Raw genomic sequence first — 55391 nt, forward strand, 5'->3', positions numbered from 1 at the left:
TCGGGCACGGCAAGCACGGGCGGCGTGTCGATGATGACGTGATCGTATCGCGTCCGGGCCGCCTCGATCAGCCGGGCGAAGCCCGGCGCGGCCAGCAGGTCGGCCGCGTCGCCGGTGCGGGGGCCGGCGGGCAGCACGTCGGCACCCAGCGCGGGGTTGGGCCGCGCCGCTTCCTCCAGGCTCGCGAAGCCGGTCATCACCGCGCCAAGCCCCGCACCGCCCGCGCCGCCCAGATACTGGCCAAGCACGCGGCGGCGAAGGTCACCCTCGACCAGAAGGACCCTGCGGCCCAGCCGCGCGAGGTCGTGGGCGAGCGCGACGGCGATCGTGCTCTTGCCCTCTCCGGGGACCGAGGACAGCAGCGCCACGACGCGGGGCGGGCGCACCGGATCGGAGAACAGAAGCGAGGTGCGCAGGCTGCGCACCGCCTCGGCGCCCGGAGAGGCGGTCTTTGCCTCGAGATAGGACAGAAGCCGCGCCCGCCGGCGCACGGGCAGGCAAGGGACTTCGCCGAGGACGGGCGCGCCCGCCGCGCGCCCGAGCTCCTCCGCGGTGCGAAAGCCCTCGCGCGCGGCGTCCCGTGCAAGGACGAGCGCCCCGCCGGCGACAAGGCCCGCCAGACCGGCCAGTGCCAGAACGACAGCCATCCGGGGCGCGACCTGCTCCGCGCCTTCGGCAAGCGCGACGATCCGGCTGTCGGGACGCTGCAGGCCGCGCTGCACCGTGGTTTCCTTGAGCCGGGCGAGAAAGCTTTCGTAAAGCACCCGTGTCGCGTCGAGGTCGCGCGCCATCTGCTCCGCGCGCACGCGATCGGCCGCCTGGCCTTCGCTGCGCTCGGTCAGGCGCGCCTCGGCCTCGGCGAACCGCGCCGCCGTCGCGCGGGCCTGCGCGGCCTCGGCCTCCGCCGCCTCGGCAAGACGCGCGGCGCGCGCGCGGACCGCGTCCTCCGAGGCGCCCTCCTGGCGCATTTGTGCCAAGGCACCGGTCTCGGGCGCCTCCGCGCCCTGGGTCACCGCGCGCAGCGACGCCGCACGGGCCGTCGCCTGCGCCGCGGCCGCCGCGGCCTCGGCCCGCGTCCGGCGGTGCTCGGCCAGCTGGAACGACACCGCCTCGAGCGCCGCGGGCCCGCCAGAGACGTCGCGATCCGCACCCAGCCGCGTCAGCTCGGCCTCCTGCGCGCGAAGCTCCGCATCGAGTTCCCGCACCCGTCGCGACAGCCAGTCCGCAGCCTCGTCCGTGGCGCGCAGCTTCTGCTCCACCTGCCGCGACAGGTGCAATTCGGCCAGCGTGTTGACCATCCGCACGGATTTCGCGGCATCCCTCGTCGTCGCGGACAGGGTGAAGACGTAGCTCCGCGGCTGGCCCGCGACGGTGAGAGCGGCGCCTGCCGCCTCCACCACGCGGCGGCGCGTCTCGCCCTCGCCCGGCGGCGGCGGCACGCGCCCGAGACGGTCGCGCAGGGCGTCGAACATGCGCGTCGGCCACCAGCCGGGGGCGGGGCGCAGGTCCGAGTTGAACTCGGGGTCGCCGGAAAGCCCCAGGTCCGCGACAAGCCGGCCGATCAGCGCGGGAGAGCGGATCGCCTCGAGTTCGGTGTTTATCGCCGCGGTTCCCACGGGAAGCCCGCCCACCACCTGTTCCAGGTCGACCACGCGCGCGCCCTGCACGTCGAGCGCGAGCGTGGCCGTGGCGCGGTAACGCGGCTCGGCCAGGTAGCCGAGATAGGCCGCCCCGAGTGCCAGCGCGAGGAGCGTCGTCGCAGCCATCGTCCGCCGCCCGCGCCAGAGCGCGCCCAGACGGTCGGACAGGCCGGGCTCGTCCGGTTCCGGCGCAGCCGCCGGCAGCGTGATGGGGCGCTGGCCCGAGCGGACGAACTGAAGCTCCTGCACCGGGCGCGCCCTCAGATGCCGCGCGCACGGAGCACGACGAGAAGCGTGCGCCAGACGATCCACGCCTCGAGCCGCCAGCCCGCCTCGGCGATGTAACGCAGGTCGGCCTCGACCTTGCGACGTACCGCCTCCGGCGTTTCGGCGTAGCCCTCGACCACCTGGGCGAGACCGCTGATGCCCGGCAGCACCGCATGGCGCGCGCGATAGCCGGGAACCGAGAACAGGTGGCGCCGCGCGTGATCCAGCATGTCGGGACGGGGGCCGATCAGGCTCATCTCGCCCCGCAGCACGTTCACGACCTGCGGCAGCTCATCGAGACGGGTGCGCCGCAGCAGACCGCCAAGCGGCGTGATGCGATGCCGTTCGGCCGTGGCCAGCGCACCCGCGAGGGCGTCCGGCCCGGGCCGCATGGTGCGGAACTTGTAGACACGAAACGGCCGGCAATGGCGTCCCAGCCGTTCCTGCGCGAAAACGAGCGGCCCGCGGTTCAGGACCAGGTTCAGGCAAAGCAGCAGGGCCGCCACGGTGACCAGAACCGGTAGCAGCATCACGGAAAGCACCAGATCGAAGGCGCGCTTTGCCCTGCGGAAGGTCGCCCCGGAAGATCCGGACGGCGCAACGCTCACCGCCGTGTCGCAGCCCCGATCCGCCCGCACCCGGTCGGCGTGAAGATATTGTATTGGCAGCATCGCGGCGCTCCGGTACCATCGGCGGTCTCTCCGGTGCATTAGGGTGCGGTTAACCCTAACAAATCGTTAATCGCACCGGTGCAGCCGCGATCCCCGTTTCGCGTGCGCGTCTCCCGGCCTAGGGTGACGGGCGATTCCCTTTTCGGCCAAGGCGCGGATCACCCCATGCCCTATTTCACGCTCATCCTCGCGGTGCTGGCCGAAACCATCGGCACCACGGCGCTTCAGGCGAGCCAGCAGTTCACCCGGCTGGTGCCCTCGGTCATCGTGGTCGTGGCCTACGCCACGTCCTTTTTCCTGCTTGCCCAGGCGCTCAGGTTCTTTCCGGTGGGGATCGCCTACGCGATGTGGTCCGGCCTCGGCATCGTCTTCATCGCACTGATCGGACTTGCGCTTTTCGGGCAGCGGCTCGACTGGCCCGCCGTGGCCGGGATCGCGCTCATCCTTGCGGGGATCCTGGTGATCAACCTCTTTTCCGACACCGGGCCGCACTAGGGGCTGGCCTTTCCGGGCCCGCGCCCCTATCAGGCCCCGACAACAACTTCCGGACCTCCCCGACATGGACATTCGCAACATCGCGATCATCGCGCATGTGGACCACGGCAAGACCACGCTCGTGGACGCGCTCCTGCGCCAGTCCGGCACGTTCCGCGAGAACCAGGCCGTGGCCGAGCGCGCGCTCGATTCCAACGATCTCGAACGCGAGCGCGGCATCACCATCCTGGCCAAGGCGACCTCGGTCGACTGGAAGGGCACGCGCATCAACATCGTCGACACGCCCGGCCACGCCGATTTCGGCGGCGAGGTGGAACGCATCCTGTCCATGGTCGACGGCGTGGTGCTCCTGGTGGACGCGGCCGAGGGACCGATGCCGCAAACGAAGTTCGTGACCTCGAAGGCGCTCGCGCTGGGGCTGCGGCCGATCGTCGTGCTCAACAAGGTGGACAAGCCCGCGGCGGAAGCCGATCGCGCGCTCGACGAGGTGTTCGATCTTTTCGCCAATCTGGGCGCCGACGACGACCAGCTCGATTTCCCGCATCTCTACGCCTCGGGCATCGCGGGCTGGGCCGACACCGAGCTCGACGGTCCGCGCAAGGATCTGTCCGCGCTTTTCGCGCTCATCGTCAACCACGTGCCGAAGCCGCGCCAGCTGCACCGCGAGGGCGAGGATTTCCGCATGCTCGCCACCACGCTCGGCGCCGATCCCTTCCTGGGCCGCATCCTGACGGGCCGGGTCGAATCCGGCCGGATCAAGGCGGGCGCGACGGTTCAGGCGATCAGCCGCATGGGCCAGAAGATCGAGCAGTTCCGCGTCTCGAAGATCATGGCCTTCCGCGGCCTCTCCCAGCAGGAAATCCCCGAGGCCGTGGCGGGCGACATCGTCACGCTCTCGGGCATGTCGAAGGCGACCGTCTCGGACACGATCTGCGCGCTCGCGGTCGAGGAGCCGCTGCCCGCCCAGCCGATCGACCCGCCCACGATTTCGGTCACCTTCGGGATCAACGACAGCCCGCTCGCCGGGCGCGACGGCAAGAAGGTGCAGTCCCGCGTGATCCGCGAGCGGCTGATGCGGGAAGCCGAATCGAACGTGGCGATCCGGGTGAGCGACACGCCGGGCGGCGAGGCGTTCGAGGTCGCCGGCCGGGGCGAGCTTCAGATGGGCGTCCTGATCGAGAACATGCGGCGCGAGGGGTTCGAGCTCTCGATCTCGCGCCCCCGGGTGCTGATGCGCGAGGAAGACGACACGACGCTCGAGCCCATCGAGGAAGTCACCATCGACGTGGACGACGAGTATTCCGGCGCGGTGATCGAGAAGGTGACCGGCCCGCGCAAGGGCGAGATGGTGGAAATGCGCCCCGCGGGCGCGGGAAAGACGCGGATCGTCGCCCATGTCCCCTCGCGCGGGCTCATCGGCTATCACGGCGAGTTCCTGACCGACACCCGCGGCACCGGCGTCCTGAACCGCGTGTTTCACGGCTGGGCGCCACACAAGGGCCCGATCCCCGGCCGCAGGGCGGGCGTGCTGATCTCGATGGAGGACGGCGAGGCGGTGGCCTACGCGCTCTGGAACCTCGAGGAGCGCGGGCGGCTTTTCATCGGCCCGCAGGAGCGCGTCTACCAGGGCATGATCATCGGCGAGCATTCGCGCGAGAACGATCTCGAGGTGAACCCGCTCAAGGGCAAGAAGCTCACCAACGTCCGGGCGAGCGGCTCGGACGACGCGGTACGGCTCACGCCGGCCACGCGGCTGACGCTCGAGGAGGCCATCGCCTACATCGACGACGACGAACTCGTCGAGGTGACGCCGAACGCGATCCGCCTGCGCAAGCGCCACCTCGACCCGCATGAGCGCAAGCGCGCCGCCAAGACCACCTGAGGCTTGCCGGGCGGGCGCAGGACGGCCTAGCCTTGCCCATGGGACCGCGCCCGACCCTCGCCGCGCTCGCGATGGCGTTCCTCCTCGCCCCTGCCCCGCTGGCGGGCGGCACCATTATTTGCCCGAGCGGTGCCCTTCACCATGGCGAGCCCGGACGCCACGCTGAACGAACACATCTGCCGCGTGGCGGAGGCGGGCGCGGAGCAACTCGAAGCTTGCGGCCTGCCGATCCGGGCGCCGCTCGTCATCCTCGCGGTGCCGGAGATCGCGCATGGCGACGTTTCCTGCCTCGGCGCCTATGATTGCAACCGGCTGGAACTCCGCCTCGTGACGCCGGCGGCGCTCGACGCCGCCCTCGCGCCGGACAGCGTGCTGCGCGACATCCCGCGCGAGGCGCTCTTCGACAGCCTCGTGGTGCATGAACTCGCCCACGCCGCGCTCGCCCGGCAGCCCTGCGCCGCGCCGCCCTGCCTCGCCGAACACGAATACGTCGCCTACGCGATGCAGATGCAGGCCCTCGCGCCCGAGCACCGCGCCATCGTCACCGCCGCGGCGCGCGGGCTGGACCGCGTGACCGAAGAGCGGCTGAACGAGTTCATCGCCGTCGCCGCGCCGGACACCTTCGCCGCCTGGGCGTGGACGCATTTCTCGCGGCCGGGAGAACGGCTGCGGCTTCGTTGCGCGGCTCATCTCCGGAGAGGCGCAGCTCGGGCTCGACGCCTACTGAACGCCCCGTCTCAGGGCGCGATCAGGATGCGGTCGGCGACGCGCAGGCCGTCCTCGCCGCGCTGCACCACCACGATCTCGCCCGAGCCGGGCGCGACGCCGGTGAGCGCGCGGATGTTCACGTAATGCGTCACGAGCATCGCCCGCTCGCCTTGGGGGAGCGCGTCGAGGAGCGCCCGCGTGGCCGCCGTCTGCGCGGCGGGATCGCCGCGTCCGGCGAAGAAGGAATTGAGCGGCGGGCGCTCCGCCAACGTGCCGAGTTCCAGAAGCTCCGCGGTCTCGCGGCAGCGGCACCACTGGCTGGTCCAGACGTGGTCGAAGACGATGCCCGCCTCGCGCAGCGCCACGCCGATTCGGCGGGCCTGTGCGCGGCCGTCCTCCGAGAGATTGCGCTGGGTTGCGCAGTCCCCGAGCGTGAAGCCTGCCGGGTCGCCCGTTCCCGGCGCGAGCGCGTGACGCATGAGCGCGACCGCCCCCGGCGCCTTCAGTGCGGAAAGATCCTGCGCGGCCACGGAGAGCGGCAGACAGATGACCAGCACGGCGGCGATCAAGCGGCGCATCGGGACCCTCCCTTCGCTATCGAGACCTTAGGACCGGGCGGCCGACCGTCCAGCGGGCGCGCTACCCGGTGGTCTCGACGATGAGAAGCTCGCGCTCCGAGGCGCCGCGGGCGTGGCTCAGCGCCTCCTGGTACTCGGGAGAATGGTAGCACGCCTCGGCCGCCTCGATGGAGGGGAACTTCGCCACGACGTTGCGCGGCCGTTCCTGGCCCTCGAGCTGCACGTAGCGCTCGCCGCGGGCGATAAACTGCCCGCCATGCTTGGCGATGGCGGGGCCGGCGAGTTCGGCGTATTTCCCGTACGCCTCGGGGTCGGTGACGGTCACATGGGCGATCCAGAGCGCGGGCATGGCCGTCATTCCACTTCTTCGGCGGGCGCGCCCGCGATCACGGTTTCGGCGGCCTTGATCGCCGCATCGGCGTTCGCGGGATCCTTGCCGCCGCCCTGGGCCATGTCGGGCCGGCCGCCGCCGCCCTTGCCGCCAAGCTCGGAGACGGCCGCCTTCACGATCTCCACCGCCGACAGCCGGTCCGTCAGATCGTCGGTGACGCCCGCGGCGACGGCGGCCTTGCCGCCGGCGTCGGCGATGAGCAGCACAGCGCCCGAGCCGAGCCGCGCCTTCATCTCGTCGATGAGCGGCGGAAGATCCTTGCCCGAGACGCCCGAGAGCACCTGCGAGACGAACGACACGCCCTGCACGTCCTTGGGCGCGGGCTGGCCACCCCCCTGCCCGGCCCCGCCCGCCATGGCGAGATCGCGGCGAAGCTGCGCCACCTCGTTCGACAGCTCCCTGAGCTTGGCCTGATCGGCCCGGACGCGCTCCACCAGGTGCTCGGGCGTGGTGCGCAGTTCGGCCACCGCGTCCTCGACGAGCTTGCGCAGCCGCGCGACATGGGCGCGCGCGGCCTCGCCGGTGAGCGCCTCGACCCGGCGCACGCCTGCGCTCGACGCGCTGTCGCCCAGAAGCACGAATTCCCCGATGTCGCCCGTGCGCCGGACATGGGTGCCGCCGCAAAGCTCGATGGAATAGGTCCGCCCGTCCCCGCCCTTGCCGGAGCCCGGCTGCATCCCCATCGACACCACCCGCACCTCGTCGCCGTATTTCTCGCCGAAAAGCGCCTGCGCGCCGATGGCGCGGGCGTCGTCCGGGGTCATGATGCGCGTCTCGACCGGCGCGTTCTGCCGGATATAGGCGTTCACCTCTTCCTCGACGCGGGCGACCTCCGCCTCGGTGAGCGGCTTGGCGTGGGAAAAGTCGAACCGCAGCCGGTCCGGCGCGTTGAGCGAGCCCCGTTGCGCCACGTGATCCCCGAGCGCCTCGCGAAGCGCCTCGTGCAGGAGGTGCGTGGCCGAATGGTTGGCGCGGATCGCGGTGCGGCGGTCGTGATCGACCTCGAGCCGGGCGGACTGCCCGGGCTCCAGTACACCCTCCTCGACCTCGGCGAAGTGGATGAAGATGCCGGCCACCTTCTTCGTGTCGGTCACGCGCGCCGTGGCCGCGTCGGTGGCGATGACGCCGGTGTCGCCCACCTGGCCCCCGGCCTCGGCGTAGAACGGGGTCTGGTTCAGCACGATCTGCACCGCCTGGCCGGGATGCGCCTGCGCCACCTCGCCCCCGTCCTGCACCAGCGCGAGCAGCTGGGCCTCGGCGGTCTCGGTGTCGTAGCCTAGGAAATCGGTGGCGCCGTGGGTCTCGGCGAGATCGTACCAGATCGCGGCGTCCTTCGCCTCTCCAGAGCCCGACCAGGCCGCGCGGGCCTTTGCCTTCTGTTCGGCCATGGCGGTCTCGAAACCCTCGGCATCCACCGCGCGGCCCTTCTCGCGCAGCGCGTCCTGGGTCAGATCGAGCGGGAAGCCATAGGTGTCGTAAAGCCGAAACGCCGTGCGGCCCGGCAGCGACGCGCCGTCGGGCAGCTCCGCAAGCTCCTCCTCCAGAAGCTTCAGCCCCCGGTCGAGCGTCTGCTGGAAGCGCGTCTCCTCAAGCTTCAGCGTCTCCTCGATGAGCGCCTGCGCGCGGCCGAGCTCGGGATAGGCCGCGCCCATCTTGGCGACGAGCGCGGGCACCAGCCGGTGCATCAGAGGCTCCTTCACGCCCAGGAGATGGGCGTGGCGCATCGCCCGCCGCATGATCCGGCGCAGCACGTAGCCGCGCCCGTCGTTGGACGGCATCACCCCGTCCGCAATCAGGAAGGAGGTGGAGCGCAGATGGTCCGCGATCACCCGGTGATGGGTGCGCCCCGGCCCGTCGGGATCGGTGTTCGACGCGTTGGCCGAGGCCTCGATCAGGCTGCGCATGAGGTCGGTGGCGTAATTGTCGTTGGTGCCCTGCAGGAGCGCCGCCACCCGCTCGATCCCCATGCCGGTGTCGATCGACTGCGCCGAAAGCTCGCGCCGCGTGCCGTCCTCGAACTGCTCGTACTGCATGAAGACGAGGTTCCAGATCTCGACGAAGCGGTCGCCGTCCTCCTCCGGGCTGCCCGGGGGACCGCCCCAGTACTGCTCGCCGTGGTCGAAGAAGATCTCCGAGCAGGGGCCGCAGGGGCCGGTGGCCCCCATCATCCAGAAATTGTCGTCGGTGGCGATGCGCAGGATGCGATCGTCGGGCAGGCCCGCGACCTTCTTCCACAGATCGGCCGCCTCGTCGTCCGTGTGATAGACGGTAACGAGCAGCCTGTCCTTCGGGATGCCGAGTTCTTTCGTGACCATCTCCCAGGCGAAGGGGATCGCCTGCTCCTTGAAGTAGTCGCCGAAGGAGAAATTGCCGAGCATCTCGAAGAAGGTGTGGTGCCGCGCGGTGTATCCGACATTGTCGAGGTCGTTGTGCTTACCCCCCGCGCGCACGCATTTCTGCGCCGTGGCCGCACGGGTGTAATCGCGGTGCTCGAGCCCCGTGAACAGGTTCTTGAACTGCACCATCCCCGAATTCGCGAACATCAGCGTGGGGTCGTTGCGCGGCACCAGCGGGCTCGACGGCACGATCTCGTGACCCTGCCGCTTGAAATAGTCGAGGAAGGTGGTGCGGATATCGTTGAGGCTTTGCATCGGGCGGGCGGTCTTCCGGACGGTTGATGGCATCCCCGACGGCTCGGGCGCGGCGCTGCGGCACGGGGCCCTGCCGGGTTCCGGAACCTCTATCCCCGTGCCGCGGCGCTGTCCATGCGAAAGGGGTCGGCCGCAGCGCCGCGCCGACCGCTTTCCGGGTCCGGAAGGAAGGCCCTCAGCCTTCCATCACCTCGCCGTCGCCGTCGCCGCCCTCGGCCATATGGAAATCGAGCCCGTGGGCGGCGCGGATCTTGTCCTCGATCTCGAGCGCGACGGCCGTGTTCTCTTTCAGATAGGTCTTGGCGTTCTCGCGGCCCTGGCCGATGCGCTCGTCGCCGTAGCTGAACCAGCTGCCGGATTTCTCCACCACCCCGGCCTTCACGCCGAGATCGAGAAGCTCTCCGGTCTTGGAGATGCCCTCGCCGTACATGATGTCGAACTCCACCTGCTTGAACGGCGGCGCGACTTTGTTCTTGACCACTTTCACGCGCGTGGCGTTGCCCACGACCTCGTCGCGGTCCTTGATCGAGCCGATCCGGCGGATGTCCAGGCGGACGGAGGAGTAGAACTTCAGCGCGTTGCCGCCCGTCGTCGTCTCGGGGGAGCCGAACATCACGCCGATCTTCATGCGGATCTGGTTGATGAAGATCACCATGCATTTCGACCGCGAGATGGAGCCCGTCAGCTTGCGCATGGCCTGGCTCATGAGGCGGGCCTGCACGCCCACGGACGAATCGCCCATGTCGCCCTCGAGTTCGCTCTTGGGCGTGAGGGCGGCCACCGAATCGACCACCACCATGCTGACGGCGCCGGAGCGTACCAGCGTATCGGTGATCTCGAGCGCCTGCTCGCCGGTGTCGGGCTGGCTGATCAGCAACTCGTCGAGGTCGACGCCGAGCTTGCGGGCATATTGCGGATCGAGCGCGTGTTCCGCGTCCACGAAGGCGCAGACGCCGCCCGTCTTCTGTTCCTCCGCGACGCAATGCAGCGTCAGCGTCGTCTTGCCGGAGCTTTCCGGGCCGTAGATCTCGATGATGCGCCCCTTGGGCAGGCCGCCGATCCCGAGCGCGATGTCGAGCCCGAGCGATCCGGTCGAGGTGGCCTCGATATCCTTCACCGGGTTGTCGGCGCCGAGCTTCATGATCGAGCCCTTGCCGAACTGGCGCTCGATCTGGGCGAGCGCGCTGTCGAGCGCCTTCTGCTTGTCCGCGCTTTTCTTGCTGTCCATGGAGAGAAGGCCTGCCGTTGCCATTGGGTTTCGTCCTTATTTCACGCGCCGCGCCGAGCGGCAATGATTGCCTTCGTTCACTTTGTGTTCTCGCTTCCCTTGTGAGACCAAAAAGCGAACATTTCAAGTAAAATCCCTCTTGCCCGTACTTTCCCGCACCACGGTTAAGAAGTAGTTTAACCGTGCAGGACAGGGGAGGTCGGACGCGCGCCATGCTGGTTTTCGCGAAGCAGGGTCTGGTGTTTCTCGCCGTGCCCAAGACCGGTACGACCGCCTACGCGGAGGCCCTCGCCCCCCATGCGAGCCTCGTTGTGCGCGACCCGCCCGAGCTCAAGCACGCGCCGATCTGGCGCTACAACCGCTTCTTCAGGCCGATGCTGGAAAAGTTCGCGGGCGAGATGGAGACCATCGCGGTCGTGCGCGAACCGGAAAGCTGGCTCGGGAGCTGGTATCGCTACCGGCGGCGGCCCTTCACGCGGGGCAAGCCCGTCTCCACCGAACAGCTCGGCTTCGACGCGTTCGTCCAGGGCTACCTTTCGGAGCCGCAGCCCGCCTGGGCGCGGGTCGGCAGCCAGTCGGCATTTCTCGCGCCGCGGCGCAATGGCACGGCAGCCGATCATGTCTTTCGCTACGAGGCGCCCGGATCGCTGCTGGATTTCCTCGAGGCGCGCTTGGGCGTCCGGCCGGCGCCGGCCCGGCGCAATGTGTCGCCCGAGGCGCCGCTCGAGCTTGCGCCAACAACGCGCGCGGCGTTGCGGGAGGTCTGCGCGGAGGATTACGCGCTTTGGGAGGGAAGCCGGTGAGTGCCCGGAAACGGTGGCCGCCCCGGGTCAGTGCAGCTGGCGCTGCACGGTTTCGGTAAGCTCATCGAGCGAGAAAGGCTTCGGGAGAAACACCGCGTTCGGGATGTCTGTGCTCTCGCGACCGAAGCTTTCCTCGGCGTAGCCCGAAACGAACACCACCCGAATGCCGGGATGATCGCGCAGCGCCTCGCGCACCCAGCTCGGCCCGTCGCGTCCCGGCATCACCACGTCGGTCACGAAGACATCGACGTCGAGGTCGCTCCCGCGCAGCGTTTCGAGCGCCTCCTCCGCCGATCCGGCCTCCAGCACGGTATGTCCCCGCAGCCTGAGCGCACGCGACGCGAAGGCCCGCACGGGCACCTCGTCCTCGACCAGCAGCACGACCGCCTCGCGGTGTGCCAGGGCGCGCCCGGCCTCGGGCGCGGCGCCGTCCCGCGGGCTGGCCTCGGCCGCATCGGCCGGGGCGGGAAAAAGCAGCGTGAACGTCGCACCCTCCCCGGGGCCGCTGTCCACGAAGACGAAGCCGCCGGTCTGCTTGACGATGCCGTAGACCGTGGAAAGGCCGAGCCCCGTGCCCTCCCCGGTCCGCTTGGTGGTGTAGAAGGGCTCGAACACCTTGCCGATCTTGTCCGGCGGAATGCCGACGCCCTCATCCGCGACCCTGACCGCGACGTAATCACCCGGCGGCACCTCGGCGCGGTCGCGCCGCCAGGGGTCGGCGAGGTGGAGGCGCTGCGTTTCGATCCGGATCTCCCCGCCACGCGGCATGGCATCGCGCGCGTTCACAACGAGGTTCATCAGCACCTGCTCGAGCTGGCGCTTGTCGGCGCGGATCGGCGGCAGATCGGGATCATGCACCAGCGTGAGCGACACGCGTTCGCCCACCAGTCGGTTCAGCAGATGGGTAAGATCCGCCAGCGTGTCGCGCAGGTCGAGCCGTTCCGGCCGAAGCGTCTGCTTGCGCGAGAAGGCGAGAAGCTGACCCACCAGCGCCGCGGCGCGGTTCGCGTTCTGGTGGATCTGGACAAGATCCCCGTAGTCGGGATCGCCCTGGTCGCGGCGCAGCAACAACAGATCGCAGTGCCCCGAGATCGCGGTCAGCAGATTGTTGAAGTCGTGCGCCACCCCGCCGGCGAGCTGCCCGATCGCCTGCATCTTCTGGCTTTGCACGAACTGCGCCTCCAGCGATTTGAGCTCCGTCGCGTCGTGCAGGACAGCCAGCAGCGCGGACGCCCCGCGCTCCGTGATCGCGCTCAGCGTGACCTGCACGAACACCTCCTGGTCGCGCCGCGTCAGCCGCAGGAATTCCGAGCGCACCACGCCCCTCGCCGCTTCCTCCAGCCAGGTGTCCAGGGGGCGGCCCAGCCCCTCCATCAGGTCGGCGAGCCGCGTGCCGGGCTCGGGGTCGTTGCCCAGAAGCCTTTGCGCATCGCCGTTGGCGGCGAGAACCCGCCCGTCGGCGCCAAGCTTCAGCAGCGCGACGGGCAGCCTGTCGATCGTCTCCCGGTCGGAGGCCGGCACGGGGTCCGTCCGCGCGGGCGCGGGAAACAGATAGAGATCGCGGCGGCCGCCACCGCCCTCGCCCTCGGCCACGAGGCAATCCAGGGAGCCCTCGGCGGCAGCGACCCGGGCCACCTCTCCCGACACGGGCGGCGCGTCGAAGATCTGGCTCAGCGATTTCACCCGCGCGCCGAGCAGACGCCGCGCCGCGTCGTTCATGAACAGGATCGCGCCGCCGCGCCCGGCGGTGAGCCGCGGAATGCCGAGCGTGTCGCCGCCGCCCGCCGCGGCGGCGCGGTCCCCGAAACTTTCGACCCGCCACAGCAGCGCCCCCGGGCCGATCCGTTGCGCCGAGAGCCGCAGATTGCCCTTGCGGGTCACCACGTCCTCGCGCGCAGCACCCGCAGCCTGCGCCTTGAGCGACAGCCGGCCGAGCACGGCCGAGGGGCTGGCCAGCGTGCTGCGGAGCGCACCTGCCAGCGTCTCGTGCGCCTCTGCGTTGTAGATTCGTTCCGCCGCGGCGTTCCAGAGGCAGAGCGCCCCGGCCTCGTCGGACAGAAGGCACGGCACCGCGTCGTGCCGGACGAACTCCGCGATCGCGGCGAAGTTGCGGCGCCGGCGGCGCGCCGACCAGGTTTCCGCCGCGCGGATGATCGCCGACAGCACCAGAAGCGTCGCCCCCGCGGCGAAGGCTCCGGCGGCGAAGGCGGGCGACGGAGCCATCGCGCCCGCGGCGACCATCAAGATGCCGATGAACGGGAGCAGCCAGAAGCGGCGCGACATCTGCCAGTCGGCACGCGGAGACGTCGCGAGAGAGAGCATCGTTTCGGACACCGGGTCGGGGCACCTTTTCGATTCGAGCCACGGGCCATTACGTCCGGCGATGCTTAAGCGCGACTTAACGCCGGACGAAGACACCTCTGAGTTGCATAATGCGCGGCCTCACTGGGCCGTCAATACCGCGAGAAAGAAACCATCGCCGCTTGGGCCCGGCAACCACAGGTGGCAATCGGTCCGCACCCAACCGGGGTTTCGGGCAAGAAACGCCTCCACCTGTGCGCGGTTCTCGCCCTCGAGGACCGAACAGGTCGCATAGGCCAGCCGTCCGCCCGGCGCCACGAATTGGGCCGCGGTCTCGAGGATGCGGGCCTGCAGAGCCTCGAGCCCGGCAAGACCTTCGGGATCGAGCCGCCACTTGGCCTCGGGATCGCGCCGCCAGGACCCGCTTCCGGAACATGGCGCATCGCAGAGCACGATATCGAAAGGGCCCTCGGCCGCAGGATCGTCCACGATCCTGACATCTGCCTGCGCGCGCGCCGCACGCGCAGGCAGATCGCGCATGCGCCGCGGATGCGCGTCATGCGCCCAGACCGGCGCCCGCGCCAGCGCGGCGAGCGCCAGCGTCTTCCCCCCGCCTCCGGCGCAGTAATCGAGCACCCGGCCCCCCGCGCGCGGCGCAAGCCGCGCGACCACGGCCTGGCTGGCCGCGTCCTGAAGCTCCACCAGCCCGTCGAGATAGGCCCGGCTGCGCGCGACAAGACGCGCGCCTTCCGTGACCTCGAGGGCGGTCTCGACGGTCTCGACGGGGCGCGCGCAAATCCCCTCTCCGGCGAGCGCGGCCACGGCGCCCGCGCGGTCCGTCCGCAACAGGTTCACGCGCAGATGCACCGGCGCCCGGTCGCGAAGCGCGCGCGCCGCGCCATCCGCGTCCGTCCCGAGCGAGGCCTCGAACCGGTCCCAGAGCCAATCGGGCAAATCGCGCGCGGCCGCCCCCTCGGGCGGGTTGCCGGCGGTTCGCTCGGCCTCCGACAGGGGAGGCGGCGCGTGGCCGACACCCGTGAAGACGCTGTCCGGATCCTCGCCCGCGTCCCGCAACCGTCCCAGCATCAGCCCGCGCCCGGTGTCCGCCCCGCCCCGCGCGGCATAGGACCGCCGCCTGCGCAGCGCGTCGAAGACGAGATCGCGAAGCGCCCGGCGATCCTTCGATCCGGCGAAGCGCGAGCGCCGCGCCCAGCCCGAAAGCGCCGGCTCGGCCGGGGCGCCGGCGAGGATCTCGTCGAGGACCTCGGCGGCGGCCGCGACCCGCGCCGCGGGCGTCACGCGCCGCCCCCGCGCCTGCGCTCAGCCAAGGCGGTAGTTCGGGCTTTCGCGGGTGATCTGCACGTCGTGCACGTGGCTTTCCTTGAGCCCCGCGCCCGTGATCCGCACGAACCGGCAGCCGCGGCGCATCTCGGGCACCGTGCCGCAGCCGGTGTAGCCCATCGCCGCGCGCAGCCCGCCCACGAGCTGGTAGACCACCGAGGAGGCCGGGCCCTTGTAGGGCACCTGCCCCTCGATGCCCTCGGGCACCAGCTTGTCCGACGCCGCGTCCTTCTGGAAATACCGGTCGGCGGAGCCGTGCGCCATGGCCCCAAGGCTTCCCATCCCGCGATACGACTTAAAGCTCCGGCCCTGGTAGAGGATCACCTCGCCCGGGCTTTCGTCGGTGCCCGCGAGGATCGAGCCCACCATCGCGCAGGACGCCCCGGCCGCGATCGCCTTGGCGAGATCGCCCGAGAACTTTATGCCGCCATCGGCGATCACCGGCACGTCGCCCGCCGCGGCGGCGCAGTCCATCACGGCGGTGAACTGCGGCATGCCAACGCCGGCGACCACGCGCGTCGTGCAGATCGAGCCGGGCCCGATGCCCACCTTTACCGCATCCGCGCCCGCGTCGATGAGGGCGCGGGTGGCCTCGGCGGTCGCGACGTTGCCCGCGACCACCTGCACCTCGTTCGACAGCCGCTTGACCCGCGTGACCGCTTCGGCGACGGCGGCGGAATGGCCGTGGGCGGTGTCGATCACGATCAGGTCGCAGCCCGCGTCGATCAACGCCTCGGACCGCTCGAAACCCGCATCGCCCACCGTGGTGGCCGCCGCGCAGCGCAGCCGGCCCAGCCCGTCTTTGCAGGCCGTGGGGTTCAGGACCGCCTGCTCGGTGTCCTTGAGCGTCAGAAGGCCGGTCAGCCTGCCCGACGCGTCTGTCACCAGCAGCTTCTCGATCCGCCGCGCCTTCATGAGGCTCTTGGCCTCCTCGCGGTCCGCGGGCTCCCGCAGGATGGCGAGGTTCTCTGAGGTCATCATCACCCGCACGGGCGTGTCGTCGTCGGTGGCGAAGCGCATGTCGCGGTTGGTGACGATGCCGACGACATGGCCCCGCTCGTCCACGACGGGAAAGCCGGTGACGCGGTAACGTTCCTGCAGCGCCTTCGCATCGGCGAGCGTCTGGTCGGGGCGCAGGGTGATCGGGTTGTAGACGATGCCGGACTCGAAGCGCTTCACGCGACGCACCTCCCGCGCCTGCACCTCCACGTCGAGGTTGCGGTGGATGACGCCCATGCCGCCCGCCTGGGCCATGGTGATCGCCATCTGGCTTTCGGTCACCGTGTCCATCGCCGAGCTGAGCAGCGGGATGTTGAGCGCGATCGCCTTCGTGACATGGGTGGCCGTGCTCGCCTCGCCCGGCAGCACCGAAGAGGCGCCCGGTACAAGCAGCACGTCGTCGAAGGTAAGGGCCTCGCGAATCTCCATGTCCGTCCTGTCCTCGGCTGGGATCGTTTGGCGCTTCCCTATTGCATGGATGGCGGGGAGGCGAAAGACCGATTCCGGCTGGACGGGCCGCCGGTCGGGCGGCAGGCTCCGGGTGACGTGGAACGGGGGTCCGAATGGCCGGACATGGTTACGAGACGGGGCGGCTCGACCTGCCCTTCACCGGTATCGCGAGCTTCGGCAAGCGCGAGATCCAGACCGACTGGGGCGCGATCGCGGCCGACGCCGCGATTTTAGGCGCGCCCTTCGATGCAGGCACCCAGTGGCGCGCGGGGGCGCGGTTCGGGCCGAGGGCGGTGCGCGACGCCTCCACGCTTTTCAGCTTCGGCCACGCCGGCGCCTACGACCACGAGGACGACGCGACCTACCTGCCCGCCTCTGTGCGCATCGCGGATATCGGCGACGCCGATATCGTCCATACCGACACCGAGAAGAGCCACGCCAACATCGAGGCGGGCGTGCGCGCGATCCTCGACGCGGGCGCGCTGCCGGTGGTGATCGGCGGCGATCACTCGGTGAACATCCCATGCATCCGCGCCTTCGCGGGGCGCGGCGACATCCACGTCCTCCAGATCGACGCGCATCTCGATTTCGTGGACGAGCGCCACGGCGTGCGCCACGGCCACGGCAACCCGATGCGCCGCGCCGCCGAGCAGGCGCATGTCACCGGACTGACGCAGATCGGCATCCGCAACGTGAGCTCCACCGCGCGCGAGGGCTACGAGGATGCCCGCCGCATGGGCTCGGACATCCTGTCGGTCCGGCAGGCGCGCCGCCTCGGCGCCAAGGCGCTGGCCGAAAGGCTGCCCGAAGGCGCGCGGATCTACGTCACGATCGACATCGACGCCTTCTGCCCCTCGATCGCGCCCGGGACCGGCACGCCCAGCCATGGCGGCTTTCTCTACTACGAGGTGCTGGAGCTTCTTCAGGAGGTCGCGCGGCGTCACGAGGTTGCGGGCCTCGACCTCGTCGAGGTCGCGCCCGACTACGACCCGACGGGCTCCACCCAGATCCTCGCCGCACAGCTTCTCCTGAACTTTCTCGGCTTCATCTTCCACGCTCGCGGCGCGCGCTGAGACGAGGACCGCGGGCGGGGCGGCACGGCCCCGTCCCGCGTCGCTCGCGTTTCGCGCCGTCCGGGGGAACGGACACGGCGCGCGGGCGCGCGGGGATCGCCATCGGGACCGGCCTCCGGGGGCCGGCCGCCCCGGGCGCGGCGTGGCGCGTCAGCCCCGGCCGCGGATCGAAAGATGACGCGGCCATGCAAGATTCTGCCGGTTGCGGGCCGACACGCGGCCTTCGACGTCCTATGTTCGGGCGGCGCATCGAAATGAGCGAGGTCCACACAGCATGAGTACCGATCCCCTCGTCGTCTTCACGCCTTCGGGCAAGCGGGGGCGCTTTCCGGCGGGCACGCCCGTCCTGACCGCGGCGCGCCAGCTCGGCGTCGATCTCGACTCTGTCTGCGGCGGGCGGGGCATCTGTTCCAAGTGCCAGGTGACGCCCTCCTACGGCGAATTCTCCAAGCACGGCGTCACGGTGCGCGAGGGCGCGCTTTCGGAGTGGAACGCGGTCGAGGCGCGTTACGACAGCAAGCGCGGGCTGAAGCCGGGCCGGCGCCTGGGATGCCAGGCACAGATCCTGGGCGACGTGGTGATCGACGTGCCGGCCGAAAGCCAGGTCCATCGGCAGATCGTGCGCAAGTCCGCCGCCGTGCGCGCGATCGAGATGGACCCGGCCACGCGGCTTCACCTCGTCGTGGTGGACGAGCCCGACATGCACGAGCCGACCGGCGACCTGGAGCGCGTGGCGCGCGCCCTCAAGGCGCAATGGGACGTGGAGGAGATCGCCGCGGACCCGACCCTGCTTGCGAAATTGCAACCCGTTCTGCGGAAAGGCGGCTGGCAGATCACCGTGGCCTTGCACAAATCCCACAAGGAGGCGGTTCCGCGCATCCTGGAGGTCTGGCCGGGCCTGCACGAGGGCGGGCTTTACGGCCTCGCCATAGATCTCGGCTCCACGACCATCGCCGCGCATCTCACCGACCTCGACACCGGCGAGGTCAAGGCGTCCTCGGGGATCATGAACCCGCAGATCCGCTTCGGCGAGGACCTGATGAGCCGGGTGAGCTACGCCATGATGAACGAGAACGGCGCGGCCGAGATGACCCGCGCGGTGCGGGAGGCCATTGACGCGCTCGCCGTCGAGATCGCCCGCGAGGCGGAGATCGACCCCGCGCTCATCGTGGAGACGGTCTTCGTCTGCAACCCGGTGATGCACCACCTTTTGCTCGGCATCGACCCGGTGGAGCTCGGCCAGGCGCCCTTTGCGCTGGCGACCTCGGATTCGATCGCGATGGACGCGCGCGATCTCGGTCTCTGCGCCATCAACCCGCGCGCGCGCAGCTACATCCTGCCCTGCATCGCCGGGCATGTGGGGGCCGATGCGGCCGCTGTGGCTCTTTCCGAAGAACCCGGCAAATCAGATGACTTGGCGCTCATCGTGGATGTGGGCACGAACGCCGAGATCCTGCTCGGCGACCGCTCGCGGGTGCTGGCCTGCTCCTCGCCCACCGGCCCGGCCTTCGAGGGCGCGCAGATCAGTTCGGGCCAGCGCGCCGCGCCGGGGGCCATCGAGGCGATCCGCATCGACCCCGAGACGAAGGAGCCGCGCTTCCGCGTCATCGGCTGCGATCTCTGGTCCGACGAGGACGGCTTCGCCGACGCCATCGCCGAGACGGGGATCACCGGCATCTGCGGCTCGGGCATCATCGAGGCGGTGGCGGAACTGCGCATGGCCGGGATCATGGACGCGGGCGGGCTCATCGGCTCGGCTGCGCAGACCGGCACGGCGCGCTGCTTCGCGGAGGGGCGGACCCACGCCTATCTCGTCCACGACGCCACCGCCGAGGGCGGGCCGCGCATCGCGGTCACCCAGGGCGACATCCGCGCCATCCAGCTTGCCAAATCGGCGCTTTACGCGGGCGCGCGCCTGCTCATGGACGAGCGCGGCGTGGACAAGGTGGACCGCGTGGTGCTCGCCGGGGCCTTCGGCGCGCACATCTCCCCCAAGCACGCCATGGTGCTCGGCATGATCCCCGACGTGCCGCTCGACAAGGTGACCTCCGCCGGTAACGCCGCCGGCACCGGGGCGCGCATCGCGCTTTGCAACATCGGCGCGCGGGCCGAGATCGAGCGCACGGTGCGGCGCATCACCAAGGTGGAGACCGCGATCGAGCCCCGCTTCCAGGAGCATTTCGTGGCCGCCAACGCCATTCCGCACGCAACCGATCCGTTTCCGGAACTCTCTCGCATCGTGCCGCTGCCGCAGGTCAGTTTCAACACGGGCGGCGGGGAGGACGACGGCGGGCGCCGGCGACGGCGCCGGCGGGCCTGACGCCCCGCACGGGGCCTTGACCGGCCGCGGGGCACGCTGCTAGATAACGGCGCTGGGCCGGGCGGGTATGATGTAATGGTAGCCTGTCAGCTTCCCAAGCTGAACGCGCGGGTTCGATTCCCGCTACCCGCTCCAAGGCCGGCCCCGGATCCTTCCCGAGACATCACGGAAATCGGGCCCGCGTGCCAAGACATGCCGCGTCGGCGACCCCCGCGCGCCAAGGGTGTGCAGCGGGTCTTTGGCCCTCCGTTCGCGCAATGACCGGATGGGGCGCGGCCGTCGCAGGCATCGCCGCGCGCGCCTCAGACCTCGGCGCGCAGCCGCGTGCGCAGCGCCGCGATCCGCTCGGCCACGCCGGGCGTGGGCGGGCCCTCGCGCGGCGCGTCTCGAAGCGTGGTGAACCAGTGCTCCGGCGGGTTGCGGCCCAGCCGGTGCGTCCAGCGCAGCCCGCGAAGCACCTCTTCGGCCGCAGGCGGCAAACGCTCGGGGATCTCGTGGCCCGCGAGCGTGGCCCAGACACTGGTCCAGGCGCGCCCGACCGACCAGGGGTTGTAGCCGCCGCCCCCGAGCACGATCAGCCGCGGCGCGAGCGGGCGAAGCGCGCGCACGGCGGCCAGATGCGCGTTGTTGGACCAGGCGAGGCGCGACAGCGGATCCTCCGTCACCGCGTCCGCGCCGCATTGCAGCACGATCGCGTCGGGCCGGTGCCGCGCGACGGCGGGCAGAATCAGTTCGTCGAGCGCCCGCGCGGCATCGCCGTCATGGGCGCCGCGCGGCAATGGCAGGTTGAGGGCGACACCGCCCGCGTGATCCGCGAGCGCGCCGGTGAAAGGCCAGCGCCGCTCCTCGTGGGTGGACACGAGCAACATGCCCTCGGCGCCCGCGAATGCCGCCTCCACCCCGTCGGCATGGTGGGCGTCGATGTCCACATAGGCGAGCCGCCCGAGGCCCAGCGTGCGCAGACGCGTCAGAGCCAGCACCGGGTCGTTGAGGTAGCAGAACCCGGCAGCCCGATCCGCCATGCCGTGATGCGTGCCCCCGCCGGGATTGTGGACGACTCCGCCGCCCGCCACAAGTTCCGCCGCGAGGAGCGAGCCGCCCGCGGCGGTGGCCGGCCGCCGGAACATTTCGGGGAAGACCGGATTGGACGGGGTGCCGAGCCCGTGACGCGCGCGGGTCGCCGCATCGACCGACTGGGTTTCCTCGGCGCGGGCGAGTGCGGCGATATAGGCGGGCGTGTGGAAGGCAGCGAGCGCCGCGGGCCGGGCGCGCGGGCTCTGCCGGAACTGTCCGGGCGCGATCCAGCCCAGCCGGCGCGCCAGGTCGGTGACGGTGGGCACGCGGGGCACCCGCAGGGGGTGATCCGGCCCGTAGCTCGAGCCGCGGTAGATTTCCGAACCTATGAAGAGGGGCATGTCCATACCGGGCATTCTAGCGTCCGCGCCGGCCGCGGCGAGCGCGGCCCGCCATCGCAGGGCGGAGCGTCCGGTGGCGCGCGGCGCGGGCACGCGGCGGGGAAGGGCCCCTACCCTTCGGCCTTCTCCGCAAGCTCCAGCCATTCCTCCTCGGCCGCGGAAAGCTTTTCCTGCCGCGTGGCGAGCGCCTCTGTCGCCTTGGCGAACTTGACCGGATCGCGCGCGTAAAGCTCGGGGTCGGAGAGAAGCCCCTCCAGCCTGCCGATCTCGGCCTCGAGTCGCGCGATCTCGTCGGGCAGCGACTCCAGCCGGTGCTTCTGGGTGAAGGACAGCTTCGCCGCGGCGGCCGCGCCACCCTCCTGAGGCTTCCCGCCGGACTTCTTCGGTTTGCCCTTCGCCTTCTGGCCGCCCCCCTCGGGCGCGAAGGGATCCCCGCCGCGCTGGGACAGGTAGTCCGACCAGCCCCCGGCATAGACGGTGGCGTGGCCGTCGCCTTCCATCGCGACCGTCACCGTCGCCACGCGGTCGAGGAAATCCCGGTCGTGGCTGACGACCAGAACCGTGCCGTCATAGGCGTCGAGCAGTTCCTGCAAGAGATCGAGCGTCTCCACGTCGAGGTCGTTCGTCGGCTCGTCGAGCACGAGCAGGTTCGATTCCCGCGCCATGAGCCTGGCCAGCAGAAGCCGCGCGCGCTCGCCCCCCGACAGCGCACGGACCGGCGCGCGCGCCTGCCGCTCGTCGAACAGGAAATCCTTGAGATAGCCCACGACGTGGCGCGGCTGACCGCGCACGATGATCTGGTCGGCCTGTCCCGACACCCGCATCTCGGGATCGCCGGTCAGGTTCTCCCAGAGCGAGGCGTCCCAGTCGAGCCGCGCCCGCGCCTGGTCGAAGATGGCCGGCACGAGGTTCGTGCCGTGCCGGACACGCCCCCGATCCGGCGGCACCTCGCCCATGAGCATCTTCAGAAGCGTCGTCTTGCCCACGCCGTTCGGACCCACGAACGCCACCCGGTCGCCGCGCAGGATGCGAAGCGAGAAGTCGCTGAGGATGGTCTTGCCGTCGTAGGATTTCGCGATGCCTTCGGCCTCGATCACGCGCCGCCCCGAGGCCGGCCCCGATTCGAGCGCCATGGCCGCCGCGCCCTGCCGGCGGATCATCGACGCGCGCTCTTCGCGCAGGGATTTCAACGCGCGCAGCCGGCCCTGGTTGCGCTTGCGCCGCGCGCTGATGCCTTCCACCGCCCAGCGCCCCTCGGCACGGATCTTGCGGTCCATCTTGTGGCGCGCCTGGTCCTCCTCCTCCCAGACCTTGTCGCGCCAGGCCTCGAAGCCGCCGAAGCCGACCTCTGCCCGGCGCACCTGCCCGCGGTCGATCCAGAGCGTCGCGCGCGTCAGCGCATCGAGGAAGGCGCGGTCGTGGCTGATGACGACGAAGGCCTTGCGCGTGGCCGAAAGCTGCGCCTCGAGCCACCGGATCGCCGCGATGTCGAGGTGGTTCGTCGGCTCGTCGAGAAGCATGAGCTCAGGATCCTCGGCCATCAGCCGCGCGAGCGCGGCGCGGCGCCGCTCTCCGCCCGACGCGGCCGCGACCTCGCGGGCGGGATCGAAAGCAAGGCCCTCGGCGGCCTGCTCCACGCGGTACTCCTCTCCCGGTTCCAGGCTGGCCGCGGCGAAGTCGCCGAGCGTGGCGAACCCCGCCATCTCGGGCTCCTGTTCCATGTAGCCCACACTCACGCCCGGCGGCACGACCCGCGTACCGGCATCGGGCTCCACCAGGCCGGCCATGACCTTCAGCAGCGTCGACTTTCCCGACCCGTTACGCCCGACGAGGGCGAGCCGGTCGCCGGGATGCACCACGAGATCGAGATCCGCGAAGAGCGGCTCCCCCCCGAAACCGAGGGAGATGCCCGAAAGTTGCAGGAGCGGAGCCTTCACCATGACGCGCAGCTAAGCGCGGCGCGCGCGAAGGTCAACGTGGATGGCTACTGCGCGACGGCGCGAAGAAGCCGCTTGCGCGCGGGCGGGATCGCGCCGATCTCGAGCCCTGTGAAGACGTGCAGCGTGTTCATGTGGTCGTCCACGACCGCGTGGTCGCTCACCCATCCCCCCATCAGCAGGTAGCTTCTGAGAAGCGGCGGCATCCGCAGCATGGCCTGGCGCGTGTCGGGCTTGCACCGCGCGAGGCGCTGCGCGAAGCGGAAGACGTTGGGCGCCTTCACCCTGGGCAGCCAGCGCTTCGGTGCGAGGTGCCGCTCCTTCAGCATGGCGAAGGCGTCGAGGTAGCGTGCGGCGTCGGTGCCCGGGAAGGAGGCGCAGCCGAACAGAAGATCCACGCCCGTATCGTCGACATACCGCGTCAGCGCCCCCCAGGCCACGCGCAGGATGTCCGGGTCCTGGATGTCGGGATGGATGCAGAAGCGTCCCATTTCCGCAAGGCGCCCCTCATACGCCTCGAGCGCCGAAAGCTCATAGAACTGCGCGGAGTAGCTGCGCGATATCTCGCACCCGCCGTGAAGCGGCAGGATGCGGAAACAGCAGACCAGCCTGCCCCCCCGCGCCTCCTCGACGAGAAAGTGCGTGCAGCGCCCGTCGAAGTCGTCCGCATCGAGGCCGCCACCATCGGCACGATGGCGCGCGAAGGCAAGATGGCGCAGGCGTTGCGCGGCGCGCAGGTCTTCGACGCCTTCGGCGATCCGGGCGCGGTAGCGCCCTTTGCTCAACCCGATCATGGTATGGCCCCGTGCGCGGTAACCTGCAGGAAGAGGCTACGAAGCCCGTCCCTGACAGACAAGCATGACGGCGGCGTGACGCAAGGGCGCCGCTGCGCGTCAGTCGATGAAATCTTCCGCCGAGAACGCGCCGATGCGGCGCAGGAGCTGGCGCAGGAAGCCCACGCTGCTGCCGGTCTCGGTGACGCGGCGAGAGAGCGTGACCACGCGCCCCTGCTCGAGGCCGAAGCGCTCGATGTTGCGCACCGTTCCGGTGTCGTCGAAGCTGATCGCGAGCACCTCGCGGCTGACTTCCTCGGGCGCGCGCCACGCGAAGCGGCGGACGCGGCTTTCGACGTAATAGAAGCCGCTCACATCCGTGAGGCCGGCGGTGCTGGGCGTGCCGATGGTCTCGGACACCGTGTCGCGCGTGTCCAGGCCGACGACGATCGCGTCGAGGTCTTCCTGTGGCGGAATATAGCCGTGCGTGCGATACTGTGCACTGCAAGCGGACAGGCCGGACAGCACCGCGATCGCGAGGGCGGCTCTCAGCCCGAAACTCCTAAGCCTCATTGCGGCCCTCTTGTCTTGCCTGTCCACGGCTTCTATCCCGCATAGCGAAGGATGAAAAGCCGTTCAAGCCAGGGGAGCACGCGCACCCATGACCGACCCCTCCCGGCCGTCAGACCCGTCGCCCCGGATCCTGCGCCTTGCAGAACTGCCGCAGGACGCGCCCACCGCATTCGCGCTCGAACCCGATGCCGGGACACGCGCGGCGCTCGCCGAGACGCTCGGGATAGACGCGATCCGCAAGCTGCGCTTCACGGGCACCCTCGCGCCGGAGGGCCGGAGCGACTGGCACCTCGAGGGCGTGCTCGGCGCGACGGTGGTGCAGCCCTGCGTCGTCACGCTCGCGCCCGTCGCAACGCGAATCGACACCACGGTGACGCGCCGCTATCTCGCCGGGTTCGATCTGCCCGAAACCGCGGCCGAGGTGGAGATGCCCGAGGACGTCACCTCCGAGCTCCTGCCGGAGCGCGTGGACCTGATGGCGGTGATGACGGAGGCGCTGGCCCTCTCGCTGCCGGACTATCCCCGCGCCGAGGGCGTGGAGCTCGGCACGGCGCAGGCGGCGCCGCCCGGCGTCGCGCCGCTTTCGGACGAGGAGCTGAAACCCTTCGCGGGCTTGCAGGGCCTGCGCGACAAGCTGCGCCGCGACTCCTGAAAGGACCGCCGCTCGCGCGGCCCGAGAAATGCCTTGCGCGGCGCGGGATTCGCTGTATTTTCGCGCCTTCATCCGGATTTGGGGTTGCCCTCCGGGCGCGATCACGGCTAAGCGCCGGCTCACGCCAATTGCGCGCGCCCCGCGCGGGCTTCCACCGCGCCGACCGACACATAGAGAAAGCCGAGGTCTGTCATGGCCGTTCAACAGAACAAAGTTTCGAAGTCGCGCCGCAACAACCGCCGCGCGCACGACGCGCTGGTCGCGGTGAATCCCAACGAGTGCCCGAACTGCGGCGAGCTGAAGCGCCCGCACCACGTCTGCGCGTCCTGCGGCCACTATGCCGACCGCGAGGTGGTCGTGATGGCGGACGAGATCGACCTGGACGAGGACGCCGCCTGAGGCACACTGCGCGGGCCCCCGGATGAGCGAACGCGAGCATCATCGGCGCGGGGGCGCTTCCTCCACGGTCATCAGCGTGGACGCCATGGGCGGCGACCGCGGGCCGGCGGCGGTTGTCGCGGGCCTTGCAAGGTCGGCCACCAAGAACCCGGACATCCGGTTCATCCTGCACGGCCCGAAGGACGAGCTCGAGCGGCTCGTCGCCAAGCGCCGGCTCTCCGACATCTGCGAGATCCGCGACGCCCGAGGGGTCGTGCGGATGCAGGACAAACCGAGCCAGGTGATGCGCCAGGGCAAGGGCACGTCGATGTGGTCGACCATAGAGGCCGTCCGGGACGGAGAGGCCTCCGTGGCGGTGAGCTGCGGCAACACCGGGGCGCTCATGGCGCTTTCGATGGTGCGGCTGCGCAAGATCGAGGGCGTCAACCGGCCCGCCATCGCGGTGCTCTGGCCCTCGCGGAACCCGCAGGGCTTCAACGTGATGCTGGACGTGGGCGCGGATGTCCGCGCCGATGCCCGCGATCTGCTGCAATACGCGTTGATGGGATCGTCCTACGCGCGCAACGGGCTCGGGATCGCGCACCCGCGGGTCGGGCTGCTGAACGTGGGCACAGAAGAGCACAAGGGTCGCTCCGAGCTCCGGGAAGCGCATGAACTCATCGCCGCCAACGCGCAAGCGGCCAGTTTCGAGTTCGTTGGCTTCGTGGAGGGCGGTGACATTCCCGGCAAGCGCGCGGACGTGATCGTGACGGACGGGTTCACCGGCAACGTCGCGATCAAGACCGGCGAAGGCACCGCGCACCTCATCGGCGACCTGCTGCGCGAAGCGTTCCGATTTTCGCCGCTGTCGCGCATCGCGTCGGTTCTGGCCTACACGTCGCTTCGGCGGCTGCAGAAGAGGATCGATCCACGCCGCGTCAACGGCGGGGTGTTTCTGGGGTTGAACAGCACGGTGGTGAAATCGCACGGTTCGGCCGACGCGACCGGCGTGTCGGCGGCGGTGAAGCTGGCCTTCCAGCTGGCGCAATCGGGCTTCTCGGACCGGCTCGCGGCGCGGGTGGCCTCGGCCAGCCCGACCGCGCCGGCCCAGCCCGCGCAGGACAGGAACGGAACACACGGATGACGACACGCGCGATCGTCAGGGGCGTCGGGCACTACCTGCCCGAACGGGTGGTCGAGAATGCCTGGTTCGAGAGCTTTCTCGACACGAGCGACGAGTGGATACGCTCCCGCTCGGGGATCGAGCGCCGGCATTTCGCGGCCGAGGGGCAGACCACCTCCGAGCTTGCCGCCCGCGCCGCGCGCGCCGCGCTCGAGGATGCGGGCCTTGCCGCCTCCGAGATCGACGCGATCATCGTCGCCACCTCGACGGCGGACTTCACCTTCCCCTCCGCCGCCACGATGGTGCAGGCCGAACTCGGCATGACGACGGGCTTCGCCTTCGACGTGCAGGCCGTCTGCGCGGGGTTCGTGTTCGCGCTTGCGAACGCCAACGCGCTCATCGTCTCGGGGCAGGCCCGGCGCATCCTCGTGATCGGGGCCGAGACCTTCTCGCGGCTCATGGACTGGGAAGACCGGTCGACATGCGTGCTTTTCGGAGACGGGGCGGGCGCGCTCGTGCTCGAGGCGGCGGAAGGCACGGGCCAGCCGGAAGACCGCGGGATCCTCGCATCCGACCTGCATTCCGACGGACGTTTCCGCGAGATCCTGCACGTCGATGGCGGCGTCTCCACCGGTCGGACGGGGCATCTGCGCATGCTCGGCAAGGAGGTCTTTCGCCACGCGATCGAAAAGCTGGCCGACACCGCGCACCGGGCAATGGACAAGGCGGGCGTGAACTCTTCGGACGTGGACTGGGTGGTGCCGCACCAGGCCAACATCCGCATCATCCAGGGCACCGCCAAGAAGATGCAGCTGCCGATGGACAACGTGGTCGTCACCGTCCAGGACCACGGCAATACCTCGGCCGCGTCGATCCCCCTCGCCCTCTCCGTGGGCCGCGAGCGGGGCCAGATCCGCGAGGGCGATCTCGTCATCACCGAGGCGATCGGAGGCGGCCTTGCATGGGGTGCCGTGGTGCTGCGCTGGTAGGCGGATGACTGCCGCTTCTGCACTGCCGCACAAGCTGTTGATATTGACTCGGAAATTTTCCTGCCCCTAAGGTCAATCCGTTAACGATTGGAGGGACGGCATGAGCCAGCGCACACTCACCCGAATGGATCTGAGCGAAGCCGTCTTCCGCGAGGTGGGGTTGTCGCGCAACGAATCGGCCCAGCTCGTCGAAAGCGTGCTCGATCACATGTCCGACGCGCTCGTGCGGGGTGAGCAGGTGAAGATCTCTTCCTTCGGAACCTTCTCGGTGCGCGACAAGGCCGCCCGGGTCGGCCGGAACCCCAAGACCGGCGAGGAGGTGCCGATCCTGCCGCGGCGGGTACTGACCTTCCGGCCCTCGCACCTTATGAAGGATCGCGTGGCGGCCGGAAACCGCCGCTGAGGACGCCCCCGATGGCCACCAAATCGCCCGACGCGTTCCGCACGATCAGCGAGGTGGCCGAGTGGCTGGAAACGCCGGCCCACGTGCTGCGGTTCTGGGAAAGCAAGTTCTCGCAGGTGAAGCCGGTGAAACGTGCCGGCGGGCGGCGCTATTACCGCCCGTCCGACATGGCGCTGATCGGCGGCATCAAGACCCTGCTGCACGACGAGGGCATGACCATCAAGGGCGTTCAGAAGCTCTTGCGCGAGCAGGGCGTAAAGCACGTGACGAGCTTTTCCCCGCCGCTGGCCGGCGAGGCGCCCGAGCGGGAGCCGGAAGAGGTGCATGTCCTGCCGTTCCAGCCCCGGCGGGCGGGCCGCACGCGCGGCCCGGTGGAGGACGCCGAGGAATTGCCGCTCTTCCCGCCGGAGGAGGAAACCGCGAGGGCGTCCCCGGCGACCGACGCGGCAGACGACGTGCCCGCCCGGGCGCGCAAGGCGGAAGAGACGGCGCCCGCGGCCGTGGCGGAGGAAGAGGAGGCCTCCGCCGCGGCCGCGCCGCAGGGCGCCACGCCGCCGCCCGGCGACACGACGCACCCGCCCCTTGCGCCGCCGCCGCGCGACAGCGGCGTTCCGTCCTTCCTGCGCCCGCGCGCCACGGCCACCGGGACCGATGCACCGGCGGCGCGCGACGCGCCTTTCGCGAACGGGCCCGGAACAGCCGACGCGTCACCGGCGATACGGGCCGTAACCACGCCACCCGACCCGGCGGACGACGCGCTTCCCGCCGAAGCGGGCCTCCTGTCCCGCCTCGCCAAGATTCATTGGCTGCCCGGCACGCAAACCGAGGCCGCGGCCGCGATCGCGTCCGAGTTGCGAACTCTCGCCGAGCGCCGCGCCGATGCGGCCCGGCCCTGATCCCGGGATCGCGACTCCGTGGCAATTCACCCTTGCTCTCGCGCAGGAAACAGGTATGAAACCGCCCTGTTCGGGCTATGGCGCAGTCTGGTAGCGCGTCCGTCTGGGGGACGGAAGGTCGCAGGTTCAAGTCCTGCTAGCCCGACCAATTTCCCCCTTTGCAACCGGAAAACCGGTTCGATCCAGGAAGGGTCCGCATGACCGGCGTGATGCCCTGCCAGGCCATTCGCGCGATGATCGCCGAGGGTGCGATCGCCACGGACCGGCCCATCACCGACACGCAGGTCCAGCCGGCGAGCCTCGATCTGAGGCTGGGGCGGCGGGCATGGCGCGTGCGCGCCTCCTTCCTCGCCGGTGCCGGGCGACCGGTGGCCGCGCGGCTCGATCGCTTCACCATGCACGAGATCGACCTGTCGGCGGGCGCCGTGCTCGAGAAGGGCTGCGTCTATGTCGCCGAGATCGAGGAACGGCTCGCCCTGCCCCCGGGCGTCAGCGCCGTCGCGAACGCGAAAAGCTCTACCGGGCGGCTCGACCTTCTCACCCGTGCGATCACCGACGGCGGCACCGAGTTCGACCGCATTCCCGACGGCTACGCCGGCCCGCTTTACGCCGAGATCTGCCCACGCTCCTTCTCGGTGCTGGTGCGGCCCGGCATGACGCTGAACCAGATCCGGTTCCGCGAAGGCCATGCCGTGCTCGACGACACGGCGCTGCGCGCGCTTCACGCCGAAAGCCCGCTGGTGACGGGCGAGGCGGTCATCTCCGAGGGGCTCGGCTTCTCGGTGGATCTGCGGCCCGCGCAGGGCACGCTCGCGGGCTGGCGCGCCAAACCGCACACCGGGCTCATCGACCTCGACCGGATCGGCCACTACGCCCCCGCCGACTACTGGGAGGAGGTGCACGCCGAGGACGGGCAGATCGTCCTCGATCCCGGCGCCTTCTATATCCTGGTGAGCCGCGAGGCGGTGCATATCCCGCCCGGCTACGCCGCTGAGATGGCGCCCTATCTCGCCATGGTGGGTGAGTTCAGGGTGCATTACGCGGGTTTCTTCGACCCGGGCTTCGGTCACGATGCGGCGGGCGGCGCGGGCGCGCGCGGCGTGCTGGAGGTGCGCTGCCACGAGGCGCCCTTCGCGCTGGAGCATGGCCAGGTGGTCGGGCGGCTCGTCTACGAGCGCATGGCCGAGCCGCCGGACCGGCTTTACGGCGCGGGCATCGCGTCGAACTACCAGGGCCAGGGCCTCAAGCTGTCCAAGCACTTCCGGGCCGCCTGACGGGCGCCCGCGGCAGCCTCCTCAGAAACGGCCGATACGCCGCGCGAGGCGCATGGAGCGCTTGAGATGACCTGCGCGCTTCCGGTCCGACCGTGGCGCCGGACGCTGCGCGCGGCTGTCCTCGGACCCGCGTCCGGAGCCTTTCGACATCTTGTCGATTCCGGCGTCGAGCCCCTTGTTGACGGCCTTGCGCATGACCATGCGCACCAGCATGCTGAAGAGCCGGTCAGGGTTCATCGCTGCCTCCCGAGTTTCCTGAGATTTGCCTTTGCCTCCGATCTAGCCCGCAATCTTGCCGTTTTCAGGGCTTCCCGGCCGAAACGCGCCGGTCTGGCTATTCCTCGAACATCTCGCCCTGGCCGGGATCGCTCGCATCGTCCTCCTCCTCGGCCTCCGCCTCGCCCGCGCCCGGCAGCGGGCGGCTGTCCAGAAGGCCCGCGGCGCGCAGTTCCGCAAGCCCCGGCAGATCGCGCGCGGATTCGAGGCCGAAATGGTCGAGAAACGTCTCGGTCACCACGAAGGTCACCGGGCGCCCGGGGCTCATCCGTCGCCGGCCGAAACGGATCCACTCGAGCTCGAGCAGCTGGTCCACCGTCCCGCGCGAGACCGAGACGCCGCGGATTTCCTCGATCTCGGCCCGGGTGACGGGCTGGTGATAGGCGATGATCGCGAGCGTCTCGATAGCCGCGCGCGAAAGCTTGCGGGTCTCGACCGTCTCGGTCTGCATCAGGAAGCCCAGATCGGGCGCGGTGCGAAAGGCCCACGCGTCGCCCACCCGCACTAGGCGAACGCCCCGCCCCTCGTAGCGCCGGCGCAGGTGCTGAAGCGCCTCGGCCGGGTCGGAGCCCTTGGGCATGCGCTCGGCCAGATCGCGCGCCGAGACGGGCTCGGCCGAGGCGAAGAGCATCGCCTCGACCATGCGTTCCTGCTCGCCCATGGGCGGCGCATCGAAGAGGACGGGCTCCTCCTCGCCGTCGCCGTCTGCCGCGCGCGTGTCGTCACTCATCGCGCGCGGCCCTCCGGCGAAGCTGAATGGGCGCGAAGGCTTCCGATTGACGCAGCTCGATGCGCCCCTCCCGGGCCAGTTCCAGCGTCGCGGCGAAGGTCGCCGCCGTGGCGGAGCGGCGCCGCCCCGGATCCTCGCGCCAGCCCTCCGGCAGGTAGGCGGAAATGTCGGTCCAGGTCCCGGCGAACCCGATCATCCCGCGCAGCCGGTCGAGCGCCTCTTCCATGGTGTAGACCGCCTCGCGGTCGAAGGCGTAGGGGCGGAACTCCTCGCGGGTGCGGATGCGGGCATAGGCCTGCATGAGATCGAGCAGCGTCGCGGTGTAGCGCACGCGCCGGACCCGCTCCACCTCTTCGGGCAGGCCGCGCGCGAACACGTCGCGGCCCAGCCTGTCGCGGCCCATGAGCCGCGCCGCGACCTCGCGCATGGCCTGCAGCCGTTCGAGCTGGAACGCCAGATGCGCCGCCATCTCCTCGCCCGAGGGGCCTTCTTCCGCTGGGTCGGGCGGAAGCAGGAGGCGCGATTTGAGAAAGGCGAGCCAGGCCGCCATCACGAGGTAGTCGGCGGCGAGTTCGATGCGCAGCGCGCGCGCCTCCTCGACGAAGGCAAGGTACTGCTGCGCAAGCTCCAGCACGGAAATCCGGCGCAGGTCCACCTTCTGACCGCGCGCCAGCGACAGCAGCACGTCGAGCGGCCCCTCGTAGCCCTCGACATCCACGATCAGCGCCTCGGCGGCAAGCCGCGCCTCGACGCCCCCCTCCTCGTGACCGCTGCCTTCATCCATCGCCGAACCCTCCGGGCACGGCTCCGAGCTTCGCCTCGAGCGCCCGAATGTCAACCGGCGCGTCGGCGGCCCGGCGCAGCGCGAGCGCCCTGGCGCCGCGCGCGCGGGCGGCCTCGCCCATCGTGCCCGCGGCCTCGGCCACCGCCTCCATCTCGCGCAGCGCGCCGTTGCAATGCAGGACCACGTCGCACCCGGCCGCGATCGCGTCCGCCGCGCGGCGGGCGACCGACCCCTCGAGCGCCTGCATCGAGATGTCGTCCGTCATCAGAAGCCCGCCGAATCCGATCTCCTCGCGGATGAGACGGATCACCGCGGGCGAGGTCGTGGCGGGACGCTCGTCGAGATCGGCGAAGACCACATGCGCCGTCATGCCGAGCGGCAGATCGGCAAGCGCGGCGAAGGGCGCGAAATCCGTTTCGCGCAGCGTGCAGGCAGGTTCTTGCACCCGGGGCAGCGCGAGGTGGCTGTCGGCCTCTGCGCGGCCATGACCGGGGATGTGCTTCAAAACCGGCAGCACCCCGCCAGCGAAGAGCCCCTCGGCCACTGCGCGGGCATTCGCGGCGACCTCCTGCGCCGTCGTGCCGTGACAGCGATCCCGCAGGAACGGATGGGTCCGGGGCGTGGCGATGTCGGCAAGCGGCGCGCAGTTCACGTCGATGCCGAGCGACTGCAACTCGGCCGCGATCACACGGTACCGCAGCCGCATCATGTCGGCCGCCCTGCCGCCCGCGGCACGCACCGCGTCGAGCGGCGGCGGCAGGCGGCGGCCCACACCCCGGGGCAGCCGCGACACGCGCCCGCCCTCTTCGTCGATGAGGATCGGCGCCGCGCGGCCCACGGCATCGCGCAAGGCCGCGGTAAGGCCGCGGATCTGCTCCGGGCTTTCGCAGTTGCGCGCGAACAGGATGAATCCGAACGGGTCGGCCTCTCTGAAGAAGCGCGCCTCGGCCGGCGCAAGGTGCGGCCCCGCGCAGCCGAAGATCGCCGCGCCGCGGCCGACCGGTGGGGTCACCGGGTGACCACGGGGATGCAATCGGCGTTCGCGGCCATCAGCGCCGCGCAGAACCGCCGCGCGTCGGCAAGATCCTCGAAGCCCATCGCGCGGAGGCGATAGAAGATCCGCCCACCGCTTTCGGCGCGTTGCACGACCCGGGTCTTGCCGGCGAGATAGGCCTCGAACCGCCCGGCGATCCGGCCCCATTCGGCGCGAGCCACCTCGGCGCTCTCGAACGCGCCGAGCTGCACGAGGCGCGTGCCCACGGGCAGCTCCGCGGGATCGGCCTCCGGCACCTCGGCGCGCGCGGGGGCGACCCGGCCGGCGCCGGATAGTGCCGCGAGATCGAGGTTTTCAGGCCGCAGGCGCGGGCGCACCGACCGCGCCGGAACGCCCGGAAGCGCCTCGACCTGCGCGCCGGTCTCGTCCTGCGCCTCGGCGGCCGGGGCCGTGCCGGGCGCATCGGCCACGACGGCGGCCACCACCGCATCCACCGCGGCGCTCACCGCCTCGTCGCGCGAGGGCGCCGGCGTGTCCACGCGTAGCGCGGCCGGAACCGCTGTGACGCGCGCAAGCTCCCGCTTGGTTCCGAACGGAAGATCCGGCCTGTCCTCGGCGTCCAACCGGGTCGCAAGATCGCGCAGCGCCGCGCTTGGCGCGCCCATGCCTGCCGCGAATCCCGGTCGCAAGTCGTCGGCGGGCTCCGGCGCCGACGCGGCGGCGAGGGCGCCGAGGGCGAGGTCGTCCTCGGCCAGCGCGACGGGCGTCGGCGCGAGGCGCAGTTCCTCGGGCGGCGGTTCGGCCGTGCCGCTCGCGGCGACGGCGTTGACGGACAACCCCTGATGGGCCGCGGCCTGGCCGCCGGGCTCGGCGGGCGAGACGCGCATCGGCCCCTCGGCGGCGCGCACCACCGGCACGCCGCTCACGTCGCGCATCACGAGTTTCGTGCCCCAGACGCCCGCACCGCCCAGAAGGGTCAGCGACACCAGCGCCGCCACGACCTGCGCGGCCCCGCCGATCCTGGGCGCCGCCTCCGGCGCGAGGGCATCGTTTTCGGAGGAGGACTCACCAAGGGCGGGCGACGAGGCGCCCGCGTGCATCTGCTGATAGCTCATGTCTGCCTCGCTTGCCCGACGATGCGTGCCGCCGGGTTCTGTTCGTTCCGCCTCTGCCCGGGCGGCCGCGCGGCTTTCTACCGCATCTCCTCGACCGGGCGCACCCCAAGGATACCCAGACCCGCCGCGATGACAACGGCTGTGGCCCGCACAAGTGCCAGTTTCGCTTGACTCGTGGCAGAATCGCCCTCCTGCAGGAAACGCAGCGCGGGCTCGTCGTTGCCGCGGTTCCACAGGCTGTGCAGCTCGCTCGCCAGATCGTAGAGGTAGAAGGCCACGCGGTGCGGCTCGTAGACCCGGGCGGCGATCTCCACGAGACGCGGCCACTCGGCGATCTTGCGCGCCAGCGCAAGCTCCGCCTCGTGATCGAGGCGCGACAGATCGACCCGCGCGAGCGTGGCGTCATCCGCCTCGATCCCGGCCTCCGCCGCCTTGCGCAGGACCGAGCACACCCGCGCATGGGCGTATTGCACGTAAAAGACGGGGTTTTCCTTCGACTGCTCCAGCACCTTGTCGAAATCGAAATCGAGCGGCGCGTCGTTCTTGCGCGTCAGCATCACGAAGCGCGTGACGTCGGCGCCCACCTCCTCGACCACGTCACGCAGCGTCACGAAGGTGCCCGCGCGCTTGGACATCTTGAAGGGCTCGCCGCGCTTGTAGAGCTTCACGAGCTGCATGAGCTTCACGTCGAGCGGGACGCGGCCGTCCGACAGCGCCGAGACGGCGGCCTTCATCCGCTTGACGTAGCCGCCGTGATCGGCGCCGAACACGTCGATCAGCCGGTCGAAGCCGCGCTCGATCTTGTCGTAATGATAGGCGATGTCGGGGGCGAAATAGGTCCAGCTGCCGTCGGATTTCATGACCGGGCGGTCCACGTCGTCCCCGTGCGCGGTGGAGCGGAAGAGCGTCTGCTCGCGCGGCTCCCAGTCCTCGGGCGTCTTGCCCTTGGGCGGCTCCAGCACGCCCTCGTAGATCAGCCCCTTGCTCCGCAGCGCGTCGAGCGCCGCCTCGATCCGCCCGGTGCCGTAGAGCGACTTTTCCGAGAAGAAGACGTCCATCCGAACGCCGAGCGCATCGAGGTCGGCGCGGATCAACTCCATCATGCGCTCGGTCGCGAAGGCGCGCACGGGCGCAAGCCACGTCTCCTCGGGCGTGCCGACATAGGCGTCGCCCACCTCGGCCTTCAGCGCCTCGCCGACCGGGACGAGGTAATCGCCGGGATAGGTCCCGTCCTCGAAGGCGACCTCGTGGCCATGGGCCTCGAGATAGCGCAGGTAGACCGAGCGGGCGAGCGTATCGACCTGCGCGCCCCCGTCGTTGATGTAGTATTCGCGCGTCACCTCGTAGCCCGCGTAATCGAGAAGCGAGGCGAGCGCGTCGCCAAATACAGCGCCGCGGGTGTGGCCCACATGCAGCGGCCCGGTGGGGTTGGCCGAGACGTATTCCACGTTCACCCGCTCGCCCGCGCCCAGTTCCGAGCGGCCGAACCCGTTGCCGGCCGCGAGCGCGCGGCGCACGACCTCCTGCCAGACGGAGGGCGACAGGCGCAGGTTGATGAAGCCCGGCCCGGCCACCTCTGCCATGGCAATGCGCGGATCGGCGGCCAGCCGGTCGGCGAGCGCGGCGGCGATATCGCGCGGCTTCGCGCCGGCGGGCTTGGCGAGGACCATCGCCGCGTTGGTGGCCATGTCGCCATGGGCGGGATCGCGCGGCGGCTCCACCGTCACGGCCGCAAGGTCGAGACCGTCGGGCAACGCCCCGTCGGCCACCATGGCGCCCAGCGCCCCGGTCACGGTGTCACGGAGTTCGGAAAACAGGTTCATCGGCGTCCCTCTCGCTCGGCGGGCGGTGTAGCATGCAGGGTGGGCGCGTCAACGCCGCGCGACCGTCACGCCGGGCGCGCGGCAGGCGCCCGGCGCCCGCGCCCCGCGACGGCACCGCCGGCCGGGATACCCATGACGTGCGGGCTAGCGCAGGCCCGGGCGCAGGTCCGCCATGTCCTCCCCACCCAGCAGCCGGGCATGGCTTTGCAGCGCGAAGCGGTCCGTCATGCCGGCGATGTAGTCGGCCACGATGCGCGCCAGCGTCGTCTCGTCGGCGGCGGCCGCCACGTCCGCCTGCCAGCGCCGGGGCAGAAGCTCGGGCCGGGACAGGTAGAGCGGGAAGAGATCCTGCACCACCCGCGTGGCCTGCGCGCGCGTCTCGACGACTTCCGGCGCGCGGTACATCCGTTCGAAGAGAAAGGCCCGGATCTGCCCTAGATCCGCGAAAAGCCCGTCGGAAAAGCGCACCACCATGTGCCCGGCCTGCCGCACCGCGTCCACGTCCGCGGGATCGAGCGCGGCAAGCGCGGCGCGGGTGGTGGCGATCACGTCCTCGACCATGACGCCGAAGAAGCGCCGCAGCGCCTCGTGGCGCCGTCGGTAGGGCTCGAGCCCGGGCCACGCCCGGTCCACCTCCGCGAAGCAGTCGGCCAGCACCGGCAGCGCCGCGATCTCCTCCAGCGTGAAGAGATCGGCGCGCAGCCCGTCGTGCAGGTCGTGGCTGTTGTAGGCCACGTCATCCGCCAGCGCCGCCACCTGCGCCTCCGCGCTGGCATGGGTGTCGAGTTCCAGATCATGGACGGCGTCGTATTCGGCAAGCGCGTAGGGGATCGCGCCCGTCACGGGCCCGTTGTGCTTGGCAAGGCCCTCCAGCGTCTCCCAGGTCAGGTTGAGCCCGTCGAAGGCGGCGTAATGGCGCTCCAGACGCGTGACGATACGGATCGCCTGCGCGTTGTGGTCGAACCCGCCATAGGGCTGCATCAGCGCGTCGAGCGCGTCCTCGCCGGTGTGGCCGAAGGGCGTGTGGCCAAGATCGTGGGCAAGCGCCACCGCCTCGGTCAGCGCCGGGTCGAGGTCGAGCGTACCGGCGATGGTGCGCGCCACCTGCGCCACCTCGAGCGAATGCGTCAGACGGGTTCGGAAATAGTCCCCCTCATGCTCGATGAAGACCTGTGTCTTGTGCTTGAGCCTGCGGAAGGCCGAGGCATGGATGATCCGGTCCCGGTCGCGCTGAAAGCAGGAGCGGAACGCGCTTTCCGGCTCTGGCACGAGCCGTCCACGGCTCCTCGCCGGGTCGGACGCGTATCGGGCGCGCATGGGTCCCCTCCTTGTCGCATGTCCCGCGACCTCATATATTTGAGACGAGAGCGGAACTGAACCGTCGCAACGAGGCCCAGATGCAACTTCCTCCGAAAGTGACAGAACGCGCCTTCGCGCGACTGGCCGAGATCGGCGCCTCCCGCGAGGGTCAGGCGCTGCGCGTGGCCGTCGAGGGTGGTGGGTGCTCGGGCTTCCAGTACGACATCCGCCTCGACTCGCCCGCCGAGGACGACCTCGTGCTGGAGGGCGGGGGCGAGAAGGTGGTGGTCGATTCGGTGTCCCTGCCCTTTCTCGAGAACGCGGTGATCGACTTCACCGAGGAACTGATCGGCGCGCGGTTCACCATCGAGAACCCGAACGCCTCGAGTTCCTGCGGCTGCGGAACCTCCTTTTCCATGTAGCGCCGTGTCACAGCCGGCGCGTCACCCGGAACGCGCCCTCCGCGAAGGTGACGGCCCAGCGGCGGGCGGGGATCGCGGTGCCCGCAGCGGTGACATGAGGCGCAAGGTCCAGCACCCCGCCCGCGATCTCGCCCGGCACTTCGACACCATCCGAAAATCGCACCGTGCAGCCGCCCTCTGGCGGGCCCTCGACCCGCCCCCGCGCGCCGGGAAAGAGATGCGTTCGCGCCGTCGTCAGGATCGTGGCCATCCGCCTTCCCTTTTCGCGCCTTGTCGCGGCACCTTCGGTTGGCGCCCGGGGCCAACCTCACCCATCCGCGCGGCCGGGATCGCGCGCGGCCGCGCTCGCACGCGGCCAGCAGAATGGCAGCGCATGACGCGCGAGGAAAGGGCCGCAGAAGCCCGGTGCGGCCCGGCGCCGGCCCGATGTCTCGGGGGCGCGCGCGCGCGGAGCCGCTCTTCCCCGCCTTGCGCCCGGACCGGCGAACCGGCTAGCTGGGGCGAGGCCAAGAGGAGCGCGCCGATGAAGATCGCCACCTTCAACATCAACGGGATCAAGGCCCGGCACCAGGCGCTTTGCGACTGGCTGGACGAGGACCGCCCCGACGTGGTGCTTCTGCAGGAGATCAAGTCGCTCGACGAGAGCTTCCCGGCCGAGCTTTTCGAGGAGCGGGGCTACACCGTCGAGACCCATGGCCAGAAGGGCTTCAACGGCGTGGCGATCCTTTCGCGGCTGCCGCTCGAGGACGTCTGGCGCGGGCTGCCGGGCGACGATGACGACACGCAGGCCCGCTGGATCGAGGCCACGGTGATGGCCGATGTTCCCGTGCGCGTGGCCGGGCTCTACCTGCCCAACGGCAACCCCGCGCCGGGGCCGAAATACGACTACAAGCTGGCCTGGATGGCCCGTATGCGGACACGCGCGCAAGAGCTCTTGGCGCTGGAAGAGCCCGTGGTGCTTGCCGGTGACTACAACGTCATCCCCCAGGACGAGGACGCGGCCAATCCCGAGGCCTGGCGCGAGGACGCGCTGGCGCTGCCGGAAAGCCGGGCGGCGTTTCGCCGCATCCTTCACATGGGCTATACCGAGGCCGTCCGCGCCCGGGTGCAGGGCCCGGGCCACTACAGTTTCTGGGACTACCAGGGCAACGCGTGGGCGCGGAACAACGGGATCCGCATCGATCATCTGCTGCTCTCTCCCGAGGCCGCCGATCGCATGACCGGCACGGGCATCGAGGCCGCGCTGCGCGGGCGCGAAAAACCCTCCGATCACGTGCCGGTCTGGATCGAACTGTCCGTCTGAGCCGGGAACGCGAACCGCACCCGGTCACGCCTCGGCGGTGACGTCGTGGCCGTAAAGCCAGTCGAACCCCGCCAGCATCGCGCCGGGCGCGAACCGCCCGCCGAGCCCCAGCGCGGCATGGGCAAGCCCGCGCACCGGGCCGGGCCGCAGGTGGTAGCGCCGGGCATTGCGCTCCGCCGCGCCAACCACCCGCTCAGCACGGGCGCGCCGCCGCCGCTGGTAGGCCGCGAGCCCGGAGGCGCGATCCTCGGCGCGGTCAAGCGCGTCGGCCAGGACCCACGCATCCTCGAGCGCGAGATTGGCGCCCTGCGCGAGGAACGGCAGCGTCGGATGCGCCGCATCGCCCAGGATCGCAACGGACCGGCCATGCCAGCGTTCGGCCACCGGATGCCGGAAGAGACCCCAGACATGCACCTTGTCCAGCGCGCCGAGGATCGCCGGCACGTCCCCGCCGAAGCCCGCGAAGGCCGCGCGCAGGTTCGCCGGGTCGTCCGCGTGGGTCCAGCCCTCCTCGGCCCAGCGGCTGCGCTCTTCCACCGCCACAAGGTTGAGAGTGCGCCCGTCGCGCAGCGGATAGACCACCATGTGCCGTCCCGGCCCCATGAGCACCCGGGCCTCCGCAGGCTGGCCGATGACGTTGGGCAGAAGCGCGCGCCACGCGACTTGGCCGGTGAAGCGCGCGGGCGGCGCCGATCCCAGCGCGTGGCGCGCGCGGGAGTGCAGACCGTCCGCGCCGAGCACCAGATCCGCCCTGTGCTCCGCGCCGTTCTCGAAGACGATCCGCGCGCGCGGGCCGTCCTCCACCGTCGCGACCCGTTGCAGAAGCCGGACCCGGACGCCCGCGGCGCGGGCCGCGGCGGCGAGCAAATCGACGAGATCCGCGCGGTGGACGAAATGATACCCCTGCTCCCGCCCGAGGCGCGCTAGGTCGAGGCGCAGAACCTCGCCGCCGTCCTCGCCGCGCCGAAGGCTCACCGCCTGGGCGCGGGGCGCGCGCGCCGCGAGCTCCGCCTCGAGGCCGAGCGCGCGCAGCACGCGAAGCCCGTTGGGACTGATCTGCAATCCGGCACCCACCTCCGCGATCTCGGGGGCCTGCTCGAACAGGGTGACGGAGGCGCCGCGCCGGCCGAGCGCAAGCGCGGCGGCAAGCCCCGCGATGCCGCCGCCCACCACGGAAATCTCAAGCGCGTCGAGCTGCATCTCTCGCTTCCCAAAAGGAAAACGCCGGAGGCTCCCCCGGCGTTCTCTTGTCTCTCGGTCCCGGTCGGCCTCGCGTCAGTCGTCGCGGTGCACCTTCTCGCGGCGCTCGTGACGCTCCTGCGCCTCGAGGCTGAGCGTGGTCGTCGGGCGCGCGACGAGACGTTTCAGCGAGATCGGCTCTCCCGTCTCCTGGCAGTATCCGAACTCGCCCTCCTCGATCCGGCGCAACGCGGCGTCGATCTTCGAGACGAGCTTGCGCTGACGGTCGCGGATCCTAAGCTCGAGCGCGCGGTCGGTCTCTTCGCTCGCGCGATCGGACACGTCGGGAATGTTGCGGGTCGCGTCCTGAAGGCCCGCGATGGTGTTCTTGCTGTCGGAAAGAAGCTCGTTCTTCTGTCGCATCAGTTCGCGCCGGAACCATTCGAGCTGCCGTTCGTTCATGAACGGCTCGTCCTCGGCGGGCTTGTAATCCTCGGGAAGGAACACTTCGGCCTTCATCTTCTGCGCTCCCTTTTCATGACCCACTTCAGCCATGGAATACTTGTCAGACATGTGGCACCCCTCGACGCGGCAATTACCCGAAGGCACTGGCAATGTCACTACACAAACACGGGTCGGCCATGGTTAATTCGGGCGCGGGCGCGGCGCTGCAAGGACGTTCGGCAATGGCTTGGAGCAGATGATGAAATTCACCGGAACCGGCGAGTACGTGGCGACGGTAGACCTGACCGTCGCGGTGAACGCGGCCGTGGCGCTGGAGCGCCCGCTTCTCGTCAAGGGCGAGCCCGGCACGGGCAAGACCGAACTCGCGCGGCAGGTGGCGGGCGCGCTCGGGCTGCCGCTCATCGAATGGTCGGTGAAATCCACCACCCGCGCCCAGCAGGGGCTTTACGAATACGACGCGGTGAGCCGCCTGCGCGACAGCCAGCTCGGCGACGCGCGGGTGAACGACGTGGCGAACTACATCCGCAAGGGCAAGCTCTGGGAGGCGTTCGAGGCCGACGGCAAGGTGGTGCTGCTCATCGACGAGGTCGACAAGGCCGACATCGAGTTCCCCAACGACCTCCTGCAGGAGCTCGACCGGATGGAATTCCACGTCTACGAGACGGGCGCGACGGTCCGCGCCCGGCACCGCCCGATCGTCATCATCACCTCCAACAACGAGAAGGAGCTGCCGGACGCCTTCCTGCGCCGTTGCTTCTTCCACTACATCCGCTTCCCGGACCCGGAGACGATGAAACGCATCGTCGAGGTACACCATCCGGGCATCAAGCCCGCGCTGCTCGAGACGGCGCTGACGCAGTTCTACGAATTGCGCGAACAGCCGGGCCTGAAGAAGAAGCCCTCCACCTCGGAGGTGCTGGACTGGCTCAAGCTGCTGCTGGCCGAGGATCTGGAGCCCGCCGACCTGCGCCGGGACGGACCCGACGCGTTGCCCCGGCTGCACGGCGCGCTGCTGAAGAACGAGCAGGACGTGCATCTTTTCGAACGCCTGGCCTTCATGGCGCGGCGGCAGCGCTGAGGCGGTCGGCCCGGCAAACCCGGCGCCGCCCCGGCAGCCCGCGTGTGACGGCGCGGCATTCATGGTCTAGGCTGCGCCTGCCGGGTCCCGCGGCGCGCCGGCGCGGCCCGCGCCGCAAGGAGCGAAGACGCAAGGGAGCGCTCGTGCCAAGATACGTTCTGCCACTTCTGCTTCTGCTCGCGGCCTGCGCGCCCGCGCCCCGGGCCGCGGACACCGCCGCGCGCCTCGCCGTGGCAATCCCGAAGCTGCCGCCGGCCAAGCAGTTCTCCGCGGCGCGCCCTGACGCGCCCGCCCGGTCCAACGCCGATATCGCGCGCGATTTCCTCGACCTCGCCTTCACGCTGGAAAGCGGCCGCCCCGTCCCGGTCTTCACGCGCTTCGAGGAACCGATCACCCTGCGCGTGACCGGGCGGGCCGATCCCGCCCTGGCACGGGACCTGCGCGATCTGCTGCGCCGGCTTCGCGACGAGGCGGGCATCGACATCCGCCTCACGCGCGGACCGGGGGCCAACATAACGATCGAAAGCGTGCCCGGCGCGCGCATCCGGAGCGTGCTGCCGCAGGCGGCCTGCTTCGTCGTCCCCAATGTCAGCAGCCTCTCCGACTATGCGAGAAACCGCCGCAGCGCGCGCACGGCCTGGTCCGAACTGCGCACCCGCGAACGGGTAGGGATCTTTTTGCCCGCCGACATCTCGGGCCAGGAGGCGCGCGACTGCCTGCACGAGGAACTCGCCCAGGCGCTCGGGCCGCTGAACGATCTCTACCGGCTGTCCGACAGCGTCTTCAACGACGACAACATGCACGCGGTGCTCACCGGCTTCGACATGCTGATCCTGCGCGCCTACTACGCGCCGGACCTTGCCAGCGGCATGAGCCGCGACGATGTCGCCCGGCGCCTGCCCGCGGTGCTCGCGCGGCTCAACCCGGCGGGCGAGGGGCTGCCCGCAAGGCCGCTCGCGCCGACGCCGCGCGCCTGGAGCAACGCGATCCAGGAGGCGCTCGGGCCCGGGGCCGCGCCGGCGGCGCGACGCGCGGCGGCCGAACGCGCCGTGGCCATCGCGCGGGCCTCGGGCTGGCGCGATCACCGGCTCGCCTTCGGCCATTTCGCGCTCGGCCGTCTTACCCAGAGCCACGCGCCCGACGCGGCGCGGGAGCATTTCGAAACCGCGGACCGGACGCTCGCGGCCCTGCCCCGCTCCGAACCGCACCGCGCCTTCGTGCGCGCCCAGCTCGCCGCCTACGCGATCGCCGAGGGCGACGCCGAGCGGGCGCTTGCGCTCACCGCCCGGGCGATGCCGGTCGCCTCGCGCCACGAGAACGCGATGCTTCTGTCCACGCTGATGCTGCTGCGCGCCGAGGCGCTGGCGCTTGCCGGGCGCCCGCAGGAGGCGCGCGCCCTGCGTCTGGACAGCCTCGGTTGGGCGCGATACGGGTTCGGACCGGAGGGGGCGGTGCGCGGCAAGCTGGCCGAAATCGCCGCCCTGAACCCGCGAAACCACACGGGGGGCTGAGGCCGAATGATCCTGTTCTCGGCGCTGATCGGCGCGGCCATCGGCGCATTCACCGCCTACCGGCGCAAGGGCAACCGGCTCGACATGCTGCACTATGCGGCCGGATACGGCATCGCCTTCGGTCTCGTGGGCGCGGTACTGTCGATCGCGCTCGTCCGGCTGCAGGTCTGAGGGCGATGTTCCAGCCCTTCTTCCTCACCCTCAGGGAGAGCGGCGTTCCCGTCACGCTTCGCGAGTACCTGGCCTTCCTCGAAGCGGTGAAGGCCGATCTTGTGACCTACGACGTGGAGGGATTCTACTATCTCGCGCGCACCGCGATGGTGAAGGACGAGCGCCACCTGGACCGCTTCGACCGCGCCTTCGCCACGGCCTTCCGGGGCCTCGAGGACGTCTCGCTTGCCGAGATGCTGGACAGGGTCGATCTGCCCGAGGACTGGCTGCGCAAGATGGCGGAGAAGCACCTGAGCGAGGCCGAGAAGGCCGAGATCGAGGCACTCGGCGGGTTCGACGCGCTCATGGACACCCTCAAGAAGCGGCTCGCGGAACAGGAGGCGCGCCACCAGGGCGGCTCCAAGTGGATCGGCACGGCGGGCACCTCGCCCTTCGGCGCCTACGGCTACAACCCCGAAGGCGTGCGCATCGGCCAGGACGAAAGCCGCCACCAGCGCGCCGTGAAGGTCTGGGACAAGCGGGAGTTCCGCAACCTGGACGACTCGGTGGAGATCGGCACCCGCAACATCAAGGTGGCGCTGAAGCGGCTGCGGCAATGGGCGCGCGACGGCGCGGCCGAGGAACTCGACCTCGACGGCACGATCCGCGCCACCGCCGAACACGGCTACCTCGACGTCAAGACCCGCCCTGAGCGCCGCAACGCGGTGAAGGTGCTGCTCTTTCTCGACGTGGGCGGATCGATGGATGCCCATGTGAAGGTCGTGGAAGAGCTTTTCTCGGCCGCGCGCGCCGAGTTCAAGCATCTCGAGCACTACTACTTCCACAACTGCCTCTACGAGGGCGTCTGGCGCGACAACCGCCGCCGCTGGAACGAGGTCACGCCGACCTGGGACGTGCTGCACACCTATGGCGCGGATTACCGGTGCATCTTCGTGGGCGACGCCAGCATGAGCCCCTACGAGATCGCCTATCCCGGCGGCGCGAACGAGCACTGGAACGCCGAGGCGGGCGAGACCTGGCTGCGCCGCGCGCGCGCGCAGTGGCCCGAGACGCTCTGGATCAATCCCGTGCCCGAGCGACACTGGGATTACACGCCCTCGATCCGAATGATCCGCGAGATCTTCGAGGACCGGATGGTGCCGCTCACCCTCGAAGGGATCAATCGCGGCATCCAGGTCCTGCGGTGACACGCGCCGCGCCGTTTCGCCGCTTGCCGGGCGGCCCGGGCGAGCCCATATCTTCGTCATGATCAAGGTGACGCCGATCCTGCTCGCGGTGCTTTACGCGCTCGTCATGTACCGCATGTCGGTCTGGCGGACGAAGCGCGAGCTCGACGCGCGTTCCACCGAACTTGCCGACCCGCGGCTCAAGGCGCTCACCGACCGGATGGCAAAGGCGCTCGACGTGCCGCGTATCCGCGTGCACATCTACGAGGTGGACCCGGTGAACGGGCTCGCCGCCCCGGACGGGCGGATCTTCATCACTCGGGGCTTTTACCAGAAATACCGCAATGGCGAGGTCAGCGGGGAAGAGATCGCGTCGGTCATCGCGCATGAGCTGGGCCACGTCGCGCTCGGCCACACCCGGCGGCGCATGATCGACTTTTCCGGGCAGAACGCGCTCAGAAGCGCGCTCGCCATGGTGCTCGGGCGCATCATCCCGGGTATCGGCGTCTGGATCGCGAGCGCGCTCACGTCTCTGCTGGCCGCGGGGCTTTCGCGTGCCGACGAGTACGAGGCTGACGCCTATGCCGCGGCACTTCTGACCAAGGCCGGGATAGGCGTCGCGCCGCAGATCTCGCTCTTCCACAAGCTCGACGAGTTGACGCGCTCGCGCGCGGGTGTCGCGCCGGCCTGGCTCATGAGCCATCCGAAGACGGCAGACCGGATTGCGGCGCTGGAGCGTCTGGAGGGGAAGTGGCAGCCGGGCGAGACCTGACCGCCCCGCCCTGCCCCCCGCGGACCTCCGCGGCAAGCCAGTCCCGGAACGCGGCAAGGGGCGGGTAATCGTCCCGCGCGTGCGGCCACACCAGCCAATACCCTCCACGCCCCGGCACCGCCGCCCCCCAGGCCGGCCGAAGCCGCCCCTCGGCGATCTCGGGCTCCGCCAGGAAGGGCGGCAGGAGCGCCACGCCCAGCCCGTGGATCGCCGCCTGCGTCATCGGCGCGAACTGGTCGAAGACCATGCCCCGCTGCGCCGGCGCGGCCTGGCCGTGATGCGCGAACCACCGCTCCCAGGCGCGCGGGCGCGACTGAAGGTGCAGAAGCGGCATCGCCGCGATCGCGGCGGGCCCGTGCGGCGGATGCCGCTCCAGGACACCCGGCGACGCGACCGCCAGCATCGGCTCGTCGGCAAGGTGAAGGTGCCCGCAGCCCGCCCGGTCGGCCGCGCCGAAATGGATCGCCGCGTCGAAGGCCTCGGTCTCGAAATCCACCGGCCGGAGCCGGGTCGTGAGGTGCAGCGTGACGCCCGGATGCGCGGCCTGGAACGCCGCGAGGCCCGGCGCGAGCCACCGGGTGCCGAAGGCGGGCAGGATGGCGAGCGAAAGCGTCCCTCCCCCCGGATTGGCGGTCAGTTCCATGGACGCACGCCCGATGAGGTCGAGCGCCCGCGACACCGCCTCGGCATAGTGGCGCCCGGCAGGCGTCGGCACCAGCCGGCGCTTCTCGCGGCGGAAAAGCGCTGCCCCGAGTTGCGCCTCGAGCCGCTGGACATGCCGGCTCACCGCGGCCTGGGTCATGTGCAGTTCATCCGCCGCCGCCGTGGTCGCGCCCGTGCGCATCACCGCCTCGAAGGCCCGAAGCATCGAGATCGAGGGCAAATAGCGTGGCGACCAGCTCATGGGACATGACCTTAGCACATGAAACGATGCGCGATAGTCGTTTTGCCGCGGCGCGTCGAGCCGCTATGCTGTGTCAAACGTTGCCGGGATCCTCCCGGAGAAAGGTGACCGCCATGACCCTAGACACCCCCGCCCCGCGCCTGCGCGCCAAGGACGCCCCCGATCTCGGACGCTTCGACTGGGCCGATGCCCTGCGCCTCGACGATCAGCTGTCCGAGGAAGAGCGGATGATCCGCGACAGCGCCCGCGCCTATGCGCAGGAGAAGCTGCAACCCCGCGTGATCGAGGCCTTCGACGCCGAAAAGACCGACCCGGAGATCTTCCGCGAGATGGGCGGGATGGGCCTGCTCGGCGTGACCGTGCCGGAGGAATACGGCGGTCTCGGCGGAAGCTATGTGAGCTACGGGCTCGTGGCGCGCGAGATCGAGCGCGTGGATTCGGGCTATCGCTCGATGATGTCGGTGCAGTCGAGCCTCGTCATGTATCCGATCCACGCTTACGGAACCGAGGAGCAACGGCAGAAATACCTGCCGAAACTCGCCTCCGGGGAATGGATCGGGTGTTTCGGCCTGACGGAGCCGGACGCGGGCTCCGACCCGGGCGCGATGAAGACGCGGGCCGAGAAGATCGAGGGCGGCTACCGGCTGACGGGCTCCAAGATGTGGATCTCGAATTCGCCGATCGCGGACGTCTTCGTTGTGTGGGCCAAGTCGGACGCGCATGACGGCAAGATCCGCGGTTTCGTGCTGGAAAAAGGCATGACGGGCCTCTCCGCGCCCAAGGTCGGCAACAAGCTTTCCTTGCGCGCCTCGATCACCGGCGAGATCGTGATGGAGGGCGTCGAGGTCGGCGAGGACGCGCTGCTGCCCCATGTCGAGGGGCTGAAGGGGCCGTTCGGCTGCCTCAACCGCGCACGCTACGGCATCAGCTGGGGCGTCATGGGCGCGGCGGAGTTCTGCCTGCACGCCGCGCGGGGCTACGGGCTCGACCGCAAGCAGTTCGGCAAGCCCATCGCCCAGACCCAGCTTTTCCAGAAGAAGCTCGCCGACATGGAAACCGAGATCGCGCTCGGCCTGCAGGCGTCGCTCCGGGTGGGCCGGCTCATGGACGAGGCCAACGCGGCGCCCGAAATGATCTCTCTCGTCAAGCGCAACAATTGCGGCAAGGCGCTCGAGATCGCGCGGCACGCCCGCGACATGCATGGCGGCAACGGCATCAGCTCCGAATTCCAGGTGATCCGGCACATGATGAACCTCGAGACGGTGAACACCTACGAGGGCACGCACGACATCCACGCCCTGATCCTGGGTCGCGCGATCACCGGGCTGCAGGCCTTCGTCTGACGCGCCCCATCGCGCGCCCGGACGGGCGCGCCCGGTGAAGGCGTGGCGCGCGGAACGCGCGCCTCCGCCGGATCAGGGCAACGCCGCGAGCCAGAGCCAGGCGGTGAAGACCGACGCGGCCGTGCCGATCAGCACCGAGGAGGCCGCGACGCGGCGCGCGCGGCCGTACATGTCGGCGAAGATGTAGGTGTTCACGCCAGGCGCCATGGCCGCCGTCACCACCGCCGAGCGCAGACCCGTCTCGGGCAGCCCGGAGGCCTGGCCCAGCCCCCAGACGACCGCCGGATGCAGCAGCAGCGAGACGGCGGCGACGAAGGCGATGGTGCGCAGATCCCCCTCCGGGCGATAGCGGTAGAGCACGCCGCCCAGCCCGAAGAGCGCCGCGGGAAGCGCCGCGCGCACCATCAGGTCGAGCGCGTCGCCGATCGGCACCGGCAGCGTCCATCCCGAAAGATTGACCGCGATGCCCGCGAGGATACCGAGGATCAGCGCGTTCTTGAGCATGGCGCCCGCGACCTTGGTCGGAAGGCCCGCGGTGCCTGCCCCCGCGCGGCGGGCGCGCACCAGCTCCATCGCGGTGATGCCCAGCGCGTAGCAGAAGGGCGAATGAAGCGCGATGATCGCGTAGTTCCCGGCCAGCGCGTCGGCGCCGTAGGCGCGTTCCGTGATCGGCAGCCCGAGCAGGAGCGAATTGGAAAAGAGGCAGCAGAACCCGATCGCCACCGCGTCCTCCCAGTCGCGCCCGAAGAGGTAGCGCGCGCCCAGAAGCCCCGCGAGGAAGCCCGCCACCGCCCCTGCATAGAAGCTTCCGATGAGCGCGGGATCGAAGCCCGCGCCGAGGTCGAGCGTGGAGAGCGCGCGGAACAGCAGGCAGGGCAGCGCGAACCTCTGGGTGAAGACCATAAGCCCGTCCACCGCGCTTTCGCTGAAGAGGCCCCGCCACACGGCGGCATAGCCGAAGCCGATCACCAGGAAGACCGGCAGGACGACCTCGATCAGCGCCTGCACGGGCGCCTCCGGGCCGCGCGCCGCGCCAGGGCGGGGTGTGCGTTCACAGCGGGTAGCGGATCACCATCCCGTCATGGGCGGGGGTGACGTTGTCGGGCGTGTCCCGGTCGACCTCTTCGTAGTCCATGTCGATATGCATGTTGGTCAGGACGGCGCGCGCGGGCGCGGCGCGCCCGATCCAGTCGAGCGCGAGGTCGAGATGGGCGTGGGTGGGGTGCGGCGTGCGCCGCAGCGCGTCGAGCACCCAGCAGTCGAGCCCGTCCAGAACCGGCCACGCCGCGTCGTGGATCTCGACCGCGTCGGGCAGATACGCCAGCGGCCCGACGCGAAAGCCCAGCGCGTCGATCGCGCCGTGTTTGGCCCGGAACGGCGTGAAGGGGATCTTGCCTCCCGAGCCCGCGATCTCGAAGTCTTCGCGGATCGTGTGCATGTCGAGGATCGGCGGATAGGGGCTGTCCTCGGGCTGCATGAAGGCGTAGCCGAAGCGCGAGTAAAGGTCGTTCTGCGTGTCGCCGTCGGCCCAGACGGGCAGACGGCTGCGCATGTTGAAGACGATCATCCGCAGGTCGTCGATTCCGTGGACGTGGTCGGCATGGCTGTGGGTGTAGACGACGGCATCGAGCTCTCCCACGCCCGCGTCGAGCAGCTGCTGGCGCAGATCGGGCGTGGTGTCGATCAGCACGCGGGTGGTGCCCGCCTCGGTCTCCCGCTCGACAAGAAGCGAGCAGCGCCGGCGGGTGTTCCTCGGGTTCGCCGGATCGCAGGCCCCCCAGTGCCCACCAAGCCGCGGCACGCCCCCCGAGGAGCCGCAGCCCAGGATGGTGAAGCGCAGTTCTCCGCTCACGCGGCCGCCTCGTAGGCGGGCACGCGGTCGAAGAGTCGCTCGAAATTGGCCTCCGTGCGCGCGGCGAACTCTGCGTAGGACAGCCCGAATAGCTCGGCTGCCGCCTTGGCGGTGTGCACGACATGCGCGGGCTCGTTGCGCTTGCCGCGATGGGGCGGCGGCGCGAGGTAGGGGCTGTCGGTCTCCACGAGGATCCGGTCGAGCGGCGCGGCGGCGAAGATCTCGCGAAGCGCTTTCGATTTCGGAAAGGCGGTGATCCCGGACATGGACAGGTAGAAGCCCAGGTCGAGTGCCGCGCGGGCCAGGCCTGCCCCCGACGAAAAGCAGTGCATCACGCAGGGATAGGGCTTTTTCGCGTGTCCCTCCGCAAGGATCCGCGCCATGTCGTCATCCGCGTCGCGGGCGTGGATGATGAGCGGCAGGCCGGTCTCCTGCGCCGCGGCGATATGGATACGCAGGCTTTCCTGCTGCACCGCCGCGCTTTCGGCGGTGTAGTGGTAGTCGAGGCCGCTTTCGCCGAGCCCCACGCATTTCGGATCCTCGGCGAGGGCGACGAGCTCCTCAAGCTGCGCCAGGGGCTCTTGCGCGGCGCTCATCGGGTGGGTCCCCGCCGCGTAGAACACGCCCGCGTTGTGGTGCGCGATCGCCCGCACGGCGGGAAGGCTGCGCAGCTTCGTGCAAATCGTCACCATCCGGTGCACGCCGGCGTCCCGGGCGCGCGCGATGACGGCGTCCAGCTCTTCGGCGAGTTCCGGGAAATCGAGGTGGCAATGGCTGTCGGTGATCCTCGGCGCAACGCTCATGCCGCACGTCCCCCTGCCCTTGCTGACTGCCTTTTGCGGTTGCGGCCCGGCGTCAGCGCACCGCCTGCCCTGCAATCCTGTGGACCGTATCTAGGATGAGCGTGGCGGGGTCAAGGTTGACCGCCCGGCCATGCCGAAGCCGCGCGCCCAGCGTCTGGCCAAGCTCGGCCCAGCGCCGCGCGGCAGCCATGTCGGGGGCGAGGCGGGCGAGCGTGGCGGCCTCTCCGGGCACGGCCTCGGGCGGCGGCGCGCCCGTCGCGCCCGTGCGCGCCAGACGCGCGATCGCGAGGTCGAGAAGCTCGATCAGAAGATCGCGCACTGGCTCCGCGCCCCGGCCCGACGCGCGTTCGGAAAGCGCGATCGCGGCCGGGCGGTCGAGGCGCGGCAGACTTTCGAGGAGGTGCAACAGGTCGCGGTAAAGCCCGATGCCGCCGAGCCCGGCGAGCCGCACGGCCGCGCCCACCGAGCCGCCCGACAGTTCCGCGAGGGCCAGCGCCTCTTCCTGCCCCGCATCGACCCCCGCCTGCGCGAGCGCCGCGGCCATGTCGCCGGGCGAGAGCGGGACGAGGCGAAGTTCCCGGCAGCGCGACCGGATCGTCGGCAGAAGCCGCGCCGGCTGATGCGCGACAAGCAGCATGGTCGCCCGCGAGGGCGGCTCCTCCAGCAGCTTGAGAAGGGCGTTGGCGGCGTTCACGTTGAGATCGTCGGCGGCGTCGACGATCACCACCCGCCGGCCGCCCTCGGTGTTCGACAGCGAAAAGAAGCCCTTGAGCTTGCGGACCTCGTCGATCCTGATCTGGGCCGAAAGCGCCTTTCCGTCGTCCCGCGGCCCCCGGCGCAGCAGGAAGAGCCCGGGATCGGAAAGCGCGGCCACCCGCCGCGCCACTGGGTGATCCGGAGAGACGGCGAGGCCGTCGGCCGCGGGCGGTGCGTCCGAAAAAAGCCCGCCGCCCTCCTCCACGGGCCGGGACAGCAGGAAGCGCGCGATGGACCACGCGAGCGTCGCCTTGCCGACGCCCTGCGGACCGGTCAGCAGCCAGCCATGGTGAAGCCGCCCGGACGCGTAGGCGTCGAGGAAGGCGCGCTCCGCCGCGTCCTGTCCGTAAAGCCGCGGCGTCTCGCGCGGGTGCGGCGCGCCCTCGACGCGATCGGGCTCGGGCAGATCGTCCGCCGCGCTCATGCGCCCGCCGCTTCCGCGACGCGCGCGGCCACCGCCTCCGGCGGGCCCGACCCGTCGACGACCCGGACACGCGCCGGCGCCTCGGCCGCCAGATCGAGGAAGGCGCGGCGCATCCGTGCCTGCATCTCGACGCCGAAAGCCTCGAAGCGGGCCTCCTCTCCGCCCCGGGCCCCTGCCCGCGCGAGACCCGCCGCTGGATCGATGTCGATCAGGATCGTGAGGTCGGGTTCGCGCCCGATGGTCATCTCGTGCAGGCGATCGACGAGGGCGCGCAGGTCGCCGCGCGTCACCCCCTGATAGACCCGCGTGGAATCGGCGAAACGGTCGCAGACCACCGTCGCGCCGCGCGCCAGCGCCGGCTCTATGGTGCGCTCCAGGTGATCGCGCCGCGCCGCGGTGAAAAGCAGGATCTCCGTCTCGGCGGACCAGCGGCCGGGATCCCCCGTCAGCAGGAGGCGCCGGATCTCCTCGGCGCCGGGCGAGCCTCCCGGTTCGCGCGTCAGCACCACCTCGCCCCCCGCGGCCTCGAGGCGGGATGCGAGCAGGCGCGCCTGCGTCGACTTTCCCGAGCCGTCGATCCCTTCGAAGGTGATGAAGCGTCCCGGCACGGCGCGGGGCGTCAAAGCGCGTCGCCCGCGCGTTCGCTCAACCGTGTCGCCAGAAGCCGCGCGGCAAGCTGAACCCGGTCCAGGAAACCGCCCCGGGCCACGTTGCGGTCGGCCACCAGCGGGATGCGCGTCTCGGGCAGGCCCTCGGGACGCAGGATGAGTTCTCCGAGGCGCTGGCCTTTCTCGATGGGCGCCTCGACCGGGGTGTCGAAGACGGCCTCGCCCTCGACGCGCTCCTGCGCGACGGCCGGCACGAGGATCTCCCGGCTTTCGCCCGCCACGAGGCCCACCCGCGCATCCGCGCCGAGCCAGACATCCGCCTCGGCCACAACGGTGCCGGCCTCGACGATGTCGCGCGCGACGAACTGGCGGAACGCCCAGTTCAGGATGCGCTGGGACTCCTCGGACCTGGCATTCCGGTCGGCCAGCCCGGTGATGACGAAGGTAACGCGGCGATCGCCCTGCACCGCCGACCCCACGAGGCCGTAGCCCGCCTCCTCCGTGTGCCCGGTCTTGAGCCCGTCCGCCCCGACGCCGAGCCCCAGGAGCGGGTTGCGGTTGAAATGGTTGGACGGCACGCGCCCGTCATACTCGAACTCTTCCTCGGCGAAATAGGTGTAGAATTCCGGGAAATCCTCGATCAGTCGCGTGGTGAGAATACCGAGATCGCGCAGGCTCATGCGGTGCTCGGGATGCGGCCAGCCGCTCGCGTTCACGAAATTCGACTGCGTCATCCCCAGCATCTCGGCCCGCTCGTTCATGAGCCGCGCGAAGGCGCTCTCGCTTCCGGCAAGCCCTTCGGCCACCACGACCGTGGCGTCGTTGCCCGACTGCACGACGATACCGCGGATCAGTTCCTCGGCGGTGGGGCGGTCCGTGGTGGTCAGGAACATCGACGACCCGCCCATCGACATCGCGCGTTCCGAGACATCGAAGCGGGTCTCGAGCGTCATGCTCTCCACGTTCCGAAGCGCTTCGAAAAACATGTAAAGCGTCATCAGCTTCGACATCGACGCCGGCGGCAGGGGCGTGTCGGCATTCTTGGCCAGAAGCACCGTGCCGGTATTGTGATCGTAGACATAGGCCGCGCCCGCCTCGGTCTCGAAGGCCTGCGCCGGAAGCGCAAGGCAGATCGCGGCCATGAGCCCCGTGGCCAGGCGGAAGAGCGCTCGGAATTCCATGATCGGCATCGTCCCCGTCGGTTCCTTCCGTCAGTTTCTCACGACATAGGCATCGGCGAAACCGGCCGCCTTCACGATGCCGAGGGTCTCCTCGCGCTCGCGCTCGCTTGCCGCGGGTCCCACGAGCACCCGCCAGAAGGTCTTGTCCTGGCTCGTCTGGCGCCGGATCTCGGGCGAAAGACCCTCTTCGCGCATGGCGCTCGCGGCTTCGCGCGCGTTTTCCTCCATGCTGAAGATCCCGATCTGAACGTAGGATCGCGCGGGCGCGGGCTCCGCCGCGTCCGCCGCGGCCGGGGCGGCTTCCGCCGCCGCGCGCGCCGGCGCGGTATCTTCATCCAGCGCCGCGGACGCGGTCGCCACCGGGTCGAGGGGCGCGGCCTCGATCTCCGCCGGCGCGGCAAGCGACTCGGCGTCGCCCCCGCCCTCCTGCGGCGGCGCCTCGCCCGTCTCTTCCTGCACCGTCTCGCGGCGCAGCGCGACCACCTCCAGCCGCACGGGCTGCCCCGCGAGCATCCCGAGCGCGGCCGCGGCGTCCGAGGAGACCTGAAGCCGTGGACCGGGGTTCTGCCGCTCGCGCCGGAAAAGCGCGCCCACGACGTCGCGCCCGTTGACGGTGTTGCGGATGATGACGCGCTCGGGCTCGGCTACCTCGGGATGCGCGACCCATACGCCGCCCAGCGACGGACGCCCGTCCCAAAGTCCCGCCTCCGCGACCCCGAACACCTCGGGTGCTTCGACGTCGCGTTCCACGAGCTTGACCGAGCGCTGCTCTGACGCGCCCGGCGCGGCACTCGTGCCGTTCGCTTGCGGCTGCAGGAAGCCCGGTGCGCCGTCCTCGCCGCACCCCGCGAGCGCGAACGCCAGGACGAGTGCGAACCCCGCCCCGGCCCTACGGCCGCGGCGCGCGTGATCTGCCGGTATGATGATCATGTCATGCCCCTTGCCTGCCAGCGCGGCCGGTTTGTTTCCGGTCCTTGCCCCGCCTGCGCGGTGTTACCCCGCGTGCCGCGATCATAGCGCGGGGCCCCGCGCATGGAAAGCCCGTGCCGCCCGGCCGGCGGAAACCCTCCGCCGCGCGCCTTGCTCAATTTCATGTCACGCGATAGCACGTTCCCGCGCGTCCAAAGAGCGTGGCCGGCCGGACGGCCGGGCGCCGGACCGCGCGCTCGGGAAGGGTGGCAGAGTGGTCGATTGCAGCGGTCTTGAAAACCGCCGATGGGAAACCATCCGTGGGTTCGAATCCCACCCCTTCCGCCAACCTTCATTGCAATCATTCAATAAAATGGGCTTCCGGTCATATTACCCCACATAAAGCCCCACATAGGAAAAACGCTAGGTGGGGCCTTGGCGCGGGGCCGACCTCTTGTTGCAGCTTTAGCTTTGAGGCAACCATCTTTCCCCGCCGGTCCCGGCTCGCTACCTGCTGAACTGTTGCACGCGCGCCTTGCTAGGTCTCGCACTGATTACATGCCACGCGAGGGGCGAGATCGAGCCACTTAGGCCGGGCGGCCCGCTCAGCATTCCTGACGGAAATTATCAGATGACGGCAGCCAGCCCAAAGCGGACCCACGGCCTTAGACGCGAGTTTGCGGTAGCTGACCTTCACCGCAGGTCACGAACTGGTAAGATGCGGACTAAGCGTGCTTTCGCTGCGCTTGCGCAAATGGCGGCTTTCAGAGATCGTTCAAAAACGGCCGTTTTTGGGAGGGCCATGCCAATTGCAGCGAAGACCCGCTCTAAGCCGGTATCCGCCCGATCTGCAGACAGCGCCGTCGGATGCACATGCAGAACGTATGTCTGAACTGGGCTGGGAGCGGTCATTTAGGTCTGTCGCATTGACCCGCAGCTTAGTCCGCATCGTACCCGTTAGCGAGCTGCTCGGCGATGGTCAGCTAGGATAGATTCGAGCCAAGGGCTTTGGCTCCACTCCGGGGCTGACTGCCGTCATCTGACATTCCCAGCCGCGATACCTGCGTCCTGACTTGGCGCCTGCCTTCGCAAGGGCATCTTGTCGCCGATCAGCCGGCTCGGGCTCGACAAGGACAAGCTGTCGAGGCTTCGCAGCTAGCGCCCGTCCGGGGGCTCGGGCAGCAGCAGAACCACGAGGGCAAGCATCGAGGGCAGCGCATAGATCATTCCGCCGAGCTGTCCATCGATCGAGGACTCTGACTGCCAAGACAGAAACCAATCGCCCGCGATCACCATGAACCCGATGCCCCAC

At 70.2% G+C, this 55391-nt stretch carries 53 protein-coding genes and 3 tRNA genes (2 of these 56 only partly in view); 24 read left to right on the forward strand and 32 right to left on the reverse strand.

Annotation, left to right across the window (positions count from 1 at the left end):
- Positions 1 to 1889, reverse strand: partial view of a Wzz/FepE/Etk N-terminal domain-containing protein gene (locus AB6A69_RS07595; RefSeq protein WP_371060315.1) — the 5' portion only. It extends 226 nt beyond the left edge of the window; only the first 1889 of its 2115 coding nucleotides appear in the window; it begins with the start codon at positions 1887 to 1889; its stop codon lies off the left edge, out of view.
- An 11-nt stretch (positions 1890 to 1900) separates the two neighbouring features.
- Positions 1901 to 2578 carry a sugar transferase gene (locus AB6A69_RS07600; protein ID WP_371060316.1) on the reverse strand — a complete coding sequence of 226 codons (678 nt, stop codon included), beginning with the start codon at positions 2576 to 2578 and terminating at the stop codon, positions 1901 to 1903.
- Positions 2579 to 2743: 165 nt separating this feature from the next.
- Between AB6A69_RS07600 and AB6A69_RS07605 the strand changes: the two genes are divergently transcribed.
- The 3 genes from AB6A69_RS07605 to AB6A69_RS07615 all read left to right on the forward strand — a co-directional run bounded on the left by AB6A69_RS07605 (position 2744) and on the right by AB6A69_RS07615 (position 5807).
- Positions 2744 to 3073 carry an SMR family transporter gene (locus AB6A69_RS07605; RefSeq protein ID WP_371060317.1) on the forward strand — a complete coding sequence of 110 codons (330 nt, stop codon included), beginning with the start codon at positions 2744 to 2746 and terminating at the stop codon, positions 3071 to 3073.
- A 64-nt stretch (positions 3074 to 3137) separates the two neighbouring features.
- Positions 3138 to 4955, forward strand: a complete 1818-nt coding sequence (gene typA, locus AB6A69_RS07610) for a translational GTPase TypA (protein WP_371060318.1) — start codon at positions 3138 to 3140, stop codon at positions 4953 to 4955.
- A gap of 141 nt (positions 4956 to 5096) precedes the next feature.
- Entirely contained in the window at positions 5097 to 5807 is a 711-nt protein-coding gene (locus AB6A69_RS07615; protein WP_371060319.1) for a DUF6639 family protein, read from the forward strand.
- Here the strand turns inward: AB6A69_RS07615 and AB6A69_RS07620 are convergent.
- From AB6A69_RS07620 to recA, 4 genes are all read right to left on the reverse strand, one after another.
- Positions 5693 to 6241: a histidine phosphatase family protein gene (locus AB6A69_RS07620; protein ID WP_371060320.1), complete on the reverse strand. Its 549-nt coding sequence runs from the start codon at positions 6239 to 6241 to the stop codon at positions 5693 to 5695. The genes AB6A69_RS07615 and AB6A69_RS07620 overlap by 115 nt on opposite strands.
- 61 nt (positions 6242 to 6302) lie before the next feature.
- A complete protein-coding gene (locus AB6A69_RS07625) occupies positions 6303 to 6590 on the reverse strand; it encodes a DUF1330 domain-containing protein (RefSeq protein WP_371060366.1) in 288 nt (95 codons plus the stop codon).
- A 5-nt stretch (positions 6591 to 6595) separates the two neighbouring features.
- Entirely contained in the window at positions 6596 to 9283 is a 2688-nt protein-coding gene (gene alaS, locus AB6A69_RS07630) for an alanine--tRNA ligase (protein ID WP_371060321.1), read from the reverse strand.
- Positions 9284 to 9458: 175 nt separating this feature from the next.
- Positions 9459 to 10535 (reverse strand): recombinase RecA, encoded by a 1077-nt coding sequence (recA, locus tag AB6A69_RS07635; RefSeq protein WP_371060322.1) that lies wholly within the window; start codon positions 10533 to 10535, stop codon positions 9459 to 9461.
- Between the two features lie 188 nt (positions 10536 to 10723).
- Here recA and AB6A69_RS07640 point away from each other — a divergent pair, with 188 nt between their 5' ends.
- Positions 10724 to 11314, forward strand: coding sequence for a gamma-glutamyl kinase (locus AB6A69_RS07640; protein ID WP_371060323.1), 591 nt, complete (start codon positions 10724 to 10726; stop codon positions 11312 to 11314).
- A 27-nt stretch (positions 11315 to 11341) separates the two neighbouring features.
- On the opposite strand, the gene AB6A69_RS07645 is transcribed toward AB6A69_RS07640, so the two are convergent.
- From AB6A69_RS07645 to guaB, 3 genes are all read right to left on the reverse strand, one after another.
- A complete protein-coding gene (locus tag AB6A69_RS07645) occupies positions 11342 to 13648 on the reverse strand; it encodes an ATP-binding protein (protein WP_371060324.1) in 2307 nt (768 codons plus the stop codon).
- Positions 13649 to 13756: 108 nt separating this feature from the next.
- Entirely contained in the window at positions 13757 to 14914 is a 1158-nt protein-coding gene (locus tag AB6A69_RS07650; RefSeq protein WP_371060325.1) for an RsmB/NOP family class I SAM-dependent RNA methyltransferase, read from the reverse strand.
- A 21-nt stretch (positions 14915 to 14935) separates the two neighbouring features.
- Positions 14936 to 16384, reverse strand: a complete 1449-nt coding sequence (gene guaB / locus AB6A69_RS07655; RefSeq protein WP_371037726.1) for an IMP dehydrogenase — start codon at positions 16382 to 16384, stop codon at positions 14936 to 14938.
- 134 nt (positions 16385 to 16518) lie between these two features.
- Between guaB and speB the strand changes: the two genes are divergently transcribed.
- The 3 genes from speB to AB6A69_RS07670 all read left to right on the forward strand — a co-directional run bounded on the left by speB (position 16519) and on the right by AB6A69_RS07670 (position 19933).
- A complete protein-coding gene (gene speB, locus AB6A69_RS07660; protein WP_371060326.1) occupies positions 16519 to 17478 on the forward strand; it encodes an agmatinase in 960 nt (319 codons plus the stop codon).
- Between the two features lie 274 nt (positions 17479 to 17752).
- Positions 17753 to 19798, forward strand: a complete 2046-nt coding sequence (locus AB6A69_RS07665; RefSeq protein ID WP_371060327.1) for an ASKHA domain-containing protein — start codon at positions 17753 to 17755, stop codon at positions 19796 to 19798.
- A 61-nt stretch (positions 19799 to 19859) separates the two neighbouring features.
- Positions 19860 to 19933, forward strand: a tRNA-Gly gene (locus AB6A69_RS07670).
- Between the two features lie 167 nt (positions 19934 to 20100).
- On the opposite strand, the gene AB6A69_RS07675 is transcribed toward AB6A69_RS07670, so the two are convergent.
- The 4 genes from AB6A69_RS07675 to AB6A69_RS07690 all read right to left on the reverse strand — a co-directional run bounded on the left by AB6A69_RS07675 (position 20101) and on the right by AB6A69_RS07690 (position 24496).
- Positions 20101 to 21219, reverse strand: coding sequence for an acetoin utilization protein AcuC (locus tag AB6A69_RS07675; protein ID WP_371037976.1), 1119 nt, complete (start codon positions 21217 to 21219; stop codon positions 20101 to 20103).
- 104 nt (positions 21220 to 21323) lie between these two features.
- Positions 21324 to 23153, reverse strand: coding sequence for an ABC-F family ATP-binding cassette domain-containing protein (locus tag AB6A69_RS07680; RefSeq protein WP_371060328.1), 1830 nt, complete (start codon positions 23151 to 23153; stop codon positions 21324 to 21326).
- A gap of 44 nt (positions 23154 to 23197) precedes the next feature.
- Entirely contained in the window at positions 23198 to 23944 is a 747-nt protein-coding gene (locus AB6A69_RS07685; protein ID WP_371060329.1) for a GNAT family N-acetyltransferase, read from the reverse strand.
- A gap of 99 nt (positions 23945 to 24043) precedes the next feature.
- Entirely contained in the window at positions 24044 to 24496 is a 453-nt protein-coding gene (locus tag AB6A69_RS07690; protein WP_371054414.1) for an outer membrane protein assembly factor BamE, read from the reverse strand.
- An 88-nt stretch (positions 24497 to 24584) separates the two neighbouring features.
- Here AB6A69_RS07690 and AB6A69_RS07695 point away from each other — a divergent pair, with 88 nt between their 5' ends.
- From AB6A69_RS07695 to AB6A69_RS07730, 8 genes are all read left to right on the forward strand, one after another.
- Positions 24585 to 25148, forward strand: coding sequence for a DUF177 domain-containing protein (locus AB6A69_RS07695; protein WP_371060330.1), 564 nt, complete (start codon positions 24585 to 24587; stop codon positions 25146 to 25148).
- A 192-nt stretch (positions 25149 to 25340) separates the two neighbouring features.
- Positions 25341 to 25547 (forward strand): 50S ribosomal protein L32, encoded by a 207-nt coding sequence (gene rpmF, locus AB6A69_RS07700; RefSeq protein WP_371037733.1) that lies wholly within the window; start codon positions 25341 to 25343, stop codon positions 25545 to 25547.
- Positions 25548 to 25569: 22 nt separating this feature from the next.
- The gene (gene plsX / locus AB6A69_RS07705; protein ID WP_371060331.1) at positions 25570 to 26670 is read left to right on the forward strand and encodes a phosphate acyltransferase PlsX; all 1101 of its coding nucleotides are present in this window, start codon (positions 25570 to 25572) and stop codon (positions 26668 to 26670) included.
- Positions 26667 to 27638, forward strand: a complete 972-nt coding sequence (locus tag AB6A69_RS07710; protein ID WP_371060332.1) for a beta-ketoacyl-ACP synthase III — start codon at positions 26667 to 26669, stop codon at positions 27636 to 27638. Before plsX ends, AB6A69_RS07710 begins: the two co-directional genes overlap by 4 nt.
- A gap of 100 nt (positions 27639 to 27738) precedes the next feature.
- A complete protein-coding gene (gene ihfA, locus AB6A69_RS07715; protein WP_371037736.1) occupies positions 27739 to 28041 on the forward strand; it encodes an integration host factor subunit alpha in 303 nt (100 codons plus the stop codon).
- 11 nt (positions 28042 to 28052) lie between these two features.
- Positions 28053 to 28937, forward strand: a complete 885-nt coding sequence (locus tag AB6A69_RS07720) for a MerR family transcriptional regulator (RefSeq protein ID WP_371060333.1) — start codon at positions 28053 to 28055, stop codon at positions 28935 to 28937.
- 71 nt (positions 28938 to 29008) lie between these two features.
- A tRNA-Pro gene (locus AB6A69_RS07725) sits at positions 29009 to 29085 on the forward strand.
- Positions 29086 to 29134: 49 nt separating this feature from the next.
- Positions 29135 to 30211, forward strand: a complete 1077-nt coding sequence (locus AB6A69_RS07730) for a 2'-deoxycytidine 5'-triphosphate deaminase (protein WP_371060334.1) — start codon at positions 29135 to 29137, stop codon at positions 30209 to 30211.
- A gap of 21 nt (positions 30212 to 30232) precedes the next feature.
- On the opposite strand, the gene AB6A69_RS07735 is transcribed toward AB6A69_RS07730, so the two are convergent.
- The 7 genes from AB6A69_RS07735 to AB6A69_RS07765 all read right to left on the reverse strand — a co-directional run bounded on the left by AB6A69_RS07735 (position 30233) and on the right by AB6A69_RS07765 (position 37250).
- Complete coding sequence (locus AB6A69_RS07735; protein ID WP_371060335.1) at positions 30233 to 30448, reverse strand: hypothetical protein; 216 nt, start codon at positions 30446 to 30448, stop codon at positions 30233 to 30235.
- A 97-nt stretch (positions 30449 to 30545) separates the two neighbouring features.
- The gene (gene scpB, locus AB6A69_RS07740) at positions 30546 to 31217 is read right to left on the reverse strand and encodes an SMC-Scp complex subunit ScpB (RefSeq protein ID WP_371060336.1); all 672 of its coding nucleotides are present in this window, start codon (positions 31215 to 31217) and stop codon (positions 30546 to 30548) included.
- Positions 31210 to 32001: a ScpA family protein gene (locus AB6A69_RS07745; protein ID WP_371037741.1), complete on the reverse strand. Its 792-nt coding sequence runs from the start codon at positions 31999 to 32001 to the stop codon at positions 31210 to 31212. Before AB6A69_RS07745 ends, scpB begins: the two co-directional genes overlap by 8 nt.
- Entirely contained in the window at positions 31994 to 33013 is a 1020-nt protein-coding gene (locus AB6A69_RS07750) for a glycoside hydrolase family 3 N-terminal domain-containing protein (RefSeq protein WP_371060337.1), read from the reverse strand. The genes AB6A69_RS07745 and AB6A69_RS07750 overlap by 8 nt, the downstream gene beginning before the upstream one ends.
- Positions 33010 to 34110, reverse strand: a complete 1101-nt coding sequence (locus tag AB6A69_RS07755) for an SPOR domain-containing protein (protein WP_371060338.1) — start codon at positions 34108 to 34110, stop codon at positions 33010 to 33012. The genes AB6A69_RS07750 and AB6A69_RS07755 overlap by 4 nt, the downstream gene beginning before the upstream one ends.
- A 77-nt stretch (positions 34111 to 34187) precedes the next feature.
- Positions 34188 to 35933, reverse strand: a complete 1746-nt coding sequence (gene argS / locus AB6A69_RS07760) for an arginine--tRNA ligase (RefSeq protein ID WP_371060339.1) — start codon at positions 35931 to 35933, stop codon at positions 34188 to 34190.
- Between the two features lie 144 nt (positions 35934 to 36077).
- Positions 36078 to 37250 carry a deoxyguanosinetriphosphate triphosphohydrolase gene (locus tag AB6A69_RS07765; RefSeq protein ID WP_371060340.1) on the reverse strand — a complete coding sequence of 391 codons (1173 nt, stop codon included), beginning with the start codon at positions 37248 to 37250 and terminating at the stop codon, positions 36078 to 36080.
- Positions 37251 to 37330: 80 nt separating this feature from the next.
- On the opposite strand from AB6A69_RS07765, the gene AB6A69_RS07770 reads away from it, so the two are divergent.
- Complete coding sequence (locus tag AB6A69_RS07770; RefSeq protein WP_371037746.1) at positions 37331 to 37654, forward strand: HesB/IscA family protein; 324 nt, start codon at positions 37331 to 37333, stop codon at positions 37652 to 37654.
- 7 nt (positions 37655 to 37661) lie between these two features.
- Here the strand turns inward: AB6A69_RS07770 and AB6A69_RS07775 are convergent, their stop codons facing one another.
- Positions 37662 to 37904 (reverse strand): hypothetical protein, encoded by a 243-nt coding sequence (locus AB6A69_RS07775; protein WP_371060341.1) that lies wholly within the window; start codon positions 37902 to 37904, stop codon positions 37662 to 37664.
- 273 nt (positions 37905 to 38177) lie between these two features.
- On the opposite strand from AB6A69_RS07775, the gene xth reads away from it, so the two are divergent.
- Positions 38178 to 38957, forward strand: a complete 780-nt coding sequence (gene xth, locus AB6A69_RS07780; protein WP_371060342.1) for an exodeoxyribonuclease III — start codon at positions 38178 to 38180, stop codon at positions 38955 to 38957.
- Between the two features lie 24 nt (positions 38958 to 38981).
- Here the strand turns inward: xth and AB6A69_RS07785 are convergent, their stop codons facing one another.
- Both AB6A69_RS07785 and dksA read right to left on the reverse strand, forming a co-directional pair.
- Positions 38982 to 40157, reverse strand: a complete 1176-nt coding sequence (locus tag AB6A69_RS07785; protein WP_371054425.1) for an FAD-dependent oxidoreductase — start codon at positions 40155 to 40157, stop codon at positions 38982 to 38984.
- Positions 40158 to 40232: 75 nt separating this feature from the next.
- Complete coding sequence (dksA, locus tag AB6A69_RS07790; RefSeq protein WP_371037750.1) at positions 40233 to 40655, reverse strand: RNA polymerase-binding protein DksA; 423 nt, start codon at positions 40653 to 40655, stop codon at positions 40233 to 40235.
- Between the two features lie 184 nt (positions 40656 to 40839).
- Between dksA and AB6A69_RS07795 the strand changes: the two genes are divergently transcribed.
- The 5 genes from AB6A69_RS07795 to AB6A69_RS07815 all read left to right on the forward strand — a co-directional run bounded on the left by AB6A69_RS07795 (position 40840) and on the right by AB6A69_RS07815 (position 45299).
- Positions 40840 to 41679 (forward strand): AAA family ATPase, encoded by an 840-nt coding sequence (locus AB6A69_RS07795; RefSeq protein WP_371060343.1) that lies wholly within the window; start codon positions 40840 to 40842, stop codon positions 41677 to 41679.
- A 143-nt stretch (positions 41680 to 41822) separates the two neighbouring features.
- Positions 41823 to 43190, forward strand: coding sequence for a DUF2927 domain-containing protein (locus AB6A69_RS07800; protein WP_371060344.1), 1368 nt, complete (start codon positions 41823 to 41825; stop codon positions 43188 to 43190).
- A gap of 6 nt (positions 43191 to 43196) precedes the next feature.
- Positions 43197 to 43361 (forward strand): apolipoprotein acyltransferase, encoded by a 165-nt coding sequence (locus tag AB6A69_RS07805; RefSeq protein ID WP_371037753.1) that lies wholly within the window; start codon positions 43197 to 43199, stop codon positions 43359 to 43361.
- Between the two features lie 5 nt (positions 43362 to 43366).
- A complete protein-coding gene (locus tag AB6A69_RS07810; RefSeq protein WP_371060345.1) occupies positions 43367 to 44548 on the forward strand; it encodes a VWA domain-containing protein in 1182 nt (393 codons plus the stop codon).
- A gap of 58 nt (positions 44549 to 44606) precedes the next feature.
- Positions 44607 to 45299 carry a M48 family metalloprotease gene (locus tag AB6A69_RS07815; protein WP_371060346.1) on the forward strand — a complete coding sequence of 231 codons (693 nt, stop codon included), beginning with the start codon at positions 44607 to 44609 and terminating at the stop codon, positions 45297 to 45299.
- Here the strand turns inward: AB6A69_RS07815 and AB6A69_RS07820 are convergent.
- Positions 45220 to 46203, reverse strand: coding sequence for a LysR substrate-binding domain-containing protein (locus tag AB6A69_RS07820; protein ID WP_371060347.1), 984 nt, complete (start codon positions 46201 to 46203; stop codon positions 45220 to 45222). The genes AB6A69_RS07815 and AB6A69_RS07820 overlap by 80 nt on opposite strands.
- A gap of 113 nt (positions 46204 to 46316) precedes the next feature.
- On the opposite strand from AB6A69_RS07820, the gene AB6A69_RS07825 reads away from it, so the two are divergent.
- Positions 46317 to 47546, forward strand: a complete 1230-nt coding sequence (locus AB6A69_RS07825) for an acyl-CoA dehydrogenase (RefSeq protein ID WP_371060348.1) — start codon at positions 46317 to 46319, stop codon at positions 47544 to 47546.
- A 72-nt stretch (positions 47547 to 47618) separates the two neighbouring features.
- Here the strand turns inward: AB6A69_RS07825 and AB6A69_RS07830 are convergent, their stop codons facing one another.
- From AB6A69_RS07830 to AB6A69_RS07860, 7 genes are read right to left on the reverse strand one after another with little or no spacing between them, the layout of a single operon-like run.
- On the reverse strand, positions 47619 to 48554 hold the full coding sequence (locus AB6A69_RS07830; protein WP_371060349.1) for an AEC family transporter: 936 nt from the start codon (positions 48552 to 48554) through the stop codon (positions 47619 to 47621).
- Positions 48555 to 48597: 43 nt separating this feature from the next.
- Positions 48598 to 49398: an MBL fold metallo-hydrolase gene (locus AB6A69_RS07835; protein ID WP_371060350.1), complete on the reverse strand. Its 801-nt coding sequence runs from the start codon at positions 49396 to 49398 to the stop codon at positions 48598 to 48600.
- Positions 49395 to 50201 (reverse strand): TatD family hydrolase, encoded by an 807-nt coding sequence (locus tag AB6A69_RS07840; RefSeq protein WP_371060351.1) that lies wholly within the window; start codon positions 50199 to 50201, stop codon positions 49395 to 49397. The genes AB6A69_RS07835 and AB6A69_RS07840 overlap by 4 nt, the downstream gene beginning before the upstream one ends.
- A gap of 52 nt (positions 50202 to 50253) precedes the next feature.
- Positions 50254 to 51381, reverse strand: a complete 1128-nt coding sequence (locus AB6A69_RS07845; protein ID WP_371060352.1) for a DNA polymerase III subunit delta' — start codon at positions 51379 to 51381, stop codon at positions 50254 to 50256.
- A complete protein-coding gene (gene tmk, locus AB6A69_RS07850; RefSeq protein WP_371060353.1) occupies positions 51378 to 52004 on the reverse strand; it encodes a dTMP kinase in 627 nt (208 codons plus the stop codon). The genes AB6A69_RS07845 and tmk overlap by 4 nt, the downstream gene beginning before the upstream one ends.
- On the reverse strand, positions 52001 to 53170 hold the full coding sequence (locus AB6A69_RS07855; protein ID WP_371060354.1) for a D-alanyl-D-alanine carboxypeptidase family protein: 1170 nt from the start codon (positions 53168 to 53170) through the stop codon (positions 52001 to 52003). The genes tmk and AB6A69_RS07855 overlap by 4 nt, the downstream gene beginning before the upstream one ends.
- Before the next feature lie 30 nt (positions 53171 to 53200).
- Entirely contained in the window at positions 53201 to 54100 is a 900-nt protein-coding gene (locus AB6A69_RS07860; protein ID WP_371060355.1) for an SPOR domain-containing protein, read from the reverse strand.
- A gap of 239 nt (positions 54101 to 54339) precedes the next feature.
- On the opposite strand from AB6A69_RS07860, the gene AB6A69_RS07865 reads away from it, so the two are divergent.
- Positions 54340 to 54427, forward strand: a tRNA-Ser gene (locus AB6A69_RS07865).
- A gap of 807 nt (positions 54428 to 55234) precedes the next feature.
- On the opposite strand, the gene AB6A69_RS07870 is transcribed toward AB6A69_RS07865, so the two are convergent.
- Positions 55235 to 55391, reverse strand: the final stretch of a protein-coding gene (locus tag AB6A69_RS07870) for a DUF2165 family protein (protein ID WP_371056777.1). Its footprint extends 359 nt past the window's final position; only the last 157 of its 516 coding nucleotides appear in the window; the start codon falls outside the window, past its right edge — the gene reads right to left on this strand; the stop codon is at positions 55235 to 55237.

The sequence above is a fragment of the Rhodosalinus sp. 5P4 genome (assembly GCF_041365695.1).
Lineage (GTDB): Bacteria > Pseudomonadota > Alphaproteobacteria > Rhodobacterales > Rhodobacteraceae > Rhodosalinus.

What these genes read in the sequence shown, in the direction of transcription:
- AB6A69_RS07600 (WP_371060316.1), bottom strand. Translation starts at nt 2,578, where the DNA reads ATGCTGCCAATACAATATCTTCACGCCGACCGGGTGCGGGCGGATCGG.
- AB6A69_RS07605 (WP_371060317.1), top strand. Translation starts at nt 2,744, where the DNA reads ATGCCCTATTTCACGCTCATCCTCGCGGTGCTGGCCGAAACCATCGGC.
- typA (WP_371060318.1), top strand. Translation starts at nt 3,138, where the DNA reads ATGGACATTCGCAACATCGCGATCATCGCGCATGTGGACCACGGCAAG.
- AB6A69_RS07615 (WP_371060319.1), top strand. Translation starts at nt 5,097, where the DNA reads ATGGCGAGCCCGGACGCCACGCTGAACGAACACATCTGCCGCGTGGCG.
- AB6A69_RS07620 (WP_371060320.1), bottom strand. Translation starts at nt 6,241, where the DNA reads ATGCGCCGCTTGATCGCCGCCGTGCTGGTCATCTGTCTGCCGCTCTCC.
- AB6A69_RS07625 (WP_371060366.1), bottom strand. Translation starts at nt 6,590, where the DNA reads ATGCCCGCGCTCTGGATCGCCCATGTGACCGTCACCGACCCCGAGGCG.
- alaS (WP_371060321.1), bottom strand. Translation starts at nt 9,283, where the DNA reads ATGCAAAGCCTCAACGATATCCGCACCACCTTCCTCGACTATTTCAAG.
- recA (WP_371060322.1), bottom strand. Translation starts at nt 10,535, where the DNA reads ATGGCAACGGCAGGCCTTCTCTCCATGGACAGCAAGAAAAGCGCGGAC.
- AB6A69_RS07640 (WP_371060323.1), top strand. Translation starts at nt 10,724, where the DNA reads ATGCTGGTTTTCGCGAAGCAGGGTCTGGTGTTTCTCGCCGTGCCCAAG.
- guaB (WP_371037726.1), bottom strand. Translation starts at nt 16,384, where the DNA reads ATGGAGATTCGCGAGGCCCTTACCTTCGACGACGTGCTGCTTGTACCG.
- speB (WP_371060326.1), top strand. Translation starts at nt 16,519, where the DNA reads ATGGCCGGACATGGTTACGAGACGGGGCGGCTCGACCTGCCCTTCACC.
- AB6A69_RS07665 (WP_371060327.1), top strand. Translation starts at nt 17,753, where the DNA reads ATGAGTACCGATCCCCTCGTCGTCTTCACGCCTTCGGGCAAGCGGGGG.
- AB6A69_RS07675 (WP_371037976.1), bottom strand. Translation starts at nt 21,219, where the DNA reads ATGGACATGCCCCTCTTCATAGGTTCGGAAATCTACCGCGGCTCGAGC.
- AB6A69_RS07680 (WP_371060328.1), bottom strand. Translation starts at nt 23,153, where the DNA reads ATGGTGAAGGCTCCGCTCCTGCAACTTTCGGGCATCTCCCTCGGTTTC.
- AB6A69_RS07685 (WP_371060329.1), bottom strand. Translation starts at nt 23,944, where the DNA reads ATGATCGGGTTGAGCAAAGGGCGCTACCGCGCCCGGATCGCCGAAGGC.
- AB6A69_RS07690 (WP_371054414.1), bottom strand. Translation starts at nt 24,496, where the DNA reads ATGAGGCTTAGGAGTTTCGGGCTGAGAGCCGCCCTCGCGATCGCGGTG.
- AB6A69_RS07695 (WP_371060330.1), top strand. Translation starts at nt 24,585, where the DNA reads ATGACCGACCCCTCCCGGCCGTCAGACCCGTCGCCCCGGATCCTGCGC.
- rpmF (WP_371037733.1), top strand. Translation starts at nt 25,341, where the DNA reads ATGGCCGTTCAACAGAACAAAGTTTCGAAGTCGCGCCGCAACAACCGC.
- plsX (WP_371060331.1), top strand. Translation starts at nt 25,570, where the DNA reads ATGAGCGAACGCGAGCATCATCGGCGCGGGGGCGCTTCCTCCACGGTC.
- AB6A69_RS07710 (WP_371060332.1), top strand. Translation starts at nt 26,667, where the DNA reads ATGACGACACGCGCGATCGTCAGGGGCGTCGGGCACTACCTGCCCGAA.
- ihfA (WP_371037736.1), top strand. Translation starts at nt 27,739, where the DNA reads ATGAGCCAGCGCACACTCACCCGAATGGATCTGAGCGAAGCCGTCTTC.
- AB6A69_RS07720 (WP_371060333.1), top strand. Translation starts at nt 28,053, where the DNA reads ATGGCCACCAAATCGCCCGACGCGTTCCGCACGATCAGCGAGGTGGCC.
- AB6A69_RS07730 (WP_371060334.1), top strand. Translation starts at nt 29,135, where the DNA reads ATGACCGGCGTGATGCCCTGCCAGGCCATTCGCGCGATGATCGCCGAG.
- AB6A69_RS07735 (WP_371060335.1), bottom strand. Translation starts at nt 30,448, where the DNA reads ATGAACCCTGACCGGCTCTTCAGCATGCTGGTGCGCATGGTCATGCGC.
- scpB (WP_371060336.1), bottom strand. Translation starts at nt 31,217, where the DNA reads ATGAGTGACGACACGCGCGCGGCAGACGGCGACGGCGAGGAGGAGCCC.
- AB6A69_RS07745 (WP_371037741.1), bottom strand. Translation starts at nt 32,001, where the DNA reads ATGGATGAAGGCAGCGGTCACGAGGAGGGGGGCGTCGAGGCGCGGCTT.
- AB6A69_RS07755 (WP_371060338.1), bottom strand. Translation starts at nt 34,110, where the DNA reads ATGAGCTATCAGCAGATGCACGCGGGCGCCTCGTCGCCCGCCCTTGGT.
- argS (WP_371060339.1), bottom strand. Translation starts at nt 35,933, where the DNA reads ATGAACCTGTTTTCCGAACTCCGTGACACCGTGACCGGGGCGCTGGGC.
- AB6A69_RS07765 (WP_371060340.1), bottom strand. Translation starts at nt 37,250, where the DNA reads ATGCGCGCCCGATACGCGTCCGACCCGGCGAGGAGCCGTGGACGGCTC.
- AB6A69_RS07770 (WP_371037746.1), top strand. Translation starts at nt 37,331, where the DNA reads ATGCAACTTCCTCCGAAAGTGACAGAACGCGCCTTCGCGCGACTGGCC.
- AB6A69_RS07775 (WP_371060341.1), bottom strand. Translation starts at nt 37,904, where the DNA reads ATGGCCACGATCCTGACGACGGCGCGAACGCATCTCTTTCCCGGCGCG.
- xth (WP_371060342.1), top strand. Translation starts at nt 38,178, where the DNA reads ATGAAGATCGCCACCTTCAACATCAACGGGATCAAGGCCCGGCACCAG.
- AB6A69_RS07785 (WP_371054425.1), bottom strand. Translation starts at nt 40,157, where the DNA reads ATGCAGCTCGACGCGCTTGAGATTTCCGTGGTGGGCGGCGGCATCGCG.
- dksA (WP_371037750.1), bottom strand. Translation starts at nt 40,655, where the DNA reads ATGAAGGCCGAAGTGTTCCTTCCCGAGGATTACAAGCCCGCCGAGGAC.
- AB6A69_RS07795 (WP_371060343.1), top strand. Translation starts at nt 40,840, where the DNA reads ATGAAATTCACCGGAACCGGCGAGTACGTGGCGACGGTAGACCTGACC.
- AB6A69_RS07805 (WP_371037753.1), top strand. Translation starts at nt 43,197, where the DNA reads ATGATCCTGTTCTCGGCGCTGATCGGCGCGGCCATCGGCGCATTCACC.
- AB6A69_RS07810 (WP_371060345.1), top strand. Translation starts at nt 43,367, where the DNA reads ATGTTCCAGCCCTTCTTCCTCACCCTCAGGGAGAGCGGCGTTCCCGTC.
- AB6A69_RS07815 (WP_371060346.1), top strand. Translation starts at nt 44,607, where the DNA reads ATGATCAAGGTGACGCCGATCCTGCTCGCGGTGCTTTACGCGCTCGTC.
- AB6A69_RS07820 (WP_371060347.1), bottom strand. Translation starts at nt 46,203, where the DNA reads ATGAGCTGGTCGCCACGCTATTTGCCCTCGATCTCGATGCTTCGGGCC.
- AB6A69_RS07825 (WP_371060348.1), top strand. Translation starts at nt 46,317, where the DNA reads ATGACCCTAGACACCCCCGCCCCGCGCCTGCGCGCCAAGGACGCCCCC.
- AB6A69_RS07840 (WP_371060351.1), bottom strand. Translation starts at nt 50,201, where the DNA reads ATGAGCGTTGCGCCGAGGATCACCGACAGCCATTGCCACCTCGATTTC.
- AB6A69_RS07845 (WP_371060352.1), bottom strand. Translation starts at nt 51,381, where the DNA reads ATGAGCGCGGCGGACGATCTGCCCGAGCCCGATCGCGTCGAGGGCGCG.
- AB6A69_RS07855 (WP_371060354.1), bottom strand. Translation starts at nt 53,170, where the DNA reads ATGGAATTCCGAGCGCTCTTCCGCCTGGCCACGGGGCTCATGGCCGCG.
- AB6A69_RS07860 (WP_371060355.1), bottom strand. Translation starts at nt 54,100, where the DNA reads ATGATCATCATACCGGCAGATCACGCGCGCCGCGGCCGTAGGGCCGGG.